The sequence below is a fragment of the Streptomyces sp. NRRL B-24484 genome (assembly GCF_000717715.1).
Taxonomy (GTDB): Bacteria; Actinomycetota; Actinomycetes; order Streptomycetales; family Streptomycetaceae; genus Kitasatospora.
The window spans coordinates 1-57,671 of the sequence record NZ_JOAI01000043.1 but is presented as its reverse complement, the minus strand read 5'-3'; the positions used below and the strand labels follow the sequence as shown (position 1 = coordinate 57,671).

Sequence of the window (57,671 nt, the reverse complement as noted above, 5' to 3'; positions counted from 1 at the left end):
CGCCGTCGACCACGGCCTCGGCGGCCCGGTCGGTGCGTTCGCCCTGGTCATCGCGGCGGCCGCGTTCTGGGGGCTGTCCAACGTGCTGACCCGCAGGGCGGCCCCGGCGGACGCGCTGCGCTGGATGGTCTGGGTCAGCGCGGTGCCGCCGCTGCCGCTGCTCGCACTGTCCCTGCTGGTGGAGGGCCCGGAGGCCGACCTCCGGGCGCTCGCCGGGATCTCGGCGGCGGGCGTCGGCGCCATCGCCTACGTCGGACTGGTCTCCACCCTGTTCGGCTTCGTCGCCTGGAGCCACCTGCTGCGCCGGTACGACGCCTCCGCGGTGGCGCCCTACTCGCTGCTGGTGCCGGTGTTCGGGATGTCCTCGTCCTGGCTGCTGCTCGGCGAGCGGTTCAGCGGGCTCGCCGGTGCGGCGGCCGTCCTGGTGATCGCCGGGATCGGGCTCACCGCGCTGCGGGTCGACCGGGTGGCGTCGCTGCTTCGTACGCTGCTTCGGCGGCCCGCAGGGCCTGCAGCAGAGCCTCCTGCTCCGCGCGGCTGACCGGCTCGAAGTACTCCTGGGCGACCTCGTGGCGGACCCGGCCGATCCGGTCGAGCGCGGCCCGGCCCGCGTCGGTCAGCACCACCCGCACCGCCCGGCGGTCGGCCGGGTCCGGGGTGCGGGCGACCAGGCCGGCCTCCTCCAGGGCGTCCACCACCGCGGTCGCCGAGCGCGGCGCGATCCGCAGCCGCTCGGCCAGGTCGCTGAGCCGCATCGGCGCGGTACCGGGCTCCTCGCCGCAGCCGGGGGCGTGGGCGAGGGTGCGCAGCGCGCGGGCCTGGGCGGGGGTGATGCCGTAGGGCTCCAGCCGGTGCATGGTCCGCCGCCGGATCCGCTTCATCGCCCGGGTCAGCGCGTCGGTGAGCTCCGCGGCGGTGTCGGCGGTCGGCGGCGTGGTCATGGCGGGCTCCCGGCTCGGCGTGCCCCGGCCCGGCCCGGGGCGGGCGGGGCCAGGCTATCGGTGCGGCGCCCCGGAAATTCGTTGAGCCAAGCTCACTATTCGGTCTACCGTAGTTGTGGACGGTCCGGAGCCTGCCCTGCAGGCCCGCGTCCTCGGGCGTCCGCGTGTGCGGAACGCCCTCCATCCACCCTTCCCGGAACCCCGGAGGTCCCGTGTCCCGATCCCGAGCCCGCGTCGCCACCGACCGGCCCGGCCGCTACGGCAAGCAGCTCGCCGCCCACCTCGGGCGCCGGGTGGCCGCCGACTGGTCCGAGGAGGCCGGCCGCGGCACCGTCACCTTCTCCTACGGCACCGCCGAACTCACCGCGGAGGCCGACGGCCTGCTGCTGGTCGTCGACGGCGACGCCGACCACCTCGCCGACCTGGAGGACGTGGTGGGCCGCCACCTCGTCCGGTTCGGCGCCCGCGACGAACTGGTCGTCGAGTGGCACCGCGACAACGGCGAGCCCGGCCTCGTCCACCGCAACCAGGAGGATCCCCCGGCCGCCGGCTGAACCGCGTCGGGCCCGCGCCGGGCAGCGGCGACGGTCAGCCGGATCCCCGGAGCGGCGGGCGCCCGCCGCCGTCCGGCACCCGGGGCAGCGTGCGCCGCACCAGCAGCGCCGCCGCCCACAGCACCAGACCGGCCAGGCACCAGCTCGCCACCACGTCCAGCAGCCAGTGGTAGTCGCTCCACACCAGGCCCGCCCCCACCCCCAGGCAGAGCATCGCGGTGCAGGCGTACAGCACGATCCGGGCGTCGCCGGGGAGCGTCCCGCCGAGCAGCAGGGCGGCCGTCCCGTAGGCGATCGCCGAGGTCGCGGTGTGCCCCGAGGGGTACCAGCCCCACTGGTCGGGTGCGAGCGGCAGCCCGTACGGCCCCGGGCGGGCGAACCAGGCCTTGGCGGGCACCACCAGCAGCGGGATCAGCACCGCGGCGGCCGCGGCCATCGGCAGCGGCAGCCACCAGCGGGACGGCGCCGCTTCGCGCCGGCGGACGGCGGCCAGCGCCGCGACGGCCAGCAGCGCCGGAACGGCCGGTACCGCGCCACCCAGGTCGGACAGGCCGGCGCCGAGGTGGTTGACCAGCGTGCTGTGCAGCGCCCGGCGCACCTCGTGGACGGTCTGCCGCGTTCCGGTGTCCAGCCCGAGCAGCGGCCCGTCGACGGCGACCTGCCAGGAGATCAGTACCAGCGGCACCGCGAGTGCCATGGGCACGACAAGCAACGAAAGCCGCCCCGGAGCAGGGGGGAGAGCTCCGGGGCGGCCGAGGTGATCGCCGCTCCGCACGGCCCGGGGGGTGTGGGCCCGGCGGTCGGTCGATCGGTCTGGATGCTCCGCCGCCGCCAGTGCCGGGGCGGCAGAGGGTGTCGCTGATAGTCGCGGCTCGCTGTCCATCTGTCATGACAGTACGTCAAAGGCGGTGCCGAGCGGAGATGCGCAAGTGGTTTCGCACAGCATCTTCACCAGCGGCAGTACAACCTCCACGCGGTGGCACCCGTCCCCACCGCGCCCGCGCCCGCGGCGGCGAACGGCGCCCGGACGGCCCCGGACGGTCCGCTGCGCACGACGGAGCAACCACCCGCGCACGACGGAGCGGCCCGGTCCTGGTCGGACCGGGCCGCTCCTGCGGGGCGCTGTCCACCGCCCCGGGCACTCGTCAGACGCGGGCGAAGGCGCCCTCGATGATGTCCAGGCCCTCGGTGAGCAGGTGCTCCGGCATCACCAGCGGCGGCAGGAAGCGCAGCACGTTGCCGTAGGTGCCGGCGGTCAGCACCACCAGGCCCTCGGCGTGGCAGGCCTTCGCCACGGCGGCGGTGACCTCCGGGTTGGGCTCCTTGCCGCCCGGCTTCACCAGTTCGATGGCGACCATCGCGCCGCGGCCGCGGACCTCGCCGATCGCGTCGAACTTCTCCTGCATGGCCCGCAGGCGGCCCAGCATGACCTCGCCGATGTGCTGCGCCTTGGCGTTGAGGTCCAGCTCCTTCATGGTCTGGATCGAGCCGAGCGCGGCGGCGCAGGCCACCGGGTTGCCGCCGTAGGTGCCGCCCAGGCCGCCCGCGTGCGCGGCGTCCATGATCTCGGCGCGACCGGTGACGGCGGCCAGCGGCAGACCGCCGGCGATGCCCTTGGCGGTGGTGATCAGGTCCGGCACGACGCCCTCGTCCTCGCAGGCGAACCACTGGCCGGTGCGGCAGAAGCCGGTCTGGATCTCGTCCGCGACGAACACGATGCCGTTGGCCTTCGCGTACTCCACGATCGCCGGCAGGAAGCCCTTGGCCGGCTCGATGAAGCCGCCCTCGCCCTGGATCGGCTCGATGATGATCGCCGCGACGTTCTCGGCGCCGATCTGCTTGTTGATCATGTCGATCGCCTGGGCGGCGGCCTCGGCGGCGCAGTTCTCCGCGCCCGTCAGCCAGCGGTACGGGTAGGCCACCGGCACCCGGTAGATCTCCGGCGCGAACGGACCGAAGCCCTGCTTGTACGGCATGTTCTTCGCCGTCAGGCCCATGGTCAGGTTGGTGCGGCCGTGGTAGCCGTGGTCGAACACCACGACGGCGGTGCGCTTGGTGTACGCGCGGGCGATCTTCACCGCGTTCTCGACGGCCTCGGCGCCGGAGTTGAACAGCGCGGTGCGCTTCTCGTGGTCGCCCGGGGTCAGATCGTTCAGCTGTTCGGCCACGGCCACGTAGCCCTCGTACGGGGTCACCATGAAACAGGTGTGCGTGAACGCGGCGAGCTGCTCGGACGCCTTGGCGACGACCGCCTCGGCGCTGTTGCCGACGTTGGTCACGGCGATGCCGGAACCGAAGTCGATCAGGCTGTTGCCGTCCACATCCTCCAGCACGCCGCCGTTGGCCCGGGCCACGTACACGGGCAGCGTGGTGCCGACGCCCGCGGCCACCGCACCGAGCTTGCGGGCCTGCAGCTCCTGCGACTTCGGGCCGGGGATCGCGGTGACCAGGCGGCGCTCCTGCGGGAGCGGGGTTGCAGCGCTCATGGCGGGTTTCTCCATATCTCAGTGCTCGGTCCTCGAAGGCTACGACCGCGCCCGGGGCCCGGGCATGCGCCACTCGGTAGCACTGCGTCGTCCGAATTGTCCGGCGCGGCCAGCGTGCCCGGTTCAGCGAACGCGCGCCCCTGCTCCACTACATTGAGCGCGGGCGTGTCGCCGGACCGGTGGCATGGGTATGGCATGGCCGGCGGCGGGACAGGGAGTGGGGCCGGGATGGGACTGGACGGCAGTCGGGGGCGGCAGGCGCCGCAGGCGCAACGGACATCGGCCGTCCCCCCGCAGCGGACCCTCCCCTTCGACCTCGCCGCCTGGGCGACCGAACCCCGCCCGGCGGCCCCGCCCGGCGTCTTCCGCCTCGGCCACCGCCCCCACGACGGGACCCGCGCCGAACAGGCCGCCGTCCCCGCCCGCCCCCTCCTCCTGCGCGCCGCCCTGAACCTCGCGGTCGGCACCGTGGTGTACCTCCAGGGCGTGCCGCTGATCCAGAGCCTGCTCACGGCGGTCGGACTCACCATCCCCAGCTCGTTCGTCGTCTCCTTCCTCATCGCCCTGGCCGTGAACGTTGCCGTGCTCATCGGGGTGTTCATGGTCTTCGGATCGATGGGCCGCTGGACCGAGGTGTGGCGGCGCTGGGTCGCACCGGTGCTGTCCAGAACGGTGACGCACGAGGAGCCCGCGCCGGACGCCGAAGCCCCCCTCACCACCGACCCCTGGGCCGGGGTGCGGGTCGCCGCTCCGGCGGCGGCGCGGCGGCTGGACGGCGAGCCGGTCGGTGACGTCGACTACGCGCGGATCCGCCACGCCTGGGAGACCGTCCTGGCCGACCCGGATCTGCTGCCGGCCTTCGCGGAGCAGGTCGAGGTCCGCGGTGCCGCCGCCTGCGCCCACCCCTCCGAGGCCCGCGACCTGCCCGGCCGCAGCGGCCGGCACGACCTGCTGGCCCGTCAGGTCCGCCTCGGCACCGCGCAGAACGTGGTGAAGAACCCGCTCGCCCACCGCAGCGCCGGCTTCGCCCTGGACCCGCAGCTGCTCGGCACCTCCCTGCTCGCGGTCGGCCCGGCCGGCACCGGCAAGACCGCCCGGCTGGCCCGCCCGGTCGCCGAGGCGCTCTGCCTTCAGGCGCTCGCCGGCACCGCCTGCGCGGTGGTGATCGGCGCTGCCGAGTCCGACCTCGGCCCGGACGCCTGGTACGACGTGGTGATCGCGCCGGGCGACCCGGACTCCCCGTACGGCCTGGACCTGTACGGCGCCGCCGCCGACCCGGACGAGGCCGCGGCCCGGCTGGCCGACGCGCTGCTGCCGGACGAACTGGCGGCGCGCGCCGAGACCGCGCGCACCGCGCTGCAGCAGGTGGTCGGCCCGTACCACGCGGCGCACGGACGCTACCCGGGCGTGCGCGAGCTGCGGGCGCTGCTCGGCGGCGACGGGGACGCCTGGGCGGTGCTGCGCAAGGCCCTGCAGGCGGCCGGCCTGCTGGCGGTGCACGAGGCCGACCTGCAGCACCGGGAGAGCCGGCACGGCCGGGTCGACGACCCGGGGACGCTGCTCGCCGACCGGCTGGCGCTGCTCGACCGCCCGGTGTTCACGCGCAGCTTCGCGGGCGGCCCGGACGCGCTGCCGCCGTTCGCGATGCGGGCGCTGGAGCACCCGCTGCGGGTCCGGGTGAAGCTGCCCGAGCGCAGCCACCCCGAGGTCGCCCGGATGCTGTCGCGGCTGGTCGTCGCCCAGTTCGTGCAGGCCGCTTCGGCGCGCACCGAGCGCTCGCTGTTCGCCGGCCTGGTGGTGGACGACGCCTCCGCGGCGGTGGACGCGCAGATCGTTCGCGGCCTGCAGCGGATGCGGACGGCGAACGCCGGTGCGGTGCTGCTGCTGCGCACCCTGGTGGACCTGCCGGAGCCGCTGCGCGCGCCGCTGTTCGGCGCGGTCGGCTGCCGGATGGCCTTCCCGGGGATCGCCCCGTGGGACGGCCGGCTGTTCTCCGAGGCCTGGGGCACCCACCTGGTCACCGAGACCGCGGTGACGCACACCCCGGACACCTCCGGCGGGCTGGTCCGCAAGGCCGCCCGGGCGGGCCGCAAGGCGCTCTCCGGGACGGCCGCGCAGACCGAGTCGGTGACCACCCGGGACGTCGAGCGGCACCGCTGGTCGCCGTCCGACCTGGCGCACGCCCTGCCGAGCGGGCACGCCGTGGTGTCACTGACGACGGTGGACGGCGACCAGGTCCCGCCGCTGCTGGTGGACCTGCGCGACTGACGGCGGTGGACCTGTACGACTGACGGCCGCCGACCGCCCGGGGAGGCCCGTCCCCGGCGGTCCCCGCAGGTCGCGCGGGTCGGGGCACTGACTCCGCGGCGGAGGATTCCGTTCGGCCGCTTGTCCGGGGCGTACATAATGGAGTCAGCCCCCCGAACCCCTCACCTGCGCGGTCGCAACGGAGCGACCGTGTCGTACCAGCGAAGGTGCCATGCCCCCCACACTCGCCTCCGTCGCCCGCAACACCGCGCTCCATCTGACCGTGCTGGCGGGGGCGGACCACTTGGAGCGCCAGGTCCGCTGGGTGCACACCAGCGAGCTCGACGACCCGACGCCCTTCCTGGAGGGCGGTGAGCTGCTGCTCACCACCGGAATCAAGCTCGGCAAGACCGCGTCCCGGCTGCAGGCCTACGTGCACCGGCTGGCCGACGCGGGGGTGGTCGGGCTGGGCCTGGGCGTCGGCCTCTCGCACACCGAGGTGCCGCAGGCCCTGGTGGAGGCGGCGGCCCAGCGCGGCCTCCCGCTGCTGCGGGTGCCCGAGGCGACACCGTTCATCGCGATCAGCAAGGCGGTCTCGGCGGCACTGGCGGCCGAGCAGTACGAGGCGGTGACCACCAGCTTCGAGGCGCAGGAGGAGCTGACCCGGGCCGCGCTCGGCAAGGACGGCACGACGGCGGTGGTCCGCCGGCTCGCGGCCCGGCTCGGCGGCTGGGCGGCGCTGTACGACGGGTCGGGCGCACTGTCCGCGGTGGCACCGGACTGGGCGGCCCGCCGGGCCGGCCGGCTGGCGGCCGAGGTGGACCGGCTGCGCCGCCGCCCGGCTCCGTCGAGCGCGGCGTTGCAGGGCCGCTCTCCGGGAATCGACACCGCGGACGAGGACTTCGTGGTCGTCCAGTCGCTCGGGGCGGACCGCCGCCCGCGCGGCTTCCTGGCGGTGGGCACCGAGGACCGGATCACGCCGACCGAGCGGTACGTGCTGAACGCCGCGGTGGCGCTGCTGACGCTGACCCTGGAGCGCTCCCGGGAGCTGCGGCAGGCCGAGGAGCGGATGGGCGCAGCCCTGCTGCACATGGTGCTGTCGGGCGAGGTCGCGACCGCGCGGCAGGTGTCGGCGGGCCTCTTCGGCGGTCTGCCGGAGGGCGACGCCCGGGTGATGGTGGCCGGTGCGGGCAACGGCCCGGAGGCCGCGGAGGCGCTGAGCGAGCTCGGCGACCGGGCGGAGCAGGCCGGCGGTCGGGTCGGCGAGCGGCTGCTCGTCTCCCGCGAGGACGGCCCGCACGGGCCCCGGCTGCTGGTGCTGGCACAGGACAACGGTGCCGCCCACCGGGCCTGCCTGGGCGCGGTCGAGGAGCACGAGGGCCTGGCGCTCGGCGTCTCCGGGCCGACCTCGCTGGACGACGCCGGCACGGCGTACGCGCAGGCCGAGCGGGCGCTGGCGGTGGCGCTGCGCGGCGGCCGCCGCTCGGTGGACCACGAGGAGGTCGGCGCGGGTTCGCTGCTGCCGCTGCTCGGCGAGGAGGCGGTGACGGCCTTCGCCGAGGGCCTGCTGCGGCCGCTGCGCGAGCACGACCGGACGGCCCGCGGCGACCTGGTGGCGAGCCTTCGGGCCTGGCTGTCGCGGCACGGCCAGTGGGACGCGGCCGCCGCCGACCTGGGCGTGCACCGGCACACCCTGCGCTACCGGATGCGCCGCGTCGAGGAACTGCTGGGCCGCTCGCTGGACGACACCGACGTCCGGATGGAGCTGTGGCTCGCCCTGCGCGCCGGCGAGGAGTGACCGGGCCGGGGTGATCCGCGCGGGCGGGTGATCCGCGCGGGCGGGTCCCCGGCGGGGCCGCAATGCGCCACTGTGTACGGCGGCCTCCGGGATCCACTCCGCGGTGTCCAGTCCGGTTGGTGATCCGGCCGCCCTACCGTGGGCTGGTATCCACCAATCGAGGGAAGGGCCGGTACGACCGTGACCACCACCCATGAGTTCTGGCTGGCCGGCCGCCGGGCGAGCGGCGAGTCGGACTTCGAGGTCCGCCACTCGTTCGACGGCAGCCTGGTCGGCAAGGTCAGCGTGCCGACCGACGCCCAGATCGAGGAGGCGGTCGCCGCCGCCGTCGCCGCCGCGCCGGTCTTCGCCGCGACCCCCGCGCACGTCCGCGCCGCCGCCCTGGACCACGTGTCCAAGCGGCTGGCCGAGCGCACCGAGGAGATCGCCCGCCTGATCACCGCCGAGAACGGCAAGCCGATCAAGTGGGCGCGCGGCGAGGTCGGCCGTGCCGTCTCGGTGTTCCGCTGGGCCGCCGAGGAGGCCCGCCGGACCAACGGCGAGACGATGCGCCTGGACACCGACCCGGGCGGCACGGGCCGCTTCGCTGTGGTGCGCCGCTTCCCCAAGGGCGTGGTGCTGGGCATCGCCCCGTTCAACTTCCCGCTGAACCTGGTGGCGCACAAGGTCGCCCCGGCGATCGCGGTCGGCGCCCCGATCATCCTCAAGCCCGCCCCGGCGACCCCGATCTCGGCGCTGGTGCTCGGCGAGATCCTCGCCGAGACCGACCTGCCGGCCGGCTCCTGGAGCGTCCTGCCGGTGCCGAACGAGAAGATGCCGGCCCTGGTGCAGGACGACCGCCTCCCGGTGATCTCCTTCACCGGTTCGGACAAGGTCGGCTACCAGATCATGGACTCGGTGCCGCGCAAGCACGTCACCCTGGAGCTCGGCGGCAACGCCGCCGCCGTCGTCCTCGCCGACTGGAACTCCGAGGCCGACCTCGACTGGGCGGCCACCCGGATCGCGATGTTCTCCAACTACCAGGCCGGCCAGTCCTGCATCTCGGTGCAGCGCGTGATCGCCGACGCCACCGTGTACGACGCGCTGGTGGAGCGGATCGTCGCCAAGGTGCAGGCCCAGGTCACCGGTGACCCGGCGGACGACGCCGTGGACGTCGGCCCGCTGGTCGACGAGAACGCCGCCAAGCGCGTCGAGTCCTGGGTGGACGACGCGGTCGCCAAGGGCGCCAAGGTGCTCACCGGCGGCGTCCGCGAGGGCGCCTCGTACGCCCCGACCGTGGTCGCGGACCTCTCCGGCGACGCGATCCTGGCCACCGCCGAGGTCTTCGGCCCGGTGCTCTCGCTGCACAAGGTGGACTCCACCGACGAGGCCTTCGCCGCCGTCAACGACTCCGCCTTCGGCCTGCAGGCCGGCGTGTTCACCCACGACGTGCAGGCCGCCTTCCGCGCCCAGCGCGAGCTGCAGGTCGGCGGCGTGATCATCGGCGACGCGCCGTCCTACCGCGCCGACCAGATGCCGTACGGCGGCGTGAAGGACTCCGGCGTCGGCCGCGAGGGCGTCAAGTACGCGATGGAGGACTTCACCTACGAGCGCGTCCTGGTGCTCACCGGCCTGGACCTCTGACGGTCGGGGCGGCCGCCGCCCGACCGACCCGACGCCCCGTCACCGGCTCCCGGTGGCGGGGCGTTTCGCGGCCTCCGGCCCGGTCGGCCGCTGCCTTGACAGCCCCTCGCAGGGGGCGTAGTCCGGAAGGGGAGGAAGGGAGGTCGATCATGCTCGGCGACCTCATCGGAGAGGAACAGGCACAGGTCACCGGCCAGCGGGTGGTCCGCGGCGACCACGGGCTGCCGCCCGTCGTGGAGACCTCGTTCACCGGCACCGGACAACTGCTCGGCGTCACGGTCAACGACACGGGCAGCTACACCGGACGGCTGCGCCCCGACGGAACCCTGTACGGGGAGGGGCAGGGCGTCATCATGAGCCCCACCGGCGCGCACGCCTCCTGGCAGGGAGGCGGGGTCGGCCGCTTCACCGAGGGCGGCGGCACCAGCTGGCGCGGCACCATCGTCTACAGCAGCGACTCGCCCGAGTTCGCGGACCTGCGGGGCGTCGCGGGCGCCTTCGAGTGGGAGGTCGGCGCGGACGGCAAGGCGGTCGGGAGGATCTGGGCCTGGAAGTAGTCCCGGGAGCGGTCCCGGGAGTGGTCCGACCCGGACAACCCTGCGTCGGGCACCGCCCACCGCACGACACAATGGGGGCATGAACTCGCTCGCCCACCCCCAGCTCCGTTACACCCCGGCGGTCAAGGACCCGGACGGTCCGCGGGAGCTCGTGATCCTCGGCTCCACCGGTTCGATCGGCACCCAGGCCATCGACGTGGTGCTGCGCAACCCCGACCGGTTCCGCGTGGTGGCGCTGTCCGCCAACGGCGGCCGGGTCGCGCTGCTCGCGGAGCAGGCCCTGCAGCTCGGCGTGCGGACGGTGGCGGTGGCCGACGAGAGCGCCGTCCCGGCCCTGCGCGAGGCGCTCGCGGCCGGGGCCGCGGGCCGTCCGCTGCCGGAGATCCTGGCGGGCCCGGACGCCGCGACCGAACTCGCCGCCTCGGAGTGCCACTCGGTGCTCAACGGCATCACCGGCTCGATCGGCCTGCGGCCGACCCTGGCCGCGCTGGAGGCCGGCCGGGTGCTGGTGCTCGCCAACAAGGAGTCGCTGATCGTCGGCGGCCCGCTGGTGAAGGCCGTGGCGGCGCCCGGCCAGATCGTGCCGGTCGACTCGGAGCACGCCGCGCTCTTCCAGGCGCTGGCGGCCGGTACCCGGGCCGAGGTCCGCAAGCTGGTGGTCACCGCGAGCGGCGGCCCGTTCCGCGGCCGCAGCCGGGCCGAGCTGGCCGGGGTCACCCCGTCCGAGGCGCTCGCCCACCCGACCTGGGCGATGGGCCCGGTGGTGACGATCAACTCCGCGACCCTGGTCAACAAGGGCCTGGAGGTCATCGAGGCGCACCTGCTCTACGACGTCCCGTTCGACCGGATCGAGGTCGTGGTGCACCCCCAGTCGGTCGTCCACTCGATGGTCGAATTCACCGACGGCTCCACCCTCGCCCAGGCCAGTCCGCCGGACATGCGGATGCCGATCGCGCTCGGTCTCGGCTGGCCCGAGCGCGTCCCGGACGCCGCCCCCGGCTGCGACTGGACGAAGGCCGCCACCTGGGAGTTCTTCCCGCTCGACGACGAGGCCTTCCCGGCCGTCTCGCTCGCCCGCGAGGTCGGTGCGCTCGGCGGCACCGCCCCAGCGGTCTTCAACGCGGCCAACGAGGAGTGCGTCGACGCCTTCCTCGGCGGCCGGCTGCCCTTCACCGGGATCGTGGACACTGTGGCCAAGGTCGTCGCCGAGCACGGCACCCCCGCGCGGGGAACTTCGCTCACCGTCGCGGACGTCCTCCTGGCGGAGGACTGGGCCCGCGCCCGGGCCCGCGAGCTCGCGGCGGGCTGAGAGCACGACGGCGGCGAACGGAACGACGACGGCATGGCGAAGGGCGAGCGGTGACGAATCTGATGTGGGTGCTCGGCATCCTGATCTTCCTGATCGGGCTGCTGTTCTCGATCGCGTGGCACGAGCTGGGGCACCTCTCCACCGCCAAGCTGTTCAAGATCCGCGTTCCGCAGTACATGGTCGGCTTCGGCCCGACCGTGTGGTCCCGCAAGAAGGGCGAGACCGAGTACGGCATCAAGGCGATCCCGCTCGGCGGCTACATCCGGATGATCGGGATGTTCCCGCCGGGCGCGGACGGCCGGATCACCAAGCGCAGCAGCTCGCCCTGGCGCACCATGATCGAGGACGCCCGGGAGGCCTCCTACGAGGAGCTGCAGCCCGGTGACGAGCACCGGCTCTTCTACACCCGCAAGCCCTGGCAGCGGGTCATCGTGATGTTCGCCGGCCCGTTCATGAACCTGATCCTGTCGGTGGTGCTCTTCCTGCTCCTGTTCATGGGCATGGGCGTGCAGACGGCGGTGCCCACCGTCTCCACCGTCAGCCAGTGCGTCGTCAAGGCCGGCCAGCCGACCGACACCTGCCCCACCGACGCGCCCAAGTCCCCGGCCAACCTGGCCGGGCTGCGGGCCGGCGACCGCTTCGTCTCCTTCGGCGGCGACGAGATCCACAGCTACAAGCAGCTCCAGGCGGACATCCGCAAGTCGCCCGGCAAGCAGGTCCCGATCGTCGTCGAGCGCGGCGGCCAGCGGCTGACGCTGACCGCCGACATCACCAGCAACACGGTGAACCCGGTCGACAAGGACGGCCGCACCGTCAAGGGCGACCCGGTCACCGCCGGCTTCCTCGGCTTCACCCCGACCACCGGTGTCGTCCGGATGAGCCTCGGCGAGTCCACCGACGAGATGTACTCGATGGCCGAGCACGGCGTCTCCTCGCTGGTCGCGCTGCCCGGCAAGATCCCCGGCCTGTGGCACGCCGTCGTCGACGGCACCCCCCGCTCCACCGACTCCCCGATCGGCATGGTCGGCGCCGCCCGCCTCGGCGGCGACGTCTTCGCCATGGACATCCCGGCCACCCAGCAGCTCGCCTTCTTCGTCCAGCTGCTGGCCGGCATCAACCTGTCGCTGTTCCTGTTCAACATGCTGCCGCTGCTGCCGCTGGACGGCGGCCACATCGCCGGTGCGATCTGGGAGTCGGTCCGCCGCCGCCTGGCCGGGCTGCTCAAGCGCCCCGACCCGGGCCCCTTCGACGTCGCCAAGCTGATGCCCTTCGCGTACGTCGTCGCCACCGTCTTCATCTGCTTCACCGTGCTCGTCATGGCCGCCGACGTGGTCAACCCGGTCAAGCTCAACTGACCGCCGACCGCCCGCCGGGCCCGGCACCGCACCGCCGGATGTGCTGGGGCCCGCGGGCGTGCCGTACCGTTGTGTGCCGGGTGCGACCTCATCGACGCACCCGGCCCGGCCCGAGCAAACCGGCCGGCTCACCGACCTCACCCAGGGGAACCCTGCGCACATGTCCGCGATCTCGCTCGGTATTCCGTCCCTGCCGCTCAAGCCGCTCGCCAAGCGCCGCTACTCGCGTCAGATCATGGTCGGCAACGTCCCGGTTGGCGGCGACGCCCCGGTCTCGGTCCAGTCGATGACCACCACGCTGACCTCCGACGTCAACGCCACCCTCCAGCAGATCGCGCAGCTCACCGCCTCCGGCTGCCAGATCGTCCGGGTCGCCGTCCCCTCCCAGGACGACGCCGACGCGCTGCCGATCATCGCGAAGAAGTCGCAGATCCCGGTGATCGCCGACATCCACTTCCAGCCGAAGTACGTCTTCGCCGCGATCGACGCAGGCTGCGCCGCGGTCCGGGTGAACCCCGGCAACATCAAGGCCTTCGACGACAAGGTCGGCGAGATCGCCAAGGCCGCCAAGGGCGCCGGCGTCCCGATCCGGATCGGCGTCAATGCCGGCTCGCTCGACAAGCGCCTGCTGGAGAAGTACGGCCGGGCCACCCCGGAGGCCCTGGTCGAGTCCGCGCTGTGGGAGTGCTCGCTCTTCGAGGAGCACGACTTCCGCGACATCAAGATCTCGGTCAAGCACAACGACCCGGTCGTGATGATCAACGCCTACCGCCAGCTCGCCGCCGCCTGCGACTACCCGCTGCACCTCGGCGTCACCGAGGCCGGCCCCGCCTTCCAGGGCACCATCAAGTCGGCCGTCGCCTTCGGCGCCCTGCTCGCCGAGGGCATCGGCGACACCATCCGGGTCTCCCTCTCCGCCCCGCCGGCCGAGGAGATCAAGGTCGGCAACCAGATCCTGGAGTCGCTCGGCCTGCGCCAGCGCGGCCTGGAGATCGTCTCCTGCCCGTCCTGCGGCCGCGCCCAGGTCGACGTCTACAAGCTCGCCGAGGAGGTCACCGCCGGCCTGGAGGGCATGGAGGTGCCGCTGCGCGTCGCCGTCATGGGCTGCGTCGTCAACGGCCCCGGCGAGGCCCGCGAGGCCGACCTGGGCGTCGCCTCCGGCAACGGCAAGGGCCAGATCTTCGTCAAGGGCGAGGTCATCAAGACCGTCCCCGAGTCGAAGATCGTCGAGACCCTCATCGAGGAGGCCCTCAAGCTGGCCGAGCAGATGCAGGAGCAGGGCGTCGAGTCCGGTGCGCCCGTCGTGGTCGCCGCCGAGTGACCGGGTAGCGACCGCTGACTCCGGGGCCGTCCGCACGCCCCCCGCACCCCCGTCCCGGGGGCCTGCGGGGGTGTACGGACGGCCCTCGTGTTCCCTGCCGCGCCGCCCGGGGGAGTAGGGTGCGGCAGAAGTCCCGTGGGGCGTGTCTAGTGAGGTGCCTGTGCTCGATCGAGGTGTGATGCTCCCCGGACCCTTCCAGGCCGCACGGGCCCTGGCGGCCACCCGCCTGCTCGACGCCCCGGATCTCGACGACGCCCTGGAGATCCTGCACCGGGACCCGGTGGCCAACGCCTTCGTCGCCACCCGGGTCGAGGCGGTCGGCCTGGACCCGTGGCGGCTCGGCGGCGAGATGTGGGGCTGGCACGGCGAGGACGGCCGGCTGGAGTCGCTCTGCTACGCGGGCGCCAACCTCGTCCTGGTCAACGCCGGACCGGAGGCCGTCCGGGCCTTCGCCGAGCGCGCCCGGCGGCAGGGCCGCCGCTGCTCCTCCATCGTCGGCCCGGCCGGCCCCACGGCGGACCTGTGGGCCCTGCTGGAGCGCAGCTGGGGCCCCGCCCGGGACGTCCGAGCGCACCAGCCGCTGATGGCCGCCACCGCCCCCTCCGCGGACGTCGAGGCGGACCGACTGGTCCGCCGGGTGCAACGGAACGAGATCGAGACCCTGATGCCGGCCTGCGTCGCGATGTTCACCGAGGAGGTCGGCATCTCGCCGCTCGCCGGCGACGGCGGCCTGCTCTACCAGGCCCGGGTGGCCGAACTGGTCTCGGCCGGCCGCTCCTTCGCCCGCTTCTCCGAGGACGGCGAGGTGCTGTTCAAGGCGGAGGTCGGCGCCGTCACCGAGGGCGCCTGCCAGATCCAGGGCGTCTGGGTCGCCCCCGAGCACCGCGGCCGCGGCCTGTCCAAGGCCGGCATGGCCGCCGTCCTGGACATCGCGCTGCGCGAGGTCGCCCCCGTCGTCTCGCTCTACGTGAACGACTTCAACCTGCGCGCCAGGGCCGCCTACAAGCGGGTCGGCTTCACCGAGGTCGGCGCCTTCATGAGCGTCCTGTTCTGACCACCGGCGGATCCCGGTCTTCGCAGGTCACAGCAGGCCTTCGAGGAGTAACGTCCCGGTCATGGAGCAGCTCACCGAGGTGACGATCGAGGCCATCGACCTGGCGGCCTGGGCGCCGTACGCGCTGGAGGTGCAGGCCCTGGCCTTCGGGCTGACGCCCGAGGAGGTCGCGGTGCGGCTGCACATCGTCGGTCGGCACGCCCAGCAGCCCGGTGTGCTCGCCCTCGGCGCGATGAGCGGCGGCCGGCTGGTCGGCTTCGGCTACGGCATGCCGAACTCCCGCGAGCACTGGTGGTCCACCGTCATCCAGCCGTACCTGGAGGCCGGCGGCTACGGCGACTGGCTGGACGGGGTCTTCGCCGTCACCGAACTGCACGTGCTGCCCGGCTACCAGGGGCGCGGCCTCGGCAGCGCGCTGATCCGCGGCCTGTGCGAGCGCTCCGGCAAGGACCGCAGCATCCTGTCCGCGATCGACGCCGAGACCCCGGCCCGCCGGCTCTACCGCTCGCTCGGCTACCGCGACCTCGCACGGGCGGTGCGCTTCCCGAACACCGTCCGCCCCTACGCGGTGATGGGGGCCCGGCTGCCGCTCGCCGCGGTTCACAGCCAGGCCGCGAACTCCAGGTAGAGCTCCGCCGCGGCGCGGTCGCCCGCCGCCAGGCTCCCCAGACCGGCCTCCACGGTGCGGAAGAGCGTCCACCCGCGCAGCCGGTCCCGGTCGACCTCCAGCGCGCCGGAGAGCTGCTGCAGCCGGCGCCGCACGGCCGCCCGGGGGCCGGGGGAGCCGGCCAGGGTGTCCATCCGGTCCTGTGCCAGCCGGGCGAGGTCCCAGGCGCGCTCGCCGACCACCGGCTGCGGGTCGATCGCCAGCCAGGGCGAACGGTCCGCCGCGAGCACGTTGCCGTGGTGGAAGTCCCCGTGCAGCAGGAACCGCTCGGGCTCGGACCCGGCCAGCGCGGCGGCCGTCTCCAGCGCCTCGTCGACCAGCGGCCCGGCGGCCTCCGCACCGGGCAGCGCACGGCGCCCGGCGATCCGCTCCGCCAGCGCGGCGGCCACGTCCACCACCAGCCGGAAAAGATGGCCCTCGGCCGGCGGCACCCACAGCCGCTGCAGCAGGCCGGTCGCCTCCAGCATCGCCTTCGACTCGGCGAGCGAGCGCAGCGGGATGTCGCCGTGCAGCCGCTCCAGCAGGAGCACCCCGGTCGCGGGATCGGCGTCGAGCAGCAGGACGGCGCCGCGGCCCGCCCAGTGCCGCAGCGCGGCGTGTTCCAGCTCGGTCTCCGGCGTCACCAGCCCGGCCTTGAGGACGGCCGGTGCGAGGTCGTCGTCCCGGTGCACGTAGCCGATCAGGCTGATCGGGCCGCCCGGGTCGGCGACCCGCTCCAGGGTCAGGCCCCAGCCGTCCAGGTGGGCGGCGACCAGCTCGGGCAGGGCGGCCAGCCAGGCCCGTCCCTCGTCGCCCGCGCAGGCCTGCACGGTGTCCGCGAGCCGCTCGGGGACGGTGATCTGCTGGCCTGGCAGTGCCGACATGGTGGCCTCTCGCTCGGTGCGCCCCGCAGCGGGGCGCACCGTCCATTGTCGGCCATCGGCGGGAAGCCGCTGGTCAGCCGCTCGCCGACGCGCTCGCGCCCGGTGTGCCGCTCGCCGCGTCGGCCGCGTCGGCCGCATCGGGCAGGCCGGGCAGGGCCGACGGGTCGGCGCCCCACTGCGCGGCGCCGAGCGCGGTCTCCCGCAGCGCGGTGGCGGCGGTCTGCCGCAGCGCCCCCGTGGTGCCGGCGACGGCGTCCGCCCAGACGGCGGTCAGCTGGGTCTCGATGTGCGCGGCGAGCTGCCCGGCGCCCGTGGCGTCGGTGACCGCGAACGGCAGCCGGTAGCCGGCCGCGGCGGCGGTGGGGGTGGCGCCGTCGAGCTCGCGCTGCAGCGCGTCCCGCCGGGCCTGGTGGACGGCGTACCCGGCGCGGGCGGCCTCCCGCTGCGGCCCGGCCGGCAGCCGGGCGCCCACCACGCCGTAGCCGTACACCGCGGCGTGCTCGGCGGCCAGCGCGGCCTGCAGGGCGGCGACCGCGCCGGTCGGCAGCGGCGCGGGACGCCCGCCCGCGGACGGACCGGCGGACCCGGAGGGCACCGCACCGGTCGGGGAGGCGGGCGGCGCACCCGTCGGGGAGGCGGCAAGGGCCGGAGCACCGGGGCCGGCCGCCGGGGCGGTGGGCGCGGGCGGGGCGATCGGTCCGGGGTCGCCGAGCGCCCGGGCGTGCAGGGCACCGGAGGCGGAGACGGCGGCCAGCAGCCGGGCGAGCGCGGGGGAGGCCGCCTCCAGGTCGGTGAGCCGCTCGGCGGCGGTGCGCCGTTCGGCGGCGGCCAGCCCGGGCACGTCGGCCGCGACCGGCGCCGCGGGCGACGGGGCGGTGGCGGACGCGGCGGGGGAGGGCCCGGACGGCGACGCGGTCGGCAGCCCCGCGGCGAGCGCGGCCCGGTGCTCCTCCACGTCGGCGCGCAGCTCGCGCAGGGCGGCCGCCCGGTCGGCGCCGGGGCCCGCGATCACCGCGTCGTAGCCGGCGAGCAGCCGGTCGGTCGCGGCGACCGCGCGCAGCCGCAGCGGGAGGTCGGGGTCGGGTCGGGCCGTGCGGTCGGCGTCCCGGCGGTCCTCGGTGCAGCCCGCCGCCAGCAGCGCGCCGGCCAGCGCACCGAGGGCCAGGACGGTCCGCCGGGTGGGGGACGGCATCGACACGCTCCCGCTCGTCTCGCGGGGCCGCGCCCCTGGGTCACCGTGTGGTCACTCCGCATCATGGCAGGGCCCCCGCGGCGCCGGACGGCCGGGCGGGCCCGATCGGCCGGGTGTGAGCTTGCTCGCAGGGCGCCGGTGTCACCCGGCGGGCGGCACGGTCGGAATCGGCGGTTGCCCGGTGGACCGGATAGGCTGCGCCGTGAGTTAGCACCTGACAACAGCAGACGCGGCCGAGGAGTCACCCGGATGAGCACCCCCCAGACCGACCGGCTGCGTGCGCTGCTGGAACCCCTGGCCACCGAGGCGGGCCTCGACCTGGAGGACGTCAGGATCACCCAGGCGGGCAGCCGCCGCCAGGTCCAGATCGACGTGGACGCCGACGGCGGTGTGGACCTCGACGCGATCGCGGACTTCAGCCGCGAGGTCGGCCGCGCGCTGGACGACTCCGACCTGATGGGCAGTGCCGCGTACCTGCTGGAGGTCGGCTCCCCGGGTGCGGAGCGCCCGCTCGTGCTGCCCCGCCACTGGGCCCGGGCCGAGGGCCGGCTGGCGAAGATCCAGCTGGTCGAGGGCGGCGAGATCGTCGCGCGGGTGCTGGAGAGCGACGAGGACGGTGCCCTCGTCGAGGTGCAGCCGGTCAAGGGGCGCGGCCGCCCCAAGGAGCGCCGGCTGGCCTTCACCGAGGTCGCCAAGGCCCGGGTCCAGGTCGAGTTCAACCGCAAGGACGAGGCGCTCCTCGACGAGGCCGAGGACATCGTCGCCGACGCCGACGACGCGGACGCCGACGACGTCGATGCGGACGACGCCGCCGCGCACGACGCGTAGCCGGGGCACGGCCCCGATCATGAACCTGAAGAGAGAAGAGGAGGCGTAGCCGTGGACATCGACATGAGCGCCCTGCGTGGGCTGGTTACCGAGAAGGGCGTTCCGTTCGACCTGCTGGTCGAGTCGATCGAGTCGGCGCTCCTCATCGCGTACCACCGCACCGAGGGCTCGCGCCGTCGCGCCCGGGTCGAGCTGAACCGCAAGACCGGACACGTCACGGTCTGGGCGCTGGAGGACTCCGCCGAGCTGGAGGAGGGCGTCGAGCCGAAGGAGTTCGACGACACCCCGAGCGGCTTCGGCCGGATCGCCGCGTCGACCGCCAAGCAGGTCATCCTGCAGCGCCTGCGGGACGCCGCCGACGACCAGACCTTCGGCGAGTACGCGGGCAAGGAGGGCGACATCGTCACCGGTGTCGTCCAGCAGGGCAACGACCCCAAGAACATCCTGGTCGACATCGGCAAGCTGGAGGCGATCCTGCCCCCGCAGGAGCAGGTGCCCGGCGAGGAGTACAAGCACGGCACCCGGCTGCGCTGCTACGTGGTCGGTGTGCGCCGCGGCGTGCGCGGCCCGTCGGTGACCCTCTCGCGCACCCACCCGAACCTGGTGAAGCGCCTCTTCGCGCTGGAGGTGCCGGAGATCGCGGACGGCTCGGTGGAGATCGCCGCGATCGCCCGCGAGGCCGGCCACCGCACCAAGATCGCGGTGTGGTCCCGCAAGCAGGGCCTGAACGCCAAGGGCGCCTGCATCGGCCCGATGGGCGGCCGGGTGCGCAACGTGATGGCCGAGCTGCACGGCGAGAAGATCGACATCGTCGACTTCTCGGAGGACCCGGCCGAGATGGTCGCCGCCGCGCTGTCGCCCGCCCGGGTGACCAAGGTGGAGATCGTGGACTACGCGCAGCGCTCCGCACGGGTGATCGTGCCGGACTACCAGCTGTCCCTGGCGATCGGCAAGGAGGGCCAGAACGCCCGCCTGGCAGCCCGCCTGACGGGCTGGCGGATCGACATCCGGCCCGACACGGAGGCCCCCGCCGGGGAATCCCCGGACCAGTAGTCGGCGTTGTCACGGTCCCGCGGAGATCGGCGGGGCGGCGCCATGTCCCATCGGAGGGGTAGACTTGAGGTTGTCTGGCCGGACGCATGTCCGCGCATGCCCTGAACGCACCTGCGTGGGCTGCCGCAAGCGCGCGGCCAAGCACGAGCTGCTGCGTGTCGTGGCGGTCGAGGGCGTCTGCGTCCCCGATCTCCGCGGCGCACTGCCGGGGCGGGGTGCACATCTGCATCCCGATCCCGCCTGCCTCGACCTCGCGGTCCGTCGTCGTGCGTTCCCCAGGGCCTTCCGGCTCCAGGGTCCGCTCGACACCGATGCACTGCGGTCACACGTCGAGCAGCGGGCGGGCGCGGCCCCGGCGTCCTGAGGAGTCAGGCGCGGCGGAGCACCGCAGTGAGTGCACGGCACACGTTCGTCGTGTGCGGTGCGAAACGTCAGGTACCTCGCGAGATGGAAGTAGGTCGAGATTGCGATGAGCACTCGATGAGTACGCGATGAGTACGCCCATGAAGTAGCGACAGTCCGGCGGACGATGACCCCGGACGGATAGACAGGAGCGAAGTGGCTAAGGTCCGGGTATACGAGCTTGCCAAGGAACTTGGCTTGGAGAGCAAGGCCGTCATGGCCAAGCTCACCGAGCTCGGTGAGTTCGTGCGTTCGGCGTCCTCGACGATCGAGGCGCCGGTCGTTCGCAAGTTGACTGACGCTTTGGGAGCGACGCCGCCTGCCGGTGGTTCCTCCGCGAAGCCTGGCCCGCGGAAGCCCGCGGCGCCCCAGCCCGCCGGCGGTGCCGGCGCGGCTGCACCCAAGCCGGGTGCGCCCACCCCCGGCCCGCGTCCCACCGCGACGCCGGGCCCCCGTCCCACCCCCGCCGCCGCGGCCCCGTCCGCGCCGGCCGCCCCCGCGGCTGCCCGCCCGGGTGGCGCGCCGACGCCCGGCCCGCGTCCGGCGGCCCGTCCGGCTGCGGCCGCCGCTCCCGCGGCGCCGGCGGCCGAGTTCTCCTCCCCGGCCCCGGCCGGCGAGGCCCGTGAGTCCCGTCCGGCCGCTGCGCGTCCGGCCAACCCCGCGGCCCGTCCGGGCCCGCGTCCGGCCGGCCCGCGTCCGGGCAACAACCCCTTCACGTCGAGCAACACCGGCATGGCCCGGCCCGGCGAGCGCCGTCAGGGCGGTCCCGGTGCCGGCGGCGCCCCGCGTCCCGGTGGCGACCGTCCGCGTCCGGGTGCCGGTGCGCCCGGTGCCGGCGGCGCCCCGCGTCCCGGTGGCGACCGTCCGCGTCCGGGTGCCGGTGCGCCCGGTGCCGGTGGCGCCCCGCGTGCCGGTGGCGACCGTCCGCGTCCGGGTGGTCCCGGTGCCGGTGGCGCCCCGCGTCCCGGTGGCGCTCCGCGTCCGGACGGGCTGCCCCGTCCCGCCGCGCCGCGTCCCGGTGGCCCGAGCCCCGCGGGCATGCCCCGTCCGAACCCCGGCATGATGCCGCAGCGTCCGGCCGGTCCGGGCCCGCGTCCGGGCCCGCGCCCGGGTGGCGGCCCCGGTGCCCGTCCGGGTGGCGGCGCCGGTGGCGGCCGTCCCGGCTTCGCCGGTCGTCCGGCCGGTCCGGGCTCGCGTCCGGCGGGCGGCGGCTTCGGCGGCCCCCGTCCGGGTGGCGGTGCCGGCGGCGGTGGCGGCTTCGGCGGCGGCGGTGCCCGTCCCGGTGGCTTCGGCGGCCGTCCCGGTGGTCCGGGTGGCCGTGGTGGCACGCAGGGTGCCTTCGGTCGCGGTCCCGGTGGCCGTCCGGCCCGTGGCCGCAAGTCGAAGCGGGCGAAGCGCCAGGAGTACGAGGCCATGCAGGCCCCGTCCGTCGGCGGTGTGATGCTTCCCCGCGGCAACGGACAGACCGTCCGCCTGTCGCGCGGTGCCTCCCTGACGGACTTCGCGGAGAAGATCAACGCCAACCCGGCCGCGCTCGTCTCGGTGATGTTCAACCTGGGCGAGATGGTCACCGCGACCCAGTCGGTCTCCGACGCCACCCTCGAGCTGCTGGCCGGCGAGATGGGCTTCGTGCTGGAGATCGTCAGCCGTGACGACGAGGACCGCGAGCTGCTCGAGTCCTTCGACATCGACTTCGGTGTCGACGAGGGCGACGAGGAGATGCTGGCGCCGCGTCCGCCGGTCGTGACCGTCATGGGTCACGTCGACCACGGCAAGACCCGCCTGCTCGACGCCATCCGCAAGACCAACGTGGTGGCGGGCGAGGCCGGCGGCATCACCCAGCACATCGGTGCCTACCAGGTGCAGACCGAGGTGAACGGCGAGGAGCGCCGCATCACCTTCCTGGACACCCCGGGTCACGAGGCGTTCTCCGCCATGCGTGCCCGTGGTGCCAAGTCGACCGACATCGCGATCCTGGTGGTCGCGGCCAACGACGGCGTCATGCCGCAGACGATCGAGGCGCTGAACCACGCCAAGGCCGCCGGCGTGCCGATCGTGGTCGCGGTCAACAAGATCGACGTCGAGGGTGCCGACCCGACCAAGGTCCGCGGTCAGCTGACCGAGTTCGGTCTGGTGGCCGAGGAGTACGGCGGCGACACCATGTTCGTCGACATCTCCGCCCGCCAGGGCCTGCACATCGACCAGCTGCTGGAGGCCGTGGTCCTCACCGCGGACGCCTCGCTCGACCTCCGGGCCAACCCGGAGCAGGACGCGCAGGGCATCGCGATCGAGGCCCACCTGGACAAGGGCCGCGGCGCCATGGCGACGCTGCTCGTCCAGCGCGGCACGCTCCGCGTCGGCGACTCGATCGTCGTGGGCGACGCCTACGGCCGCGTCCGCGCGATGCTGGACGAGAACGGCAACAGCCTCACCGAGGCCGGCCCGTCCCGTCCGGTCCTGCTCCTCGGTCTGACCTCGGTGCCCCGCGCCGGCGACAGCTTCATCGTCGTCGACGAGGACCGCACCGCGCGCCAGATCGCCGAGAAGCGCGCCGCCCGCGACCGCAACGCGTCCATGGCCCAGCGCCGTGTCCGCGTCTCGCTGGAGGGTCTGGAGGCCGCCCTGGCCGCCGGCTCCATCGAGAAGCTCAACCTCATCATCAAGGGTGACGTCTCCGGTTCCGTCGAAGCCCTCGAGGACGCCCTCGTCAAGCTCGACGTGGGCGAGGAGGTCGAGCTCCGGATCCTGCACCGCGGTGTGGGTGCCATCACCGAGTCCGACGTGGACCTGGCGATGGGCTCGGACGCCATCATCATCGGCTTCAACGTGCGCGCCGAGGGGCGTGCCCGTACCGCGGCCGACCGCGAGGGCGTCGACATCCGGTACTACTCGGTCATCTACCAGGCGATCGAGGAGATCGAGGCCGCGCTCAAGGGCCTGCTCAAGCCGGAGTACGAGGAGGTGCGCCTCGGCTCCGCGGAGATCCGCGAGGTGTTCCGCTCCTCCAAGTTCGGCAACATCGCCGGTGTCCTGGTGCGCGAGGGCGTCATCCGCCGCAACACCAAGGCCCGCCTGCTGCGCGACGGCAAGGTCGTGGCGGAGAACCTCAACATCGAGGGCCTGCGCCGCTTCAAGGACGACGCGACCGAGGTCCGCGAGGGCTTCGAGGCCGGTGTGACCCTGGGCTCGTACAACGACATCAAGGTCGACGATGTCATCGAGACCTACGAGATGCGCGAGAAGCCGCGCTCGTAACGGCTCACTGTCCGGGGCCGGCCGACGGGTGCATAACCCGTCGACCGGCCCCGGTCTCGCTGTGTAGGGTCCTCGTACATCCCCGAACGGGGATCTCTTCGAGGCCTCCAGGTCGGCTCTGACCTGTCACACATGTTCGTAGGAACACTCACGTTCGACCTCCTCCTGGGTGACGTCCACTCGCTGAAGGAGAAGCGCTCGATCGTGCGGCCCATCGTGGCCGAGCTGCAGCGCAAGTACAGCGTGTGCGCTGCCGAAGTCGGGAACCAGGACCTGCACCGCCGGGCCGAGATCGGCCTCGCGGTGGTCTCCGGGGACGCCTCGTACGTCACCGAGGTCCTGGACAGCTGTGAGCGGCTCGTCGCCGGCCGCCCCGAGGTGATGCTGCTCTCCGCACGGAGGCGGTACCACCACGACGACGATGAGTGACCACCGGTTCGGCGGAGCGGCCCCGCGTCGGCGGGAGTCGCCACCGTCACACCGATCAGGACCGAGAGCGCCCACAAGGCTGGGCGCGGGCAGGTACGTTGGGGCAGGGGCCCCACCGGGTGCGTGACCGACCCGGGTACCGGGCCCATCGCACGAGGAGGCAACGTGACCGACACCGCAAGGGCGCGCAAGCTCGCCGACCGCATCCAGGTGGTCGTCGCCGAGACCCTGCAGCGCCGGATCAAGGACCCGCGACTGGGCTACGTGACCATCACCGACGCCCGGGTCACCGGGGACCTGCGCGAGGCCACCGTCTTCTACACCGTCTACGGTGACGAGACCGAGCGTCAGGCCAGCGCGGCCGCCCTGGAGAGCGCCAAGGGCGTCCTCCGTTCCGAGGTCGGCCGCCAGACCGGGGTGCGCTTCACGCCCACCCTGACCTTCGTCGCGGACGCGCTGCCGGACAACGCCAAGAACATCGACGACCTGCTCGACCGGGCCCGCCAGTCCGACGCGGCGGTGCGCACCGCCGCCGCCGGCGCCAGCTACGCCGGCGAGGCGGACCCGTACCGCAGCACCACCCGCGACGACGACGCGGACGAGGACGAGTAGGCATGACCGGCGAGCCGACGGCGGCCGGTACCGCGGGGGCGGTCTCCACCAGCACGGTGGAGCCTGCCCTCGCGGTGCTTCCGGGGCCACGCACGGAGGCCTCCGGCCTCGACCACGAGTGGCAGCGCGTCGTGGCGGAGATCGGGCGGGCCGCCGACATCGACCTGATCTGCCACATCAACCCGGACGGCGACGCCCTGGGCTCCGCGCTCGCCGCGGGCCTCGCGCTGCGCTCGCTCGGCCACCGCGTGCGGGTCTCCTTCGGCGACGACCCGCAGATCGTCCCCGAGTCGCTGTCCTTCCTGCCCGGCCAGGAGATGATCGTGCCCGCCGCGGACGTCCCCGACGTGCCCGAGCTGGTGCTCTGCTTCGACGTCGCCTCCGAGGGCCGCCTCGGCCTGCTCCGCGACAAGGCCTTCGCCGCCCCGGTCATGGTGGTCCTCGACCACCACGCCTCCAACCCCGGCTTCGGCACCCACCGGCTGATCGACCCGGGCGCCCCGGCCACCGCCGTGCTCGTCGACGAACTGCTGCGCCGCCTCGGCGTCCCGCTCGACCCGGCGCTCGCCACCTGCCTCTACACCGGCGTCGCCACCGACACCGGCTCCTTCAAGTACGCCGCCACCACGCCGGCCACCCACGAGCTCGCCGCCCGGCTGCTCGCCACCGGCATCCGGCACGACCTGATCTCCCGTCAGCTCTGGGACACCTCCTCGTTCGGCTACCTCAAGGTGCTCGCCGGCGCCCTCGGGCGCGCCGTGTTCGAGCCGGACGCGGTCGGCGGCCGCGGCCTGGTGTGGACCTGGGTGCCCTACGAGGAGCTGGCCCTGTTCGGCGTCACCGTCGAGGAGATCGAGGGCCTGATCGACGTGCTCCGGCGGCCCGCCGAGGCCGAGGTCGCCCTCGTGCTCAAGCAGGACCCGGACGGCACCCTGCGCGGCTCCTGCCGCTCCAAGGGCGCCGTGGACGTCGCCACGGCCTGCACCGAACTCGGCGGCGGCGGGCACGTCTACGCCGCCGGCTTCGCCGCCCGCGAGGACGTCGAGACGGTGGTGGCCCGCTTCCGGGCCGCGCTGCCCGGCTGACCCCGCCCACCCATTCCGCGAAGAAAGAACCGATGAAGCGCAAGGGAACTGGTCCGGACGGCCTGGTCGTCGTCGACAAGCCGGAGGGCATCACCTCGCACGGCGTGGTCGCCAAACTGCGGTGGCTGGCCGGCACCCGCAAGGTCGGCCACGCCGGCACCCTCGACCCGATGGCCACCGGCGTGCTGGTGCTCGGCGTCGAGCGGGCCACCCGGCTGCTCGGCCACCTGATGCTCACCAGCAAGACCTACGAGGCGACGATCCGGCTCGGCCAGACCACGATCACCGACGACCGGGAGGGCGAGGTCACCGCCTCGACCCCGGCCGACGGCGTCGCCCGCGAGGCGATCGACGCCGGGATCGCCGCGCTGACCGGCGAGATCATGCAGGTCCCGTCCAAGGTCTCCGCCATCAAGATCGACGGCAAGCGCTCCTACGCCCGGGTCCGCGAGGGCGAGGACTTCGAACTCGCCGCCCGGCCCACCACCGTGCACTCCTTCACCGTCCACGAGCAGCGCGCCGCGACCGCCGAGGACGGCACCCCGGTGATCGACCTGGACGTCACCGTCGAGTGCTCCTCCGGCACCTACATCCGCGCGCTCGCCCGCGACCTCGGCGAGGGCCTCGGCGTCGGCGGCCACCTCACCGCGCTGCGCCGCACCAAGGTCGGCCCGTACGGCCTGGAGCACGCCCGCACCCTGGAGCAGCTGGAGGAGAAGCTGGAGGTGCTGCCGATCGCCGACGCGGCGGCCGCCGCCTTCCCCCGCTGGGACATCGACGCCGAGCAGGCCGAGCTGCTCTCGCACGGCATGCGGCTCAAGGCCCCCGGGCTCGGCGTCGACGGCCCGATCGCGGTCTTCGACCCGGAGGGCCGGTTCCTCGCCCTCGTCGAGGAGAAGGCCGGCCAGGCCCGCCCGGTGGCCGTCTTCGTCGGCTGACCTGCAGACCCTTCGCTCCCGCCGCTTCCGGTTCACTCCGTGGGCTCACCCTTTCGGGCGAGCGCGCGGAGTGAACCGGTGTCGTGAACGGCGCACGCAGGGTGGTGTGCCGTCCGCCGGGGGCAGACTCCCCGCGGTGAGTACGGCGGCCGGGCCGGCCGCCGGCTGATCCGGCGGGAGGGACGGCGCGGATGGCGGGCAGACACCAGCCGGGGGCGACGGCAGGACCGCGGCCGCCCCTTCCCGCGGACGCCCTGGTGGGCATCCGCGACGAGACCGGCCGACTGCGCGGCCTCGGCTTCACCGCCGACCCGCAGGGCACCGTGGTCACCGCCCACGAAGCCGCCGCCGGCCCCGCCGCGCTGGCCCTCCAACTGCCCGACGGCAGCCTCCGGACGGTCGGCCCGGACGCCGTCGAGCTGCTGCCCGAACTCGGCCTCGCACTGCTCCACCCCGCGGCCGGCGCCCCGCCCGGGCCGGGCCTGCCCGTCGCGCTGCCCGTCGCCCGGGACACCGAGCGGATCGACGGGCGGCCGCTCGTCCTGCTCCGCCCGTCCGCGCCGGGCGAACCACCCGCAGCCCCGCAGCCGGTCGGCCTGGCCGGCCGCTGCACGGCCGCCCTGCTGCTGCCGGAGGGCCTGCACGCCGTTCCCGGGACCCTCGTGCTCACCCTGCCGCCGCAGGCCGCCCCGCCCGGCACACCCGTCCTGGACGCCGCCACCGGCGCCGTCCTCGCCGTGCTCGCCCCGGCCCTGCGCGGCGAGCGCCCCGACACCGTCGCCGCCGCACCGCTCACCGGCGCCGGCCTGCACGGGCTGCTGCGCCGCAACGCCGAGGGCGTCCCCGCGCACGGCAGCGCGCTCAACCTCGGCGGTGTGCTGCACCTCGCCGCCACCCAGCTGCACACCGCCGTCGCCGGCCCCTCCCGGGCCGCCGAGCTCGCCGCCGACCGCACCGGCCGGGCCGACGGACTCACCGGCGAGGAGCCCGAGGACCTGCTCACCGTCCTGGTCGGCACGCCCGGCAGCGGACGCAGCACCGAACTCGCCGCCCTGGCCGTGCGCCGCGCCGCCGGCGCCCGCCCGCTGCCCACCCTCTGGCTGCGCGGCGCCGACCTCGACCCCGGCGACACCTCGCTCGCCGAGCCGGTCGCCCGCGCCCTCGCCGCAGCCGCCGACCGGCTCGCCGTCCCCGCCCCCGCCGTCGACCGGGCCGTGCAGCTCTGCGCGGACGCCGCCCGCCCGCTGCTCGTCCTGCTGGACGCCCCCGAGGAGGCGCCCGTCGCCCCGTCGCGCGCCTGGTGGGCCGCCACCGCGGGCTGGCTCGCCGAGCACCGCGTCCGGCTGCTCACCGCCTGCCGCCCCGAGACCTGGGACGGCCCGGCCACGCCCGTCGGCCGCCCGGTCGGCCTCGGCCCGCTGCCCGCCGACGCCGCCGAGCGGGCCGCCCGCCGGCACGGCGCCGACCCGGCCGCCCTGGCCCCCGCCGACGCCGGCCATCCCGAGGCGCTGCGCACCGCCGGCGAGCTGGCCGCCGCCGGCCTGCACGGCACCCCGGCCGGCCGCGGCGAGCTCTACGCCGCCCACCTCGACCTGGTCTGCCTGCGCGCCGCCCGCCGGATCCGGGCCGCCGAGGACCGCCGCCCCGGTGCCCACCGCCGCGGCGCACCGTCGCCCGGCGGCGAGGAGACCGGACGGCTGCGCCGGACCGCCGCCGCCCTCGCCGGACGCGTCCACGAGGCCGCCAGGCTGCTGCTCGGCGCCGGCCACGCCGGGCTGACCGCCGCCGAGTTCGAGCGGCTCTTCCCGGCGGCCGGCGGCTGGGGCGCCGCCGTGCTCGCCGAGGGCCTGTTCGTCGTCGCCGGGGACGGCCACCGGCTCGCCCGCGAGGACCACGCCGACTGGCTGCAGGGCCGCCACCTGGACCTCGACCGGGCCCTCGGGCTGCTGCTCGACCCGGGCCCGGCCCACACGGACCCGTCCGGCCACGGCCGCCCGGACGGCAGCGGCGGGCCGAACGGTCACGCGGATCCCGGGGGCCTCGACGGCATCGGCGAACCGGCCGGCCACGGGGTTCCGCGGCACCGGCTCGGCCCGGTCGTCGCCGCCCTGCGCCGCTGCGCCGAGACCGGCGACGAAGCCGCCCTGGCCCGGCACCTGCAGTCGCTGCAGCACGCCCTGGCCACCACCGCCCCCGGCAGCGAGACCGCCTGGTGGGCCGCCCGCCTGCTCGCCGCGGTGCTGCCGGTACTGCCCCGGCCCGGCACCCACCGGGCACTGCTGGCCGGGCTGGCCGGCCACCCCGCGTTCACCCCCGCCTGGTGGGCCGCGCTGCCGCTCTCCCCGGCCGAACGGCTGGACCACCTGCGCGGCCTCGTCCGCACCGACCCGCCCGGCCGGCCGTACCGGGCCGCGGCCGCCGCGCTGCTCGCCGCCGACCCGGTCACCGTCCAGCCGCTGCTCTGCGCCTGGTTCGCCGACACCGGGCCGCTCGCCGACGGCACCGGCGCCACGGTCGCCGACCTCGCCCACGACCTGCTGCACGCCCACCGCAGGCTCGCCGTCGACGAGTTGACGGACGCCCTGGCCGCCGCCGCACACCCGCGCGCCGACGCGCTGCTCGCCCGGCTCGCCGCGGACGAGCCCTCCGCGCTCTGCCGCGCCGTCGACCGCTGGAGCCACGACCCGCGCCCCGAACGGCACATCGCCGCCGCCGTGCACGCCCTGCACACCGCCCCGCACGCCAACCCGGCCGGCCGGCGGCTGCTCCGGTTCACCGCGCTCACCCTGCTCGGCCGCGAGGACGAGCCCGCCCTGCACGGCGCCGCCCTCGCCCTGCTGCTGCAGGACCCCGAGGACCGGGCCGCGCACCTGCCGCGCGCCCTCGACGCCTACGCCGCCGACGACCCCTTTCTCGGCGCGGACGCGCTCGCCCCCGCGCTGGAGGACCACCCCGGGGCCGTCCTGGCCGCCGTCCGGCGCCGGCTCGCCGAGCCCGCCGCCCCGGTCGCCGACGGACTGCGGCTGCTCGCCGGCGCCACCGACCCCCGCACCGTCCGCGAGGGAGTCCTGCTCGCCGCCCGGCAGCTGCGCGAACACCCCGAACGGGCAGGGCAGTTGGCCGCCCACGTGGACGTCCTGCTGGCCGCCGGGCAGGACGCCCGGCCGCTGGTCGCCGAGGCGGTCACCGCCCCCGCGACCGTGCGCAAGGTCTTCGCCACGGTGCTCGCCGTACAGGGCGGCCCCGACGACCCCGCCCGGGCCGCCCTGCTGGACGCGCTGCTCGCCGCCGAACGCGACCCCGGAGTGCTCGGCGCCGTGCTCGACCGGCTCGCCGACGGCTGCGCCCGCACCTCGCCCGACCGGGCCCGCGCCCTCGTCCGCCGGATCGCCGGACGGTGGCCCGCGGCCGACTCCGCCCTCGTCCGGGCCGCCGGGCGGACGGCCGCCTTCGCCCGGCTGCTCGCCGACTGGCCGGACACCGCACCGCCGCCGCCCGAGGGCCCGCTCACCGCCCGGCTGCGCGAACTCGCCGCCGCCGGCCGGGACCCGCAGTACGCCGCGGCCGAGGCCGAACGGGCCGCCCACCGCGCCGAGGCCATTCCGGTGCCGAAGCCGGGACGGGCTCATGGCACGCTATAGGGGTTCGGGTTGAGTGTTCGAGCGCCTCCCGAGGCGCGGCAGAGGAACAAGGAGCGGTCAGGTGCAGCGCTGGCGTGGCCTGGAGGAGATCCCCGGGGACTGGGGGCGCAGCGTCGTCACCATCGGATCGTTCGACGGTGTGCACCGCGGCCACCAGCTGATCATCGAGCGGGTGGTGGAGCGGGCCCGCGAGCTCGGCGCCCGGTCCGTCGTCGTCACCTTCGACCCGCACCCCAGCGAGGTCGTCCGGCCGGGCAGCCACCCGGCCCTGCTGGCCCCGCAGCCACGGCGGGCCGAACTGATCGAGGGGCTCGGCGTCGACGCCGTGCTCGTCCTGCCGTTCACCCTCGAATTCTCCCAGGAGTCACCGGAGTTCTTCGTCCGGTCGGTGCTGGTGGACGCGCTGCGCGCCAAGGCCGTCGTCGAGGGCCCGAACTTCCGCTTCGGCCACCGGGCCGCCGGCAACGTCGCCCTGCTCGCCGAGCTCGGCCGCGCCGACGACTTCGAGGTCGAGGTGCTCGACCTGCAGGTGAGCGGCAGCGCCGGCGACGGCGAGGCGTTCTCCTCCAGCCTGTGCCGGCGACTGGTCGCCGCCGGCGACATGGCCGGTGTCGGCGAGGTGCTCGGCCGCCCGCACCGGGTCGAGGGCGTGGTCGTCCGCGGCGCCCAGCGCGGCCGCGAACTCGGCTACCCCACCGCCAACGTGGAGACCGTGCCGCACAGCGCCGTCCCCGCCGACGGCGTCTACGCCGGCTGGCTCACCGCCGACGGCGAGCGGATGCCGGCCGCCATCTCGGTGGGCACCAACCCCACCTTCGACGGCACCGCCCGCACCGTCGAGGCCTACGCCATCGACCGGGTCGGCCTCGACCTGTACGGCCTGCACGTCGCCGTCGACTTCCTCGCGTACCTGCGCGGGATGGAGAAGTTCGACTCGATCGAGGCCCTGCTGGAGCGGATGGCCGACGACGTCAAGCAGGCCCGGGTGCTCACCGACACCGCCGGCTGACGGCCGCCTCGCACGCAGCAGGCCCCCGACAGGTGCTGTCGGGGGCCTGCTCGCGTGCGCCGTGCCGCCGGGCTCAGTGCTGCTGCGGCGGGTAGCCGTAGCCGGGCGGCGGAGGCTGCTGGCCGTCCTGCGGCGGCGGGTAGCCGTACCCCGGCTGCTGCGGCTGCTGCCACTCCTGCGGCAGCGGCTGCGCCCCGGGCTGGGCCTGCGGGGGCTGCTGGCCCCAGCCGGGCGGCGGTGCCTGGCCCGGCTGCGGGGCCCACGGCGCGCCCGGCGCGGGCTGCCCCGGGTAGCCGTACCCCGGCTGCTGCGGCTGCTGCTGCGGGTAGCCCTGCTGCGGCGGGTACGGCTGCTGTTGCGGCGGCACCTGCTGCCCGTAGCCCTGCTGCTGCGCCCACGCGGCCTGCTGGGCCTGCTGGGTGCGGGCGATGTCCTCGCCGACCAGGGTGGCCAGCTCGAAGTACGCGTCGCGGACCTTGGGCTTCATCATGGCCAGGTTGACCTCGGCGCCGGCCGCCAGGCTCTCGTCGAACGGCACCACCACGACGCCGCGGCAGCGGGTCTGGAAGTGCGCCACGATGTCCTCGACCTTGATCATCTTGCTGGTCTCGCGCACCCCGGAGACCACCGTGATGCTGCGCTGCACCAGGTCCGCGTAGCCGTGCGCGGAGAGCCAGTCCAGCGTGGTCGAGGCGCTGGAGGCGCCGTCCACGCTGGGCGTGGAAACGATGATCAGCTGGTCCGCGAGGTCCAGCACACCGCGCATGGCGCTGTAGAGCAGACCGGTGCCGGAGTCGGTCAGGATGATCGGGTAGTGCTGGCCGAGCGTCTGGATGACCTGGCGGTAGTCCGAGTCGTCGAAGGTGGTGGAGACCGCCGGGTCGACGTCGTTCGCCAGGATCTCCAGGCCCGAGTGCAGGTCCTGCGAGGTGAACTGGCGGATGTCCATGTAGCTGCGCAGGTGCGGGATCGCCGTCACCAGGTCGCGGATGGTCGCACCGGTCTGGCGCTTCACCCGGCGGCCGAGCGTGCCGGCGTCCGGGTTGGCGTCGATCGCGATGACCTTGTCCTGGCGCTCGCTCGCCAGCGTCGCGCCCAGCGAGGTCGTCGTCGTGGTCTTGCCGACGCCGCCCTTGAGGCTGATCACCGCGATCCGGTAGCAGCTCAGCACCGGGGTCCGGATGATCCCGAGCTTGCGCTCACGGTCGGCCTGCGCGGCCTTGCCGCCGAACTGGAACCGCGGCTGCTGGCGCTGGGCCTTCGGCTGCCCCCGCAGCAGCCGGTCCGAGGACAGCTCGACGGCGGCGGTGTAGCCCAGCGCCGCGCCGTGCGCCTGCGCCTGCTGCGGGCCCGCCTGCTGGAACGCGGCCGGGGCCTGCGGGACACCGCCCTGCTGCTGGTACGGCTGCGGGTACGCCGGCGGCTGCGGCCAGCCGCCCGTGCGCGGGTCGACCGGCGGACCGGGCACCGGCGCGGGACCGGGAGCCGGGACGGGACCGGGCGCGGGGCCGGGAACCGTCGGCGGGACACCCTGCTGCTGCGGCCACGGCCCGGGCTGAGGGGCACCCTGCTGGTACGGCTGCGGGCCCGGCGGCACCGGCTGCTGCGGCGGGGCGTACGGGCCCGGCTGCTGGGTCTGCGGCTGCTGGGTCTGCGGCTGCGCCGGCTGCTGGGGCGGGGTCTGCTGCTGGGGTGCGGGCGGCCACGGCTGCGCGACCTGCTGCTCGGGAGCGGGAGCGGGCGCAGGAACGGGCCCCGGCGCGGGAACCGGCTCGGCCGGCGGCACGGCGACGGACTGCACCTCCATCACCGGCTCCGCCACCGGCTGCACCGGGGCGGGCGCGGGCACCGGAACGGGCGCGGGCTCGACGACCGCGGCCTCGGCCGGCGCGGGCTGCGGTACGGCCTGCTCGACCACCGGGGCGGGCGCGGGCACGAAGGGCGGCTGCTCGGCGACCACCGGCTGCTCCACCACCGGCTCCGGGACGGGCACGGGCGCAGGGGCAGGGACGGGCGCGGGAACAGGAACGGGAACCGACTCCGCGGCCGGCGCGGGAGCGGGCACCGGGACGGGCGGCTGGACCACCGGAGGCTGGACGGCGACCGGCGGCTGCACCGCCGGGTCCTGGACGGCCGGGGGCTGGACGGCCGGCGGTGGGGACGGCGCCGGAGCCGGTGCTGGCTGCGCCGGAGCCGCGCTCTGCGTGTACCAGGACGGGGGAGCGTAGTCGGGCTCGTCCGACCAGTCGTCGTCGTCCTCCGCCGCGTTGTCGCCGACGTAGACGCCGTCCCGATCGCTGCTCACTGGGGCTCCCTCGTTTTCGTCGCCGCTCTTCGCGGTCGTCGGGCAACAAGACTAGGACGTGATCCGCGGTCACCTGAAGGCGGTACCGGCTGCCGGACCGCGGCGGGCACGGCGGATCGTCGCACCGGGAACCGTCCAAAGGGTGAACGCCCGATGCGTGTTCTCTTCGTCCCCGTCCCCGGCGGCGACCGCGTGAAACGGTGGCGGCCGGCACGGGGGTCCGTGCCGGCCGCGGAGCACGGAACGCCGTCCGTGCCGTGGGGTGCTGTCAGTCCATCCGGCGCGGGCCGCCCAGCACCTGGGCCTCGGCCTCGACCGGGTTGGTCATCACGTACTGCTTGCGCATCCGGGTCGCCCACAGGGTGATGTTGTCGCCCAGCGTCGGCAGCGAGGCCACCTCCTGGTCGCCCAGCGAGAGGATCCGCGCGACGACCTCCGCCTCCTGCGGCGAGATGCGCTGCACACCGACCAGGTCGGCCGCGTTGAGCACCCGGCTCGCGTTCGGGCCGAGGTACGGCAGCAGGGTCAGCGTGGTCTGCCACGGCGCGGCCGACAGCCGGCTGCGCGAGGGGCGGGCACCGAGGTCGCGGACGACCAGCACCGGCGAGGCGACCGACGCGCCCTGCGGCCCGAGCCGGCCGACCTGGTGCACGGTCACGCAGGGCTGGCCGCCGCCGGCGGCCTGCGCCATCGGGGCCCAGGTCTGCGGGCGGCCGGTCTCCACGGCCACCCGGGCGCCGGTGGCCGCCGCGCGCAGCGCGATGACCTGCGCCGTCCACACACCGCCCACCAGCACCACGTCGTAGGCGTGCGGACGGAACAGGCCGATCACGGCCGGCTGCTGGTGCGGGTCGACACCGATCACCACGCCGTCGTCGCCGACCGGGAAGGACAGCGCGGCGAGGTCCTCGGTGGTGAGCACGTGCTTCTCGCGGCGCGGGCCGCGCAGGCCGAAGCCCGGTCGGATCCGGGTCGGGCGCGCGGGCTCGGCGGCCGGCTGAGGCGCCTGGGTGGGGTAGGACTGATAGGCCATCAGGACGTCCCTCCCAGGGGGAGCGTGGCGAGCAGGCCGGGCGCCTGCTCCTGGTCGAGGCGGGTCAGGCCGACACCGGCCGTCTGCGCCCGGGACTCCACGAGGCGGCCCACCTGGGCGACCTCGCTCTCGCTGCGGCCGGTGACCCGGACGTGGCCGCTGAGGGCGACCGAGCCGCCGGTGCCCCGGCTGGCGGTCAGGCTGAAGGTGCTGGCCAGCGCCGGCGTGCCGGTGACCAGGTTGACGAGGTCGGGCGCGGAGATCCGGCCCGGCGTGCCGCCCGGCCGGCTCAGCTGCGGCCACTTGGAGATCCAGAAGGTGCTGTGCCAGCGGTCGTCGATCCGCCAGAACTTGCTGCTCTCCTGGGTGCGGCGGGCGGCCGCGCCGCCGCCGCCGCTGCCCTGGCGGCCGGCCACGGCCACCGGGTTGGCGCAGATCGAGATGGCCAGCGCGGCGATGAGCTCGCGCTCGTCCAGCACGGTGGCGGTGAACCCGGCCGCGTTCAGCCGGCCGGCCAGCTGGTCGGTGACCCGCTGCAGGGTCTTGCGGGCGCCCTCCTCGCCGCCGCCGCGGGCGAGCACCGCGGTGGACGAGGTCTCCGGGTTCAGCTTGAGCGCGACCCAGGTGAGCCGCAGCGCCGGGGTGGCGGGGCCGTCCTGGATCTGCTGGTAGGCGCGGGCGGCCAGCGACTGGTCCGGCAGGTGCGGGGCCGGCGCCGGCTGGGTGTGCTGCACCAGCTGGACGGACTCCAGCGCGATGTCGTCCACCTGCAGCGCCGAGCACACGATGTCGAGCGGCAGCGGCAGCGCGGTGCGCACCGGCCGCAGCGGCTGGTCCTTGGCCTGCACCAGCAGCACCGAGGTGTAGAACGTGCCGTCGCCGACCATGCCGGTCTCGCGGCGGATCGGACGCCCGTCGCCGAGGTCGGTCTCGGTGACGTGGGTGCAGGTGCGCAGGGCCGGCTCGACCTCCAGCGCGGGCGCCAGGGCAGGGTCGGTGCCCTGCGGCGGCACGTTGTACTGCGCCTCCTTGCGGCGGGCCTTCATCGCCGAGCGGACGCGCATCGCCTCCGGGAGGCTGCGGCCGCCGAGCGGCAGCAGGGCCACCACGAGGAGCAGGACGGCGGGGACGGCGAAGGCGCCGGCCATCGCCGGGGCGATCGTCCATCCCACCGCGACCAGGGCGGCGGCGACCTCCAGCAGCACCAGCTGCTGCAGTCGCAGTCGGCCGCCGAGCAGGCCGGGCCGGGGGTGGACGCGCAGCGGCACCGGGCCGGTCGCGGGGGCCGCGGACCGGGCCCGACGACCGCCGGGGTCGGCACCCCGGCCACCCTGCCGGCGGCCGTGCGAGGCGCTTCGTCGAGCTGGAGCGGTCTGGCTTGGCATCCCCCGATGGACCCTCTCTGATCAGATGTCACGGCCCGGCCGGCCGGGCGGTGAACCGTACCCGTTACGGTACTCACCGTCTGCTGCGGCATCGTAGAGGGTTCGGCGCACGCGGTGCCCGCCGGGTGGCAGACTCACGCACGGCGAACGCGCGTTGACGGCAGCACAGGCGCGGAAACACAGGGGAGACGGGGAGCATGGCATCACGCAGGGACGAGCTGAACGCGTACAACTTCGCGCGGCGGCGGACGGTGGGGGCGTTCCTGCAGCCCGGCGGCGGGGGCAACGACGAGGACGCACCTCGCCCGGTGCGGGCGGTGCTGCCGAGCTTCGTCGTCGCGGCGGTCGCCGTGGCGGGCTTCGGCATGTGGGGCGTCATCAAGCCCAGTGCCCCGCTGAACTGGGACGACGGCAAGAACATCATCCAGGGCAAGGACTCCACCACCCGCTACGTGGTGCTGGAGGACCCGCAGAGCCACGAGAAGGTGCTGCACCAGGTCCTCAACATGTCCTCGGCGAAGCTGCTGCTGCCCGCCGGTTCCAAGGTCGTCCAGGTCGCCGACAAGGTGCTGGACAACTACAAGAACCACGGCGCCACCATCGGCATCCCGTACGCGCCGGACAAGCTGCCGTCGGCCGCCGACGCCGGTGAGGCGAAGCTCTGGTCGGTCTGCGACCGGCCCGGTGTGGACACCAGCCAGGCGAGCATCAACCAGGCTGTGTTCGTCGCGGCCGGCAACGAGGCGAAGACGCTGGCCGACCCGGGCATGGTGCTGCAGGAGGGGCAGGGGCTGTACGTCCAGGAGCCGCCGCTGCGCAAGGGCGACGTCGGCAGCAAGTTCCTGGTCGACATGAACGGCGTGAAGCACGCCGTGGGCAAGGTGGACCTGGAGGGCGCCCGGCGGATCGCGCTGCAGAACGGCCTGTTCGGCGTCAACGTGGAGCCGCAGCAGGTGACGAAGGCGTGGCTGGACACCCTGGAGTCCGGCGCGGTCGTCGACTTCCCGACGATCCCCGACCTGACCTCGGTGAAGACCCGTTCCAACGTCAAGCTCACCAACACCGCGGAGGCGTTCGTCGGTCGGCTGCTGGTCTTCCAGAACACCTACTACGTGGTGGGCAAGGAGAAGCTGTTCGAGATCACGCCCTTCCAGGCCGAGGTGATCCGCAACAGCCCGGACCTGCGGGCCGTGTACGGCGGTTCCGTGCCGAAGGCCGCGGAACTGCCGCCGGCCGACTCCGCCGACCTCGCCGCCAAGGTCAGCAAGGACATGCTGGACAAGACCGACCTGCCGGACGCCAAGCCGCAGATGCCGCTCAACGTCGGTCCCAAGGGCACCCGTTCGGTGATCTGCAGCACCTTCGCCGGCTACGACAACGGCCTGCCCAAGCGCACCGTGTGGGCGCACACCGAGTACCCGGCCAAGGTCGCGCTGGGCTCCGCGAGCGCCCACGTGACGCCCGGCCACGGCGTGCTGTACCGCGCGGTGGACGGCCAGGCCGGCCCGCAGAACCAGGACACCTCGGGCACCACCTTCCTGATCACCGAGACCGGTCTGCGGTACTCGCTGCAGGCCAACGGCGACGGCGGCAACGGCCCTTCGCCCGCCCCGAGCCAGGCGCCGCAGCAGCCGCAGGCGAAGGACGAGGAGAACGGCGCGCAGGCCCGCCTCGGCTACAAGTCCGTTGCCCCGGGCCTGGTTCCGCTGCAGTGGTCGGTCCTGGTGCCGGCCGGCGGTTCGCTGAGCACCAAGGCCGCGGAGACCGCGCAGACCGCGTGACGATCCGTCAGTGCAGGTGTCCGGTAGGCCGTGTCATGGTCTGGTAACTACCGGTACTCCGGTGTTGGGCCGCTTGCAAACGGCGGCTAAAGTGCTGGGGACACCGCAACGTGGTGTCACCGGGTGGGCCGTACCAGGAACACCCGGAGCAAATGTCTGTCTCATGGGGGACGGTGGATCATGGCTGGTCAGTTCAAGACGACCGCTGAGGAAATGAATGCTTTCGCCAACCGCATCGGTGAGGTGAACGCGCAGGTCCAGGGCGAGATTCAGCGGCTCAACGCGCTGGTCGACTCGATCAAGGTCGGCTGGCAGGGCCAGGCCGCCCAGGCCTACCAGCAGATGCAGACCCGGTTCAACGAGGACGCGACCGCGCTCAACAAGGTGCTCGACGAGATCAAGCAGGCGATCGAGACGACCACCAAGCTCTACGCGCAGACGGAGCAGGAGCAGCAGTCCTCGATGTCCGGGCTCGGTCACTGAGCTCCCGGGTCCGCAGGACCTCGGCCGTAGTGCGGCCGGTTCGCCGGTCCGCGCAGATTCCATCGACTAGGAGACACCATGGGTGACCACATTCTCGTCAATTTCTCGACGATCCAGAACGCTTCGTCCGAGATCCGCCAGACCGCGCAGCGCATCCAGTCGCAGCTCGACGAGCTGAAGTCCGGCGTGCAGCGCATCGCCTCCACCTGGGAGGGTGCGGCGCAGGAGGGCTACCAGGCCCGCCAGGCCGAGTGGGACAACAAGGCCGCCGACCTGCAGCAGGTCCTGGGCCAGATCGCCACCTCGCTGGACAACGCCGCCCAGAGCTACCAGTCGACCGAGTCCAAGAACACGGCCGTCTGGAGCTGAGGCTCCGCCGCCGTGCGACACGGCGACAGTGTGGGCGGGCGTCCGACCGGGCGCCCGCCCCTCGCGCGTACTGACGCGCACGGCATCGGATCATGAGGGGAAGACAGGTGTCGTTGGGTACGTTCCGCAGGGCGGCCGCCGCGTCCGCGGTGCTGGGGATGGTCGGATCGCTCGCCGCCGGTCCGGCGTACGCGGCCGCTCCGACGCCCTCGCCGTCCGGTTCGGACAGCGCGCCGCGCTGGTCTCCGATCGGCATAGCCGCGGCCGGCGAGTGCAAGTTCCCGTCCGAGAACGTCCAGGGCACGCCGTGGGCGCTGCAGCGGGTGCTGCTGAACGAGCTCTGGAAGGACGGCCGGACGGGCAGGTTCGCCAAGGACGGGCCCGGGGGCAAGAAGGGCGAGCCGGTCAAGGTCGCGGTGATCGACACCGGCGTGAACGACCGCAATCCGCAGCTGGCGGACAAGGTGGAGGACGGCAGTTCGCTGCTGCCCCCCAAGCAGCAGGGCGAGAAGGACGACGGCAAGAACGACACCGTCGGCCACGGCACCAAGGTGGCCGGCATCATCGCCGCCCGGCCGATCGCGGGGACGGGCTTCGTCGGCCTCGCGCCGGACGCCGCGATCCTCTCGATCAAGCAGAACGACGACCAGGGCAGCGGCTCCGTCCAGAGCCTGATCACGGCGATCCAGCAGGCCGTGGCGAAGGGCGCCGACGTCATCAACATCTCGCAGGACGTCCGGGCCGAGGGCGACTCCAACGACTTCGCGCTGAAGGACCAGCTGAAGGCGGCCGTGGAGGACGCCGACCGCAAGGGCGTGGTGGTCGTCGCCTCGTCCGGCAACGACGGCCGCGAGGGCGACACCTACCCGGCGGCCTTCCTGACCGTGCTGGCCGTCGGCGCCTCGGACCGCAACAACGAGCGCGCCCCGTTCTCGGAGTACGGCCAGTTCGTCGACATCGCCGCCCCGGGCGTCGACATGCTGTCGACGGTGCCGGCCGGCGGCCAGTGCGTCGACAACGGCACCAGCTTCTCCGCGCCGTACGTGGCCGGCGTGGCGGCCCTGCTGAAGGGCGCCTACCCCGACTGGACCCCGGCGCAGATCCGGGCCCGGATCGAGCAGACCGCCCAGCGCACCCAGCGCGGCCCGAACAAGTTCATCGGCTGGGGCGTCGTCGACCCGGTCAAGGCGGTGCAGAGCGGCGACGACCAGGTCCCCGAGGCGCACGAGGACCCGAAGGTCGCCATCGACCGGGCGCCGGTCGTGGCCCAGCCGCTCGGCCTCGCCGAGACCCAGGCCGACCGGGACCGCCGCACCGGCACCTACGTGCTCGGCGGCGGGGTGCTGGCGGTCGCCGCCCTGGCCGGCGGTTCGGTCGTGCTGCGCGACCGCCGTCGCCGCCGCGAGGGCTGAGCGCCCCGGACGGACGGAAGCGGCCCGGCCCCCGGTGAGGGGGACCGGGCCGCTTCGTGCTGCCGGGGCGCGGGTCAGACCTGCTCGTCCTCGGGCAGGGTGATCACCCAGCGGTCGGCCTGCCGGGGCCGCAGGTAGAACAGCCAGTAGAGGCTGGCGACGGCGGTGATGCCGCCGGTCCACTCCAGGGCGGTGACGTCGAGCTGGGTCAGCAGGTACACCAGGCCGACGGTCAGCAGGACGGGCAGGACGGGCCAGAGCGGCTGGCGCCAGGCCGGCGCGTGCTTGTGGTGGGCCCGGCGGGAGAACAGCGCGGCCACGGCCACCAGCAGGTACAGGGCGGTGACTGCGACGCCGGTGATGTTGGTCAGCTGCTCCTGCGGGACGAAGCAGAGCACCGCGCCGGGGACGCCGACGGCCAGGGTGGAGACCCAGGGGGCGCTGAACCGGTTGAGGGTGCCGAAGGCGCGGTTGAGCGGCTCCGGCCAGGCCTTGTCGCGGCCGGAGGCGAACAGCACGCGGGAGTTCTGGATGACCATGACGATGCCGGCGTTGATGATCGCCAGGGCGACGCAGAGGCTGATGAAGGTGCCGACCGCGGAGTTGCTCCAGCCGGTGACCAGGTCGGAGATGTTGCCGGCGCTCAGCGCGGCGAGGTCCGGGGCGCCCAGGGTGATCGCGACGACCGGGACGATGATGACGACGACCGACAGGGCCAGCGTCCACAGCACGGTGCGGGCGACGTTGCGGCGCGGGTTCTCCAGCTCCTCGGAGAGGTAGATGGCGGTGGAGAAGCCCTGGGTGACGAAGAGCGCGGTGCCCATCGCGGCGACGATCGCGCCGAGCCCGACGACACCGGTGGCGCCGTCCGTGACGACCGAGCCGTGGAAGAGGCTGCCGGCGCCGCGCTCGGCGTGGCCGAAGCCGAGGAAGGCGACCACACCGGCGGCGATGACCTCGAGGACGAGGAAGATGCCGGTGATCCAGGCGTTGGCGCGCAGGTCCAGCAGGCCGGCGACGGTGGCGGCGATCATGACGGCGGCACCGGCCCAGCGGGCGTCCACGTGGACGATGGGGGCCAGGTAGTCGGCGGTGCCGATGGCGATCAGTGAGGGCACGATCATCACGACGATCAGCGACTGGATGAACACCAGCCAGCCCGCGAACCGGCCGGCGAGGGTGCCGACCATGGCGTACTCGCCGCCTGCGCTCGGGACGAGGGTGCCGAGCTCGGAGTAGCAGAAGGCCACCGCGATGCAGATCAGCGCGCCGATGGCGATCGACATGGCGGTGAAGGTACCGAGCGAGGAGAACAGCTCGGGCACGATGACGAACAGCGAGGAGGCCGGCGTCACGCAGGAGAGCGTGAGCAGCGTTCCACCCACGACACCGATCGAACGGGTGAGCTTCTTGGGGCCGCCATCCGCCGGGGTCTCGGCTACGGCGAGTGGCGGGCGAAGCGTGTCGGTCATGGGGCATCCGATCGACGTGCGAGGGTCTGGGGGCGGGAGCGGTATCGCCTCCGAAGGGCGCTGGCTGACGTGGTGTTTCGGTCGCTCCCGATTGGCCATGGAACCGCGACGTTTTGCCCGAGTCAACGCGCGATCGGCTTCGGAATCCGTTGCCATCGGCCGCATAAACATGCGATCCAGTCGCGCCCTGTGGCAAAGCTCACCTTTGTCCGTTCTGTCAACTCGAATGTATGAAGATTGAATCAAAGGTGGATGGCTGGAATGTGTCGCTGAATCAAAGGTCGATGGTCGGTGGTGACCGTTGAGCCGCAGGTGGCTTCTCCGGGCGCCGACGGCCGCCGCGACCGGTGCGGGAACCGCAGCCGAACCCGGCAAAAAAGTAGATAACGTTCTGGCACCGTCCACGGCCTGGAATGCCGGAAGGGCCGGACTCCGAGGAGTCCGGCCCTTCCGGTCACGCAAGGTCACCCGTTACGGCGCCGGCAGCCAGCCCGTCTGGACGGTCTGGCCGGCGGCGATCCGCCGGGAGACGAACACGCCGCGGCCCGGCGGCTGCGGCTGCGGCTTGACCGTGCCGAGCAGCGCGCCCTCGTTCTTGTCGCCCGAGAGCAGCACGCCCTGGCCGCCCAGCTCGCGCATGCGCTGCATGACCGGCTCGAACAGCGAGCGGCCGGCGCCGCCGGCGCTGCGCGCGATGATCACGCGCAGGCCGATGTCGCGGGCGAACGGCAGGAACTCGGCCAGCGGTGCCACCGGGTTGCCCGAGGAGGTGGCGACCAGCTCGTAGTCGTCCACGATCACGAACATGTCCTTGCCGCTGTACCAGCTGCGGTTGCGCAGCTGTTCCGGCGTGACGTCCGGGCCGGGCAGGCGGCGCGAGCAGGCGCCGCGGAGCATCTCCACGGCCGCCGACATCGCGGGCGCCGCCGCCGCGTACTCCACCAGGTACTCCTGCGGGACGACGCCGAGCAGCGAGCGGCGGAAGTCGCCGACCACGATGCCGGCCTGGTCCGGGGTGTACCGCTCGGTGATCTGCTTGATCAGCATCCGCAGCAGCGCCGACTTACCGGACTCGCTCTCACCGAAGACGATGAACAGCGGGTCGCTCTCGAAGTTGACGAAGACGGGCGCGAGCTCGACCTCGTCCACACCGAAGGCCACACCGAGCTCGGGGTGCTCGAAGCCCTTGGGCAGCGCGTTGCCGTCCAGGACGGCCGGCAGCATGCGGACCTGCGGGGCGCGCGGGCCCGTCCAGGCGGCGTCGATCTGGGCCACCAGGTCGGCCACGCCGTTCGCCAGGTCCTCGGTGGTCGACGCGCCGTCCAGGCGCGGCAGACCGGAGAGGAAGTGCAGCTTCGACGCCGTCAGACCGCGGCCGGGCGAGCCCGCCGGGACGTTGACCGCGACCTTGCGGTCGATCTCCGACTCCATCGAGTCGCCGAGCCGCAGCTCGGTGCGGTTCTGCAGCAGGTCCTTGAGCGCCGGCCGGACCTCCGCGTAGCGGGCCGCGGTGACGACGACGTGCACGCCGTAGGTCAGACCGCGCTGCGCGATGTCGTTGATGACCGGTTCGAGGACCTCGTACTCCTGCTTGAAGGTCAGCCAGCCGTCGATGATCAGGAAGACGTCGCCGAACTGCTCGTCCGGCAGCTGGCCGGCCGCGCGGCGCGAGCGGTACGTGGCGACGGTGTCGATGCCGGCCGCGCGGAACAGCTCCTCGCGGCGGTTGAGCACCCCGTGCACCTCGCTGACCAGACGGCGCACCTTCTCGACGTCCAGACGGCCGGCGACCCCGCCGACGTGCGGCAGGCCGGAGAGCGCGCCGAACGCGCCACCACCGAAGTCCAGCAGGTAGAACTGCACCTCGACCGGGGTGTGGGTGACCGCGAAGCCGGACACCAGGGTGCGCACCATGTTGGACTTGCCGGACTGCGGGCCGCCGACGATCAGGCCGTGGCCGGCCGCACCCGAGAAGTCCTGGTACATCACGTCGCGGCGCTGGTCGCGCGGCTTGTCGACGATGCCGACCGGCACCACGAGGCGGCCGAGCGCGCCGTACTCCGGCGAGGTCAGCCCGCGCTCGGCGGTGGCCTGCAGCGGCGGCACCAGGCCGTCGATGCTCGGCGCCTCCTCCAGCGGCGGCAGCCACACCTGGTGGGCCGGCGGGCCCTGGCTGATCATGCGCTGCACGAAGACGTCCAGCATGGTGTCGAGCAGCGAGTCGTCGATCTCCTCGACCTCCTCGACCACCTCCTCGACCACCGGCTCCACGACCGGCACCTCGGCGGCGGTGAACAGCACCGGCTGCGCGGTGATCACCTGGCCGCCGCTGGTCCGCTGCTGGCCCGGCGGCCGGTACGGGCCGGAGACGTACGCCGCCCGGAAGCGCTCCATCACGTCGGAGCCGAACTTCAGGTAGCCGACGCCGGGGATCGGCGGCAGGTGGTAGGCGTCCGGCACGCCGATCGCGGCCCGCGACTCGGCGGCCGAGAAGGTGCGCAGACCCAGCCGGTAGGAGAGGAAGGTGTCCAGACCGCGGAGCTTGCCCTCCTCCAGGCGCTGCGAGGCCAGCAGCATGTGCATGCCCAGCGAACGGCCGATGCGGCCGATCTGGATGAACAGGTCGATGAAGTCCGGCTTCGCGGTGAGCAGCTCGGAGAACTCGTCGATGATCATCAGCAGCGAGGGCAGCGGGTCCAGCGCCGCACCGGCCGCACGGGCCCGCTCGTACTCGTTGATGTTGGCGTAGTTGCCCGCCGCGCGCAGCAGCTCCTGGCGGCGGTTCATCTCGCCCTCGATCGCATCGCGCATGCGGTCGATGAGGGTCGCCTCGCCCTCCAGGTTGGTGATCACGGCCGCGGTGTGCGGCATCTCCGCCATGCCGGCGAAGGTGGCACCACCCTTGAAGTCCGCGAGGACCAGGTTCAGCACCTCGGAGGAGTGCGTCACCGCCAGCGCCAGCACGATGGTGCGCAGCACCTCGGACTTGCCGGAACCGGTCGCGCCGACGCACATGCCGTGCGGGCCCATGCCCTGGAGCGAGGCCTCCTTGATGTCCAGCCAGACGTACTCGCCGTTCTGGCCGACGCCCAGCGGCACCTTGAGCTTCTCCGCCATCGGACGCGGCCGCCAGTGCCGGGCCGGATCGAAGGAGCCCGGGTCACCGGTGTTCATCATCTCGGTGAAGTCCATCGACACCAGCGACGGGTCGCCGTCGTCGCCGCCCGCGGACACCCGGAACGGCGCCAGCTGACGGGCCAGCGCCTCCGACTGCCACGCCGACAGGGTGTCCGGCCGGCCCGAGTACGAGGCGCCCGAGGCGGACTCCAGCAGCAGGCTGTCCTTGCCCACCGTGATGACCAGGTGGCCGCTCGGCTCGTCCAGGTCGCCGGGGACGACCTCGATCACCGTGACGCCCTCGACGCCGTCCGGGCCGGCCAGGACCGAGTCGTGCGGCACCGCGGCGCCGTCCATGACCACGATCAGGTGCGGCTTGTCCGCGCTCGGCACGTTGTCCCGGGAGAAGCCCTTGCGGCCGTCCAACTCCTTGGCGAGCAGCTCCTCCAGCTCACCGAGGCCGGTCGCGATCAGACGGCGCGAACCGGCGCCGTCGTTCTCCTTGCGGTGCTGGGTGTGCGGCAGCCACTTCGCCCACTCCCACTCGTCGACCGCGCCCGGCGCGGCCGCCACGGCGACCATCAGGTCGTCCGGCGAGTGCAGCGTCGTCAACTGGGCCACCATCGCCCGCACGTTGCCGTACACGGTGTCCGGGTCGCCGCAGACCGTGATGTGGTAGAAGGCGCGCAGCGAGACCGCCAGCGGCAGGTCCTGCAGCGTGCCGTGCGACTTGATGAAGGTGCCCATCGCCTCGGCGGCCAGCGGCTCCAGCTCGTCCAGCGGAGCCGTCTGCGGCGCCACGATCGGGCTCGACAACTGCTGCGGACCGGTGCCGAGACGCACCTGCGCGAAGTCCGGATCGGTCGGCCGGCGCTCCCACAGCCGCCGCCCCTCGGCGACGATCGACCACAGCTGGTCCGGCTCGGGGTGGGTGAACAGCAGCGCACCGCGCTGCCGCTCGGCCGTGCGGCGCACCTGCCGGCGCATCTGCTGCAGGTACTTGAGGTAGTCGCGGCGCTCGTCCGCGGTGCCGGCGTTGCCGCCGCGGCGCGCCTTGACGATCTGCGCGACCGCCATGCCGGCGGTCGACGCCACCATCAGGACACCCATGATCTTCATCGGGCCCTGGGCGCCGGGGGAGAAGAAGAACGCCGCCGAACCGCCCATGCCGAGCAGCGGCAGCAAGGACATCATCCAGTCCTCGCCTCCGGAGCGCGGCAGCTCCGGAGGGGCGACCAGCTCCACCGGCTCGTCCGGGACCGGGGGCGGATACGCCCGCGGCGGACGCTTCACCGTCACCACACTCATGCGACCGCCCCGCTCCGCCCGGCGGCCGCTGCGCGGAACCCGGACCCCTGGACGGCCCGTTCGCTTCGCTCGCTCACTGGCACCAACCCTCACGCACACCGATTACGTACGGGTGAGGGCGCCCCGTGCGCTGACGCCGCCCCCGCTCCGCCGACCGCAGGCGCGATCGAGGGTGCTGCACCAGCCGGGCCCCCGTACGCCTTGCGCAGGGGCCGATCCTACTGGGCGGCCGGGACGGTTCGACCACGGGGTCAGCCGAGGAGATTTCCGGTACGAAGCGTCGAATATCCTCCACAACGGCACACCGTTGCACGGCAATTCACCGCCCCCCGCGGCGGCCGGGCAATTCCGGCGGGGGCCAGGCCGCACCCACCGCCGCGCGGGCGGTAGGGTAACGCCGCGCCAACTCCGCCCCGGTCCGTGTCAGTTCCGGACCGGCCCGCAGGAGGGTGCAAACGAATCAAGAGCTGACGAGCAGGCAAATCCGACAAGGGGGAGCGCCGGTGAGCGAGCGGACAGTCAAGAGGTGCGCCTGGCAAGAAGCGGCCTCCAGGCTCGCGGAGGTGGCCGCATGAGCGCCAGTGCAACGACCGGCTTCTGCCGCGTCACCGTCGTCGCGCCCGACGGCCGGATCGACGTCGCCCTGCCCGAGGACGTCCCGCTCGCCGACATCTACCCCGAGGTGCTGCGCCTCACCGGGCAGACCCAGGTCGACGGCACGCCCACCGGCTTCCACCTCGTCCGCCGCGACGGCACCGTGCTCGACAGCGGCCTGCCGCTGGCCGCGCAGCAGGTCCGCGACGGCGACCTGCTGAGCCTGCGCCCCTTCGCCGAGTCGCTGCCGCCGGCCGTCTACGACGACGTGGCCGACGCCGTGGCGAGCGCCGTCGAGGCCGACCGCCGGTTCTGGAGCCCCGACCTCATGCGGGCCTTCGGCCTGATCGGCGCCACCGTGATGCTGGTGCTGCTCGGCTTCGCCCTGTGGTTCTCCGACCTGCGCCACGACATGCACGGCCTGGCCGGCATCCTCTCCGGCGTCACCGCGGTCGTCCTGGTCACCTTCGCCGGCGTCCGTGCCCGGGTCTACGACGACCACGCGGCCGGCCTCGCGCTCGGCCTCGGCGCCCTGCCGCACGCCCTGATCGCCGGCTCCGGGGCCGTCCCGGTCGCGAACACCGGCGACGGCCCCGGCCGACTGCAGTTCCTGGTCGGCTGCGTCGCCGTCCTCGTCGTCTCGGTGCTGCTCGTCGGCCTGCTGCCGGAGAAGGACTCGGTCTTCGTCGCCTCCTCCTTCCTCGCCGCCGCCGGCACCCTGTCGACCTTCGCCGCGGTGCTCCTCGACGGCACCCCGGCCACCCACATCGCCGCCGTCACCGGCGTCGCCGCGATCGCCGCGGTCGGCTTCCTGCCGGCCCTCTCCGCCCGCTTCGCCCGCCTCCCCGTCGGCTTCAGCCCGCCCGGCCAGACCCGCACCCGCGGCAGCGCCTACGGCGAGGAGACCAGCCGCGCCGAGACCGTCCAGTACGAGCGGATCGCCCACCAGGCCCGCCGCGGCCACGAGGTCCTCGTCGGCCTGGTCGGCGGCTGCTCCGCCACCGTCATCGGCGCCTGCGCCGTCCTCGGCTTCAGCGACTCCGCCTTCGCCGAGCTGCTCGCCCTGGCCATCGGCATCTCGACCATGCTGCGCGCCCGGCTCTTCCGCTACACCGCGCAGGTCTTCAGCCTCACCATCGCCGGCCTGATCGGCCTCGGCCTGCTGGTCCTCGGCCTCTCCCTGCACACCCCGGTGTTCATCCTGGAGCAGCTGCAGCAGGGCGGCACCGACAGCTCGCTCGACCTGCGCACCATCTGGCTGTCGGCCTCCATCGCCGTGGGCGCCGCCCTGCTCACCGCGATCGCGCTGATCGTCCCCCGCCTCGGCGTGTCCCCCTTCTGGGGCCGCATCCTGGACATGGTGGACGGCCTGATGCTGATCTCGCTCGTCCCGCTCGCGCTGGCCGTGCTGAACATCTACGCCCTGGTCCGCGGCGCCACCAGCTGACGCCGCCGAACCACCCTCCCGCGCCCGCCGGCGCCCCGCGACAGGGGACGCCGGCGGGCGCTGGTACGCTTGGTCAGTCCGAGTCTTGTCAGATCCTGTGTCGTCTACCGGGATCGCTCGGCCACCCCGAAGGAGATGCCGTGGCTCTCGCCGCCGACGTCAAGAAGCAGATCATCGCCGAGTTCGGCCAGAAGGAGGGCGACACCGGCTCCCCCGAGGTCCAGGTGGCCATGCTCTCCCGCCGCATCTCGGACCTGACCGAGCACCTGAAGGCCCACAAGCACGACCACCACTCCCGTCGTGGTCTGCTGATCCTGGTCGGCCAGCGCCGCCGCCTGCTGCAGTACCTGGCCAAGAAGGACATCGAGCGTTTCCGTACCCTCGTCGACCGCCTCGGCATCCGCCGCGGCGCCGCGGGCGGCGCTCGCTGACACCGCTTCGTGGGGCGGCTCCCCTTCCCGGGGGGCCGCCCTTCGGCGCATCCGCGCGGGAGCACCGCGCGGAACCGCACCCCGGGCGAGGGAACCGCTGCCACACGCGTGGTAATGGCGCGCTCGGTAGGGTGTGAATTTGTAAGGTGAAGGGCATGCCCGGGTTGTTGCCCGGCCGCGCGGTGCGCGGACGGCACCGGGCATGACCGACAACCTGCGCGGGCCGCAGGCCTCAAACGGAGGCCGCCCGCATCCGGGGAGCGTCCACACGCGACCGCCGACCAGGCAAGCCGAGAGGCGCCGGTCCTCGGTAGTGGCCGCCGGGAGTCGTCGACAGACACGCCCGGAGGCTTCGATCGAAGACCGGCCCGCAGGGCCGGGCAGGCGGACGCTGGGGGGCGCTCCACCGGAGACGTACGAAAGAGGAGATCTTCCAGGTGGAAGAGAACGTGTTCTACGCCGAGGCCGTCATCGACAACGGCAGCTTCGGCACCCGTACCATCCGCTTCGAGACGGGCCGCCTGGCCCGCCAGGCCGCCGGCTCCGCCGTCGCCTACCTCGACGACGACACCATGGTGCTGTCGGCGACCAGCGCGTCCAAGCAGCCGAAGGAGCACTTCGACTTCTTCCCGCTGACCGTCGACGTCGAGGAGCGGATGTACGCCGCGGGCCGGATCCCCGGCTCGTTCTTCCGTCGTGAGGGCCGGCCCTCCGAGGACGCCATCCTCACCTGCCGCCTGATCGACCGCCCGCTGCGCCCGTCCTTCGTCAAGGGCCTGCGCAACGAGATCCAGGTCGTCGTCACGGTGATGGCGCTCAACCCCGACCACCTCTACGACGTGGTCGCCATCAACGCCGCCTCCGCCTCCACCCAGCTCGCGGGCCTGCCGTTCTCCGGCCCGATCGGCGGCGTCCGCGTCGCGCTGATCAAGGGCCAGTGGGTCGCCTTCCCGACCCACTCGGAGCTCGAGGACGCCGTCTTCGACATGGTCGTGGCCGGCCGCGCCCTGCCGGACGGCGACGTCGCGATCATGATGGTCGAGGCCGAGGCCACCACCAAGACCATCAACCTGGTCGCCGACGGCGCCGAGGCCCCGACCGAGGAGGTCGTCGCCGCCGGTCTGGAGGCCGCCAAGCCGTTCATCAAGGTCCTCTGCGCCGCCCAGGCCCAGCTGGCCGCCCAGGCCGCCAAGCCGACCGGCGAGTTCCCGGTCTTCCTGGACTACCAGGACGACGTGCTCAACGCCCTGACCGCCGCGGTCAAGGACGAGCTCGCCCAGGCGCTCACCATCGCCGGCAAGCAGGAGCGCAACAACGAGCTCGACCGCATCAAGGCGATCGCCGCGGACAAGCTCCTCCCGGACTTCGAGGGCCGCGAGAAGGAGATCAGCGCCGCCTACAACGCGCTGACCAAGAAGATCGTCCGCGAGCGCGTCATCAAGGACAAGGTCCGCATCGACGGCCGCGGCGTCACCGACATCCGCACCCTGGCCGCCGAGGTCGAGGCCATCCCGCGCGTCCACGGCTCCGCCCTGTTCGAGCGCGGCGAGACCCAGATCCTGGGTGTCACCACGCTGAACATGCTCCGCATGGAGCAGCAGCTCGACACGCTCTCCCCGGAGACGCGTCGCCGCTACATGCACAACTACAACTTCCCGCCGTACTCCGTCGGCGAGACCGGCCGCGTGGGCTCGCCCAAGCGCCGCGAGATCGGCCACGGCGCGCTGGCCGAGCGGGCGATCCTGCCCGTGCTGCCCTCCCGCGAGGACTTCCCGTACGCCATCCGCCAGGTCTCCGAGGCGCTCGGCTCCAACGGCTCCACCTCGATGGGCTCGGTCTGCGCCTCCACCATGTCGCTGCTGAACGCCGGTGTGCCGCTGAAGGCCGCCGTCGCCGGTATCGCCATGGGCCTGATCTCCCAGGAGATCGACGGCGAGACCCACTACGTCACGCTGACCGACATCCTCGGCGCCGAGGACGCGTTCGGCGACATGGACTTCAAGGTCGCCGGCACCCGCAACTTCATCACCGCCCTCCAGCTCGACACCAAGCTGAACGGCATCCCGGCATCGGTGCTCGCCGCCGCGCTGAAGCAGGCCAAGGACGCCCGCCTGCACATCCTCGACGTGATGAACGAGGCCATCGACACTCCGGACGAGATGTCGCAGTACGCCCCGCGCATCATCACGATCAAGATCCCGGTGGACAAGATCGGTGAGGTCATCGGCCCCAAGGGCAAGATGATCAACCAGATCCAGGAGGACACCGGCGCCGAGATCACGATCGAGGACGACGGCACCATCTACATCGGTGCCTCCGACGGCCCGGCCGCCGAGGCCGCCCGCACCACGATCAACCAGATCGCCAACCCGACCATGCCGGAGGTCGGCGAGCGCTACCTGGGCACCGTGGTGAAGACCACGACCTTCGGCGCGTTCGTCTCCCTCATGCCCGGCAAGGACGGCCTGCTGCACATCTCGCAGATCCGCAAGCTCGCCGGTGGCAAGCGCGTGGAGAACGTCGAGGACGTGCTCGCGGTCGGCGCCAAGGTGCAGGTCGAGATCGCCGAGATCGACCCGCGCGGCAAGCTCTCCCTCGTCCCCGTGATCGAGGGCGAGGAGGGCGGCGAGGCCGCCTCCGAGTGACGCACCGAGTGGCGAGGTAGTCCTCCCGCGGCCCGCACGCCCTCGCGGCGTGCGGGCCGCACCCTGTTCTTCCCCGATCGAGAGGTACACCCTGGTGGCTCAGGCCTCCGCGGCACAGCAGCGCCCCGGCACCACCAAGACCCTGCTCAAGGGCCTCGACGGCGCCGGCACCGTCCGCCGCACCGTCCTCCCCGGCGGCCTGCGGGTCGTCACCGAGACCCTGCCGACCGTCCGCTCCGCGACCTTCGGCATCTGGGTCGGCGTCGGCTCCCGCGACGAGACGCCCGTCCTCAACGGCGCCACCCACTACCTGGAGCACCTGCTCTTCAAGGGCACCGCACGGCGCAGCGCCCTGGAGATCTCCGCGGCCCTGGACGCCGTCGGCGGCGAGATGAACGCCTTCACCGCCAAGGAGAACACCTGCTACTACGCGCGGGTGCTCGACACCGACCTGCCGCTCGCCATCGACGTGGTCTGCGACATGCTCACCGGCTCGCTCATCCGTGCCGAGGACGTCGACGCCGAGCGCGGCGTCATCCTCGAGGAGATGGCCATGGCCGAGGACGACCCGGGTGACGTCGTCCACGACCTCTTCGCCAGGGTGATCTACGGCAACGGCCCGCTCGGCCGGCCGATCCTCGGCACCGAGGAGACCGTCACCGGCCTCACCCGCGACCAGATCGCCGGCTTCTACAAGCGCCGCTACAAGCCCGAGCACCTCGTCGTCGCCGCCGCCGGCAACCTGGACCACCGCAAGGTCGTCAAGCTCGTCGAGGAGGCCTTCGCGCCCGTCCTCGCCCGCTCCACCGGCCACCCCGCCGAGGTCCGCCGCGGCGTCAAGGCGCTGCGCACCGCCGGCCGCACCGAGGTCCTCAACCGGCCCACCGAGCAGGCCCACCTCGTCCTCGGCGTGCCCGGCGTCCCGCGTCACGACGAGCGGCGCTGGGCGATGGGCGTCCTCAACGCCGCCCTCGGCGGCGGCATGAGCTCCCGGCTCTTCCAGGAGGTCCGGGAGAAGCGCGGCCTCGCCTACTCCGTCTACTCCTACTCCTCCTCGTACGCCGACAGCGGCATCTTCGGCATCTACGCCGGCTGCCAGCCCAAGCGGGTCGAGGAGGTGCTGTCGATCTGCCGCCAGGAGCTCGCCAAGGTCGTCGCCGACGGCATCACCGAGGAGGAGCTCCAGCGCGCCATCGGCCAGATCTCCGGCTCCACCGTGCTCGGCATGGAGGACACCGGCTCGCTGATGAACCGCATCGGCAAGGCCGAGCTCTGCTACGGCACCCACCTGTCGGTGGACGACATGCTGGCGAAGATAGCGGCGGTGACCCTGGACGACGTCCGCGCGGTCGCCCGTGATGTGCTGGGGGCCCACCGTCCGTCGCTCGCCCTGATCGGCCCGATCAACGCCAAGCGGGCGGCGGCCGTGGCCGACGTGCTCGCCCAGGAGGAAACCGCATGACACTGCGCGTCGCCGTGATCGGCGCCACCGGACGGATCGGCTCCGAGGCCGTCAAGGCCGTCGGGGCCGCCCCCGACATGGAGCTGGTCGCCGCCCTCGGCCGCGGCTCCGACCTCGCCGAGCTGACCGACGCGGGCGTCCAGGTCGCCGTCGAGCTCACCCACCCCGACTCGGTGATGGGCAACCTCGACTTCGCCCTGCACCACGGCATCCACGTGGTCACCGGCACCACCGGCTGGACGGACGAGCGCCTCGCCACCGTCGGCGGCTGGCTCGCCGAGAGCCCCGCCACCGGCCTGCTGATCGCCCCGAACTTCTCCATCGGCGCCGTCCTCGGCATGCAGTTCGCCCAGAAGGCCGCCCGGTACTTCGAGTCCGTCGAGGTCGTCGAGCTCCACCACGACCGCAAGGCCGACGCCCCCAGCGGCACCGCCACCCACACCGCGCAGCTCATCGCCGCCGCCCGCAAGGACGCCGGCCGGGCCCCCCAGCAGGACCCGACGACCCACGAGCTGCCCGGCGCCCGCGGCGCCGACGTGGACGGCGTCCCCGTGCACGCCGTGCGGCTGCGCGGCCTGCTCGCCCACCAGGAGATCCTCTTCGGCGACACCGGCGAGACCCTCACCATCCGTCACGACTCGCTGCACCACAGCTGCTTCATGCCGGGCATCCTGCTCGGCGTCCGCAAGGTCGTCGACACCCCCGGACTCACCTTCGGCCTCGAACACTTCCTGGACCTGTGAGCCCCGCATGACCTCCCGCACCGGCTTCTTCCTGCTCGCCGCCGCCCTGGTCGTCGTCTCCCTGCTCTGCGTGGGGGAGGGCGTCCAGCTCGTCGCCACCGGCAAACCGCTCGGCATCGGCCTCGGCCTCTGCGCCTTCGTCATCCCCCCGATCGGCATCTGGTTCCTGCGCCAGACCATCCGCTTCGGACGCGCCAGCGAGCAGCTCGCCCGCGAGCTGGAGGCCGAGGGCGGCCTGCCCGTCGACGAACTCCGCCGCACCACCGGCGGCCGGATCGACCGGACCTCCGCCGACGAGGTCTTCACCCGCCGCAAGGCCGAGGCGGAGGCCTCCCCGCACGACTGGCGGGTCTTCTTCCGCCTCGCCGTGGCCTACGCGGACGCCGGGGACACCCCGCGCGCCCGCAAGGCCATGCAGCACGCCATCCGGCTGCACGGCACCACCACCGAATCGAGGAGCACCGCGTGAGCGACGACCTGGCCCCGACCTTCCGCAGCGACGTCACGGTGGAACTCGTCCGCAGCGCCGCCACCGACACCGACGTGCTGTGGGCCGCCCGGGTGTCCACCAAGGGCGAGCAGTCCCTGGAGACGATCGGCGAGGACCCGGAGAAGTCCAAGGGCCTGATCAACTTCCTGATGCGGGACCGCCACGGCACCCCCTTCGAGCACAACTCGATGACCTTCTTCATCAGCGCGCCGATCTTCGTCTTCCGCGAGTTCCACCGGCACCGCAGCGGCTGGTCCTACAACGAGGAGTCCGGCCGCTACCGCGAGCTGCAGCCGGTCTTCTACGTCCCCGGCCCGGACCGCCGCCTCGTCCAGCAGGGCAAGCCCGGCCGGTACGAGTTCGTCGAGGGCACCGCCGAGCAGCACAAGCTCACCACCGAGGCCATGGAGGAGTCCTACCGCTCCTCCTACCGCGCCTACCAGGAGATGCTCGCCGCCGGCGTCGCCCGCGAGGTCGCCCGCGCCGTCCTCCCGGTCGGCCTCTTCTCCTCGATGTACGCCACCTGCAACGCCCGGTCGCTCATGCACTTCCTGTCGCTGCGCACCAAGAACGAGCAGGCCGCCGTGCCGTCCTTCCCGCAGCGGGAGATCGAGATGGTGGCCGAGCAGATGGAGGAGCTCTGGGGGCAGCTGATGCCGCTCACCCGTGCGGCCTTCAACGCGCACGGCCGGGTCGCCCCCTGACCTGCACGGACGGGCATCCGGGCGGACCGCCCGGCATGTCCGGATTGCAGCGGTTCCGCCCGCTCCCTACGCTCGGAGCACGGATTCCGGTGCTGCCCGAACCCCCGAGCGGGCAGCACCGGAATCCCATGCTCCGACCCCGACGGCCCACCGCCGACCTCGCACGATTCTGTCCGAACCGTGGACCGGCGTGACCGCCCCCCAGTGGCCTACGAGTAGTTTTGGACGCATGGCTCCGACCTCCACCCCCCAGACGCCCTTCGGCCGGGTCCTGACCGCGATGGTCACCCCCTTCACCGCCGACGGTGGGCTCGACCTCGACGGCGCCCAGCGCCTCGCCGCCCACCTCGTGGACGCCGGCAACGACGGCCTCGTCCTCAACGGCACCACCGGCGAGTCGCCGACCACCAGCGACGCCGAGAAGTCCCAGCTGGTCCGCGCCGTGGTGGAGGCAGTCGGGGACCGGGCGCACGTCGTGGCCGGCATCGGCACCAACGACACCCACCACAGCGTCGAGCTCGCCCGCCAGGCCGAGGCGGCCGGCGCCCACGGCCTGCTCTCGGTGACGCCGTACTACAGCAAGCCCCCGCAGGAGGGCCTGTACCGGCACACCACCGCCATCGCGGACGCCACCGGGCTGCCCGTCATGCTCTACGACATCCCGGGCCGCAGCGCCGTCGCGCTGAGCCACGAGACGCTCGTCCGGCTCGGCGAGCACCCCCGGATCGTCGCCAACAAGGACGCCAAGGGCGACGTCGGCGCGGCCTCCTGGGCCATCGCCCGGTCCGACCTCGCCTGGTACTCCGGCGACGACGTCCTGACCCTGCCGCTGCTCTCGGTCGGCGCCGTCGGCGTGGTCAGCGTCGTCAGCCACGTGGTCACGCCCGAGCTGAAGGCCATGGTCGAGGCCTTCACCGCCGGCGACACCGCCAAGGCCACCGCCGTCCACCAGTCCCTGCTGCCGGTCTTCACCGGCGTCTTCCGGACCCAGGGCGTCATCCTGACCAAGGCCGCGCTCAACCTGCAGGGACACCCTGCGGGCCCGCTGCGGCTCCCGCTGGTCTCCGCCACCGCCGAGGAGATTGCGCAACTGAAGCAGGATCTGGCCGCCGGCGGGGTACACCTCTAACAGACACAGACGTGCGCGCCCCGGCTCGCCGGGCCCCCCGAGGGCCTGCCGCTGGACCGGACCGAAGGCGCGGAGGCACCTGGTACGTAGGAAGCCAACGATGGACGCACGCCCCATGTCGCCGGACGATCCCGGGCATGTGGCGTGCGTCGTGAGGAGAGTCTTTTGAGCCACCCGCATCCCGAACTCGGCGCACCTCCCGCACTCAAGGAGGGCGCTCTCCGCATCACCCCGCTCGGCGGCCTCGGCGAGATCGGCCGCAACATGACGGTCTTCGAGTACGGGGACCGCATCCTGATCGTCGACTGCGGCGTGCTCTTCCCCGAGGACGAGCAGCCCGGCGTCGACCTGATCCTCCCGGACTTCACGTACATCCGGGACCGCCTCGACAAGATCGACGGCATCGTCCTGACCCACGGGCACGAGGACCACATCGGTGCCGTCCCGTACCTCCTCCGGGAGAACCCGGACATCCCGCTGATCGGCTCGAAGCTCACCCTCGCGCTCATCGAGGCCAAGCTCGCCGAGCACCGGATCCGCCCGTACGTCCTGGAGGTCAAGGAGGGCGAGCGCGAGCGCATCGGCCCCTTCGACTGCGAGTTCATCGCGGTCAACCACTCCATCCCGGACGCCCTGGCCGTCGCCGTCCGCACCCCGGCCGGCACGGTCGTCGCCACCGGCGACTTCAAGATGGACCAGCTGCCGCTGGACGGCCGCCTCACCGACCTCCTGGCCTTCGCCAAGCTGGCCGAGGAGGGCATGGACCTGCTGCTGGTGGACTCCACCAACGCCGAGGTCCCCGGCTTCATCCCGCACGAGCGGGACATCTCCGCCGCGCTGCGGAACGTCTTCGCCAGCGCCCAGCGCCGGATCATCGTCGCGTCCTTCGCCAGCCACGTGCACCGCATCCAGCAGGTGCTGGACGCCGCCCACGCGCACGGCCGCAAGGTCGCCTTCGTCGGCCGCTCGATGGTCCGCAACATGGGCATCGCCCGTGACCTCGGCTACCTCAAGGTCCCGGGCAACCTGATCGTCGACGTGAAGACCCTGGACGACCTGCCGGACGACAAGGTCGTGCTGGTCTGCACCGGCTCGCAGGGCGAGCCGATGGCGGCGCTGTCGCGGATGGCCAACCGGGACCACCAGATCCGCATCGTCGACGGCGACACCGTGGTGCTCGCCTCCTCGCTGATCCCGGGCAACGAGACCGCGATCTACCGCGTGATCAACGGCCTGACCCGCTGGGGCGCCAACGTCGTGCACAAGGGCAACGCCAAGGTGCACGTCTCCGGCCACGCCTCGGCCGGCGAGCTGCTGTACTTCTTCAACATCTGCAAGCCGCGCAACCTCATGCCGGTGCACGGCGAGTGGCGCCACCTGCGGGCCGCGGCCGACCTGGGCATCCTCACCGGTGTCCCGAAGGACCGGGTCGTCATCGCCGAGGACGGCGTCTGCGTCGACCTGGAGAACGGCGTCGCCCGGATCGTCGGCAAGGTCCAGGCCGGCTACGTCTACGTGGACGGCTCCTCGGTCGGCGACATCACCGAGGCCTCCCTGAAGGACCGCCGCATCCTCGGCGAGGAGGGCTTCATCTCCGTCTTCGTCGTGGTCGACTCGACCAACGGCAAGATCGTCAGTGGGCCGACCATCCAGGCCCGCGGCTCGGGCATCGACGACGGCGCGTTCGTGCCGGTCGTCGCGAAGCTGGAGGAGGCCCTCACCCGCTCCGCGGGCGACGGCGTGCTGGAGGTCCGCCAGGTGCAGCAGCTGGTACGCCGCACGATCGGCAAGTGGGTGGCGGACAACTACCGCCGCCGGCCGATGATCCTCCCGGTCGTCGTCGAGGTCTGAGACCCGACCGGCCAGGTTTGACGTGGGGCGACCCGGGGCGTAATGTTCTCCGGGTTGCCCCACTGCCGGACGGCACCGATCGAATTCAGTTCGAGACGGTAAATCCGGTGAAAGAACTCTGATAGAGTTCGGGAGCGCCGAAAGGCGAAAGCCAATCCGATGAAAGAAACTCCGGAAAACGGAGCGGAAAACATCTGATAAGCTGGGAACACGAAAGAGCGAAACGCCCGGAGGGTCCGCTGGAAGGCGGTCCGAAGGAAGTGTCCGTTCCTTGAGAACTCAACAGCGTGC

The 57,671-nt window shown here is 73.5% G+C and carries 44 protein-coding genes (1 of these 44 running past the window's edge); 34 read left to right on the top strand and 10 right to left on the bottom strand.

Annotated features, from left to right (window positions below; translation table 11 throughout):
* A protein-coding gene (locus IE98_RS0131335) for an EamA family transporter (RefSeq protein WP_030274830.1) crosses the window boundary here: on the top strand, positions 1–541 show its 3' portion. 389 nt of this gene lie to the left of the window's left edge; the window shows 541 of its 930 coding nt (coding positions 390–930); its start codon lies beyond the left edge, outside the window; its stop codon occupies positions 539–541.
* On the opposite strand, the gene IE98_RS0131330 is transcribed toward IE98_RS0131335, so the two are convergent.
* The gene (locus IE98_RS0131330) at positions 444–941 is read right to left on the bottom strand and encodes a MarR family winged helix-turn-helix transcriptional regulator (RefSeq protein WP_030274829.1); all 498 of its coding nucleotides are present in this window, start codon (positions 939–941) and stop codon (positions 444–446) included. The two genes, IE98_RS0131335 and IE98_RS0131330, sit on opposite strands and share 98 nt — an antisense overlap.
* 212 nt (positions 942–1,153) lie before the next feature.
* On the opposite strand from IE98_RS0131330, the gene IE98_RS43370 reads away from it, so the two are divergent.
* Positions 1,154–1,495 (top strand): DUF2218 domain-containing protein, encoded by a 342-nt coding sequence (locus IE98_RS43370; RefSeq protein ID WP_030274827.1) that lies wholly within the window; start codon positions 1,154–1,156, stop codon positions 1,493–1,495.
* 34 nt (positions 1,496–1,529) lie between these two features.
* Here the strand turns inward: IE98_RS43370 and IE98_RS0131320 are convergent, their stop codons facing one another.
* The gene (locus tag IE98_RS0131320) at positions 1,530–2,192 is read right to left on the bottom strand and encodes a phosphatase PAP2 family protein (RefSeq protein WP_052391218.1); all 663 of its coding nucleotides are present in this window, start codon (positions 2,190–2,192) and stop codon (positions 1,530–1,532) included.
* A 448-nt stretch (positions 2,193–2,640) separates the two neighbouring features.
* On the bottom strand, positions 2,641–3,981 hold the full coding sequence (gabT, locus tag IE98_RS0131315; RefSeq protein WP_030274824.1) for a 4-aminobutyrate--2-oxoglutarate transaminase: 1,341 nt from the start codon (positions 3,979–3,981) through the stop codon (positions 2,641–2,643).
* Between the two features lie 228 nt (positions 3,982–4,209).
* Between gabT and IE98_RS0131310 the strand changes: the two genes are divergently transcribed.
* The 9 genes from IE98_RS0131310 (at position 4,210) to IE98_RS0131270 (ending at position 15,873) form a co-directional block, all read left to right on the top strand.
* The gene (locus IE98_RS0131310) at positions 4,210–6,249 is read left to right on the top strand and encodes a hypothetical protein (RefSeq protein WP_030274822.1); all 2,040 of its coding nucleotides are present in this window, start codon (positions 4,210–4,212) and stop codon (positions 6,247–6,249) included.
* A gap of 211 nt (positions 6,250–6,460) precedes the next feature.
* A complete protein-coding gene (locus tag IE98_RS0131305; RefSeq protein ID WP_030274820.1) occupies positions 6,461–8,026 on the top strand; it encodes a PucR family transcriptional regulator in 1,566 nt (521 codons plus the stop codon).
* Positions 8,027–8,206: 180 nt separating this feature from the next.
* On the top strand, positions 8,207–9,649 hold the full coding sequence (locus IE98_RS0131300; RefSeq protein WP_030274819.1) for an aldehyde dehydrogenase family protein: 1,443 nt from the start codon (positions 8,207–8,209) through the stop codon (positions 9,647–9,649).
* Positions 9,650–9,798: 149 nt separating this feature from the next.
* Positions 9,799–10,206 (top strand): hypothetical protein, encoded by a 408-nt coding sequence (locus IE98_RS0131295; protein WP_030274817.1) that lies wholly within the window; start codon positions 9,799–9,801, stop codon positions 10,204–10,206.
* A gap of 79 nt (positions 10,207–10,285) precedes the next feature.
* Positions 10,286–11,515 (top strand): 1-deoxy-D-xylulose-5-phosphate reductoisomerase, encoded by a 1,230-nt coding sequence (dxr, locus tag IE98_RS0131290; protein WP_030274815.1) that lies wholly within the window; start codon positions 10,286–10,288, stop codon positions 11,513–11,515.
* 50 nt (positions 11,516–11,565) lie between these two features.
* The gene (locus IE98_RS0131285; RefSeq protein ID WP_030274814.1) at positions 11,566–12,870 is read left to right on the top strand and encodes a M50 family metallopeptidase; all 1,305 of its coding nucleotides are present in this window, start codon (positions 11,566–11,568) and stop codon (positions 12,868–12,870) included.
* A 160-nt stretch (positions 12,871–13,030) separates the two neighbouring features.
* Entirely contained in the window at positions 13,031–14,191 is a 1,161-nt protein-coding gene (ispG, locus tag IE98_RS0131280; RefSeq protein ID WP_030274812.1) for a flavodoxin-dependent (E)-4-hydroxy-3-methylbut-2-enyl-diphosphate synthase, read from the top strand.
* Between the two features lie 178 nt (positions 14,192–14,369).
* Complete coding sequence (locus IE98_RS0131275) at positions 14,370–15,245, top strand: GNAT family N-acetyltransferase (RefSeq protein WP_052391217.1); 876 nt, start codon at positions 14,370–14,372, stop codon at positions 15,243–15,245.
* Positions 15,246–15,306: 61 nt separating this feature from the next.
* The gene (locus IE98_RS0131270) at positions 15,307–15,873 is read left to right on the top strand and encodes a GNAT family N-acetyltransferase (protein ID WP_030274808.1); all 567 of its coding nucleotides are present in this window, start codon (positions 15,307–15,309) and stop codon (positions 15,871–15,873) included.
* Here the strand turns inward: IE98_RS0131270 and IE98_RS0131265 are convergent.
* Positions 15,846–16,775 (bottom strand): aminoglycoside phosphotransferase family protein, encoded by a 930-nt coding sequence (locus tag IE98_RS0131265; protein WP_030274806.1) that lies wholly within the window; start codon positions 16,773–16,775, stop codon positions 15,846–15,848. The two genes, IE98_RS0131270 and IE98_RS0131265, sit on opposite strands and share 28 nt — an antisense overlap.
* Positions 16,776–16,848: 73 nt before the next feature.
* Positions 16,849–17,967 carry a ferritin-like domain-containing protein gene (locus IE98_RS52340; protein ID WP_078661452.1) on the bottom strand — a complete coding sequence of 373 codons (1,119 nt, stop codon included), beginning with the start codon at positions 17,965–17,967 and terminating at the stop codon, positions 16,849–16,851.
* 249 nt (positions 17,968–18,216) lie between these two features.
* Between IE98_RS52340 and rimP the strand changes: the two genes are divergently transcribed.
* The 10 genes from rimP to IE98_RS0131210 all read left to right on the top strand — a co-directional run bounded on the left by rimP (position 18,217) and on the right by IE98_RS0131210 (position 31,219).
* Positions 18,217–18,795 (top strand): ribosome maturation factor RimP, encoded by a 579-nt coding sequence (rimP, locus tag IE98_RS0131255; RefSeq protein ID WP_030274802.1) that lies wholly within the window; start codon positions 18,217–18,219, stop codon positions 18,793–18,795.
* Between the two features lie 51 nt (positions 18,796–18,846).
* A complete protein-coding gene (nusA, locus tag IE98_RS0131250) occupies positions 18,847–19,848 on the top strand; it encodes a transcription termination factor NusA (protein WP_030274800.1) in 1,002 nt (333 codons plus the stop codon).
* A gap of 70 nt (positions 19,849–19,918) precedes the next feature.
* Positions 19,919–20,212, top strand: coding sequence for a YlxR family protein (locus IE98_RS46985; protein WP_078661451.1), 294 nt, complete (start codon positions 19,919–19,921; stop codon positions 20,210–20,212).
* Between the two features lie 194 nt (positions 20,213–20,406).
* A complete protein-coding gene (gene infB, locus IE98_RS46980) occupies positions 20,407–23,505 on the top strand; it encodes a translation initiation factor IF-2 (protein ID WP_078661447.1) in 3,099 nt (1,032 codons plus the stop codon).
* 132 nt (positions 23,506–23,637) lie between these two features.
* Positions 23,638–23,934, top strand: coding sequence for a DUF503 domain-containing protein (locus tag IE98_RS0131235; protein ID WP_030274794.1), 297 nt, complete (start codon positions 23,638–23,640; stop codon positions 23,932–23,934).
* Between the two features lie 165 nt (positions 23,935–24,099).
* On the top strand, positions 24,100–24,546 hold the full coding sequence (gene rbfA / locus IE98_RS0131230; protein WP_030274792.1) for a 30S ribosome-binding factor RbfA: 447 nt from the start codon (positions 24,100–24,102) through the stop codon (positions 24,544–24,546).
* Positions 24,547–24,548: 2 nt separating this feature from the next.
* Positions 24,549–25,631, top strand: coding sequence for a DHH family phosphoesterase (locus tag IE98_RS0131225; RefSeq protein WP_078661446.1), 1,083 nt, complete (start codon positions 24,549–24,551; stop codon positions 25,629–25,631).
* A gap of 32 nt (positions 25,632–25,663) precedes the next feature.
* A complete protein-coding gene (gene truB / locus IE98_RS0131220) occupies positions 25,664–26,569 on the top strand; it encodes a tRNA pseudouridine(55) synthase TruB (protein ID WP_030274789.1) in 906 nt (301 codons plus the stop codon).
* Positions 26,570–26,826: 257 nt separating this feature from the next.
* Entirely contained in the window at positions 26,827–30,210 is a 3,384-nt protein-coding gene (locus tag IE98_RS0131215; protein ID WP_030274788.1) for a hypothetical protein, read from the top strand.
* 61 nt (positions 30,211–30,271) lie between these two features.
* On the top strand, positions 30,272–31,219 hold the full coding sequence (locus IE98_RS0131210) for a bifunctional riboflavin kinase/FAD synthetase (RefSeq protein WP_030274787.1): 948 nt from the start codon (positions 30,272–30,274) through the stop codon (positions 31,217–31,219).
* A gap of 73 nt (positions 31,220–31,292) precedes the next feature.
* On the opposite strand, the gene IE98_RS0131205 is transcribed toward IE98_RS0131210, so the two are convergent.
* The 3 genes from IE98_RS0131205 to eccE all read right to left on the bottom strand — a co-directional run bounded on the left by IE98_RS0131205 (position 31,293) and on the right by eccE (position 35,825).
* Positions 31,293–33,524: a MinD/ParA family ATP-binding protein gene (locus IE98_RS0131205; RefSeq protein ID WP_030274785.1), complete on the bottom strand. Its 2,232-nt coding sequence runs from the start codon at positions 33,522–33,524 to the stop codon at positions 31,293–31,295.
* 268 nt (positions 33,525–33,792) lie between these two features.
* Complete coding sequence (locus IE98_RS0131200; protein ID WP_030274783.1) at positions 33,793–34,557, bottom strand: hypothetical protein; 765 nt, start codon at positions 34,555–34,557, stop codon at positions 33,793–33,795.
* Positions 34,557–35,825: a type VII secretion protein EccE gene (gene eccE / locus IE98_RS0131195; protein ID WP_234443748.1), complete on the bottom strand. Its 1,269-nt coding sequence runs from the start codon at positions 35,823–35,825 to the stop codon at positions 34,557–34,559. Before eccE ends, IE98_RS0131200 begins: the two co-directional genes overlap by 1 nt.
* A 314-nt stretch (positions 35,826–36,139) precedes the next feature.
* Between eccE and IE98_RS0131190 the strand changes: the two genes are divergently transcribed.
* From IE98_RS0131190 to mycP, 4 genes are all read left to right on the top strand, one after another.
* A complete protein-coding gene (locus IE98_RS0131190) occupies positions 36,140–37,723 on the top strand; it encodes a type VII secretion protein EccB (RefSeq protein WP_030274779.1) in 1,584 nt (527 codons plus the stop codon).
* Between the two features lie 180 nt (positions 37,724–37,903).
* Entirely contained in the window at positions 37,904–38,206 is a 303-nt protein-coding gene (locus IE98_RS0131185; protein WP_030274777.1) for a WXG100 family type VII secretion target, read from the top strand.
* 78 nt (positions 38,207–38,284) lie between these two features.
* Entirely contained in the window at positions 38,285–38,575 is a 291-nt protein-coding gene (locus IE98_RS0131180; protein ID WP_030274775.1) for a WXG100 family type VII secretion target, read from the top strand.
* A 107-nt stretch (positions 38,576–38,682) separates the two neighbouring features.
* On the top strand, positions 38,683–39,987 hold the full coding sequence (gene mycP, locus IE98_RS0131175; protein ID WP_030274773.1) for a type VII secretion-associated serine protease mycosin: 1,305 nt from the start codon (positions 38,683–38,685) through the stop codon (positions 39,985–39,987).
* 74 nt (positions 39,988–40,061) lie between these two features.
* On the opposite strand, the gene IE98_RS0131170 is transcribed toward mycP, so the two are convergent.
* Both IE98_RS0131170 and IE98_RS0131165 read right to left on the bottom strand, forming a co-directional pair.
* Entirely contained in the window at positions 40,062–41,459 is a 1,398-nt protein-coding gene (locus IE98_RS0131170; protein WP_030274771.1) for an APC family permease, read from the bottom strand.
* A gap of 471 nt (positions 41,460–41,930) precedes the next feature.
* Complete coding sequence (locus IE98_RS0131165; RefSeq protein ID WP_030274769.1) at positions 41,931–45,884, bottom strand: type VII secretion protein EccC; 3,954 nt, start codon at positions 45,882–45,884, stop codon at positions 41,931–41,933.
* A gap of 571 nt (positions 45,885–46,455) precedes the next feature.
* On the opposite strand from IE98_RS0131165, the gene eccD reads away from it, so the two are divergent.
* The 9 genes from eccD to IE98_RS0131120 all read left to right on the top strand — a co-directional run bounded on the left by eccD (position 46,456) and on the right by IE98_RS0131120 (position 57,380).
* The gene (gene eccD / locus IE98_RS0131160; RefSeq protein WP_030274766.1) at positions 46,456–47,925 is read left to right on the top strand and encodes a type VII secretion integral membrane protein EccD; all 1,470 of its coding nucleotides are present in this window, start codon (positions 46,456–46,458) and stop codon (positions 47,923–47,925) included.
* 140 nt (positions 47,926–48,065) lie between these two features.
* Positions 48,066–48,356, top strand: coding sequence for a 30S ribosomal protein S15 (gene rpsO / locus IE98_RS0131155; RefSeq protein WP_030274764.1), 291 nt, complete (start codon positions 48,066–48,068; stop codon positions 48,354–48,356).
* 437 nt (positions 48,357–48,793) lie between these two features.
* Complete coding sequence (locus IE98_RS0131150; protein WP_030274762.1) at positions 48,794–51,001, top strand: polyribonucleotide nucleotidyltransferase; 2,208 nt, start codon at positions 48,794–48,796, stop codon at positions 50,999–51,001.
* A gap of 91 nt (positions 51,002–51,092) precedes the next feature.
* Complete coding sequence (locus tag IE98_RS0131145) at positions 51,093–52,463, top strand: M16 family metallopeptidase (RefSeq protein WP_030274760.1); 1,371 nt, start codon at positions 51,093–51,095, stop codon at positions 52,461–52,463.
* The gene (gene dapB, locus IE98_RS0131140) at positions 52,460–53,206 is read left to right on the top strand and encodes a 4-hydroxy-tetrahydrodipicolinate reductase (RefSeq protein WP_030274758.1); all 747 of its coding nucleotides are present in this window, start codon (positions 52,460–52,462) and stop codon (positions 53,204–53,206) included. Before IE98_RS0131145 ends, dapB begins: the two co-directional genes overlap by 4 nt.
* A gap of 7 nt (positions 53,207–53,213) precedes the next feature.
* Positions 53,214–53,675 carry a tetratricopeptide repeat protein gene (locus IE98_RS0131135; RefSeq protein WP_030274756.1) on the top strand — a complete coding sequence of 154 codons (462 nt, stop codon included), beginning with the start codon at positions 53,214–53,216 and terminating at the stop codon, positions 53,673–53,675.
* Positions 53,672–54,400, top strand: coding sequence for an FAD-dependent thymidylate synthase (gene thyX, locus IE98_RS0131130; RefSeq protein WP_030274754.1), 729 nt, complete (start codon positions 53,672–53,674; stop codon positions 54,398–54,400). Before IE98_RS0131135 ends, thyX begins: the two co-directional genes overlap by 4 nt.
* A gap of 229 nt (positions 54,401–54,629) precedes the next feature.
* Positions 54,630–55,529, top strand: a complete 900-nt coding sequence (gene dapA, locus IE98_RS0131125; RefSeq protein WP_030274752.1) for a 4-hydroxy-tetrahydrodipicolinate synthase — start codon at positions 54,630–54,632, stop codon at positions 55,527–55,529.
* 165 nt (positions 55,530–55,694) lie between these two features.
* Positions 55,695–57,380, top strand: coding sequence for a ribonuclease J (locus IE98_RS0131120; RefSeq protein ID WP_030274751.1), 1,686 nt, complete (start codon positions 55,695–55,697; stop codon positions 57,378–57,380).
* Positions 57,381–57,671: the final 291 nt, after the last annotated feature.

Coding starts and splice junctions, on each gene's coding strand:
- IE98_RS0131330 (WP_030274829.1), bottom strand. CDS start 941: ATGACCACGCCGCCGACCGCCGACACCGCCGCGGAGCTCACCGACGCG.
- IE98_RS0131320 (WP_052391218.1), bottom strand. CDS start 2,192: ATGGCACTCGCGGTGCCGCTGGTACTGATCTCCTGGCAGGTCGCCGTC.
- gabT (WP_030274824.1), bottom strand. CDS start 3,981: ATGAGCGCTGCAACCCCGCTCCCGCAGGAGCGCCGCCTGGTCACCGCG.
- IE98_RS0131310 (WP_030274822.1), top strand. CDS start 4,210: ATGGGACTGGACGGCAGTCGGGGGCGGCAGGCGCCGCAGGCGCAACGG.
- IE98_RS0131305 (WP_030274820.1), top strand. CDS start 6,461: ATGCCCCCCACACTCGCCTCCGTCGCCCGCAACACCGCGCTCCATCTG.
- IE98_RS0131295 (WP_030274817.1), top strand. CDS start 9,799: ATGCTCGGCGACCTCATCGGAGAGGAACAGGCACAGGTCACCGGCCAG.
- dxr (WP_030274815.1), top strand. CDS start 10,286: ATGAACTCGCTCGCCCACCCCCAGCTCCGTTACACCCCGGCGGTCAAG.
- ispG (WP_030274812.1), top strand. CDS start 13,031: ATGTCCGCGATCTCGCTCGGTATTCCGTCCCTGCCGCTCAAGCCGCTC.
- IE98_RS0131275 (WP_052391217.1), top strand. CDS start 14,370: ATGCTCCCCGGACCCTTCCAGGCCGCACGGGCCCTGGCGGCCACCCGC.
- IE98_RS0131270 (WP_030274808.1), top strand. CDS start 15,307: ATGGAGCAGCTCACCGAGGTGACGATCGAGGCCATCGACCTGGCGGCC.
- IE98_RS0131265 (WP_030274806.1), bottom strand. CDS start 16,775: ATGTCGGCACTGCCAGGCCAGCAGATCACCGTCCCCGAGCGGCTCGCG.
- IE98_RS52340 (WP_078661452.1), bottom strand. CDS start 17,967: ATGCCGTCCCCCACCCGGCGGACCGTCCTGGCCCTCGGTGCGCTGGCC.
- rimP (WP_030274802.1), top strand. CDS start 18,217: ATGAGCACCCCCCAGACCGACCGGCTGCGTGCGCTGCTGGAACCCCTG.
- IE98_RS0131235 (WP_030274794.1), top strand. CDS start 23,638: ATGTTCGTAGGAACACTCACGTTCGACCTCCTCCTGGGTGACGTCCAC.
- IE98_RS0131225 (WP_078661446.1), top strand. CDS start 24,549: ATGACCGGCGAGCCGACGGCGGCCGGTACCGCGGGGGCGGTCTCCACC.
- truB (WP_030274789.1), top strand. CDS start 25,664: ATGAAGCGCAAGGGAACTGGTCCGGACGGCCTGGTCGTCGTCGACAAG.
- IE98_RS0131200 (WP_030274783.1), bottom strand. CDS start 34,557: ATGGCCTATCAGTCCTACCCCACCCAGGCGCCTCAGCCGGCCGCCGAG.
- IE98_RS0131190 (WP_030274779.1), top strand. CDS start 36,140: ATGGCATCACGCAGGGACGAGCTGAACGCGTACAACTTCGCGCGGCGG.
- IE98_RS0131185 (WP_030274777.1), top strand. CDS start 37,904: ATGGCTGGTCAGTTCAAGACGACCGCTGAGGAAATGAATGCTTTCGCC.
- IE98_RS0131180 (WP_030274775.1), top strand. CDS start 38,285: ATGGGTGACCACATTCTCGTCAATTTCTCGACGATCCAGAACGCTTCG.
- IE98_RS0131170 (WP_030274771.1), bottom strand. CDS start 41,459: ATGACCGACACGCTTCGCCCGCCACTCGCCGTAGCCGAGACCCCGGCG.
- IE98_RS0131165 (WP_030274769.1), bottom strand. CDS start 45,884: ATGAGTGTGGTGACGGTGAAGCGTCCGCCGCGGGCGTATCCGCCCCCG.
- eccD (WP_030274766.1), top strand. CDS start 46,456: ATGAGCGCCAGTGCAACGACCGGCTTCTGCCGCGTCACCGTCGTCGCG.
- dapB (WP_030274758.1), top strand. CDS start 52,460: ATGACACTGCGCGTCGCCGTGATCGGCGCCACCGGACGGATCGGCTCC.
- IE98_RS0131135 (WP_030274756.1), top strand. CDS start 53,214: ATGACCTCCCGCACCGGCTTCTTCCTGCTCGCCGCCGCCCTGGTCGTC.
- dapA (WP_030274752.1), top strand. CDS start 54,630: ATGGCTCCGACCTCCACCCCCCAGACGCCCTTCGGCCGGGTCCTGACC.